Here is a 55,772-nt window from a genome sequence, read left to right as displayed (position 1 = left end):
CTGGTCGATGACGGCCGGTCCCACGATCTTGTCGCGCGGAGCGAGCGTCACGCCGCGGTAGCGCTGGGTGCTGAAGGGTTCGCCACCGAAGACGATGCTGTCCGTGCGGTGGATTTCCGCGGTGCGGCTGAGTTCGCTTTCGGACTTGGTGTGCTCCGGACGCGGGATCTCCACGCGGACACCCCAGGTGATGATCTCCACGCGGCTGTCCGGATCGTGGGTGCCGTTGCGGCGGTCGTGCTCTTCGTGGAAGGCGCGCTCAATGATGCCTGCCGCGTCGCCGGAGGTGTCCGGGGCGGCGTCGAGGTAGACGCGCAGGTCCCAGGCCTGGCCGGGGTACCGGGCATCCACGAAGTAGGTGACCTTGGGCGCCTCGCCTACGCCATCGAAGCGCTTCACGAAGAGCTCAGCCTTGGCTGTCAGGTCCTCCACGGCGCGGGAGGCCGAACCGGCGTCGAAACTGCGGGTGTCGTTGTGCAGCGGGGAGAGGAACTCGGTGGCGATCGGGGCGCGGTGGGCGCCGTAGGCGGCCAAAACTCCGGCAGTCGCCGGGATGAGTACGGTGTCGGCTTCCAGGAGCCTGCCGATGATCGCTGCGACCATGGCGCCTGCGCCACCGCCGGCAACAATGAGCGCGCCCCGGGGATCAACGCCCTGTTCGAGGGCAGACTGGCGGATGGCAGTGGCCATGTGGTTGGCGGAGACATCCAGGATGGCCTGGGCTGCCTGCAGGGTGTCCATCTTCAACGGCCCGGCGATGCGGGTGTCGATGGCCTTGATGGCGGCCTCGCGGTTCAGGGTGAAGCCACCTTCGAAGCCCTCTGTGTCGAGGTAGCCGAGCGCCACGCAGGCGTCGGTGACGGTTGGTTCTTCGCCGCCGCGGCCGTAGGCTGCCGGACCGGGGGTACTGCGCGCACTCTGCGGGCCGACGCGGAGCAGCCCGCCGCCGTCGATCCATGCGATGCTGCCGCCACCGGCGCCGATGCTGGACACGGCGACGGAAGACAGGCCGGTGAGGTGACCGACGAACGGTTCGCCCAGCCAGGCTTCGCGGGTGTGGCGGACCACGCCATTCTCCACCAGGGACACATCGAAGGTGGTGCCGCCCATGTCGCAGACAACCACGGTGTCGTGGTCTGGAGCAGCCGCCGCGCCCACCAGCGGTGCCATGGACGGGCCGGAGTTCAGCAGCAGGACGGGGCGGTCCAGGACGTCGGCGACGTCGAGGACGGCACCTTCGGACGTCACTACCAGGAGGTCGCCCGCGAAGCCATATTCCTGGAGGTCCGAGCGGAGCTTGCCCAGGTGGTCGGCCATGAGCGGCTTCAGGGAAGCGTCGATCGAGGCTGCCGAGGAGCGGCGGTATTCGCGGATGGTGGGGTTGGCCGCGTTGGAGAGCGTGTAGGGAACGCCCGGGAGGATTTCCTTGATCAGCTCGGCAACCCGCTTTTCGTGGGCGTCGTTGATGATGGACCACAGGAAGGAAACGGCAACGGCTTCGATGCCCTGTTCCTTGAAGGAACCGAGGACTTCGCGGACCTGCTCTTCGTCCAGCTCCACCAGGACGTCGCCCTCGGCGGAGATGCGCTCGGTAATTTCGAAGGTCAGCTGGCGGGGAACGTAGGGCGGCGGGTAGGCAGCCTTGGAATCGAAGGCGTCGCGGCGGCCACCTTCGCGGAGCAGCAGGGTGTCGGCGAAACCGTCCGTGGTCAGCAGCGCTGTTTTGGCGACCTTGCCGGTGAGCACTGCGTTGGTGGCGTGGGTGGTGCCGTAGACAATGACGTCAGCGTTGCGCAGGACGTCGTCGCCGCTCCAGCCAACGGACTCGGCCGCGCGGCGAACCGAGGCTTCGAAGCCGGTGAACACGCGGTCGTAGGTGGTCAGCGCCTTGCCGACTGCCATGTCACCGCTGTTGGAACCGACCACGACGTCGGTAAAGGTACCGCCGGTGTCGACGGCGATGCGGTACCGGGCCTCGCCTGGTTGTGTTTGTACATCACTCATGGCTTCATTACTTTCGTAGAGCTTGCAGGGGGTTAGAGCTGGGGCTTGCCCACGGTGTTGCGGAGCAGGCCTACCTTGTCGATGTCGATTTCCACCGTGTCTCCCGGTTCCAGCCAGACAGGCGGGTTCCGCTTGGCACCGATGCCCTGCGGGGTTCCTGTGGCAATGACGTCGCCGGGTTCCAGGGTGAGGAAGCTTGAGAGGTAGGAGACGATCCGTGCGATCGGGAAGATCTGGTAGCTGGTGTTGGAACGCTGCACTTCGATGCCGTTCACGCGGGTGGTGAGGTCCAGGTTCTGGGGATCGCCCACTTCGTCCAGGGTGACCAAGGCCGGGCCCCACGGGGTTGACCTGTCAACGGCTTTACCTGCCAGCCACTGGGTGCCGCGGTATTGCAGGTCGCGGGCAGTGACATCGTTGAGCGGGGCAAGCGCGGCAACGTAGTTCAGCGCTTCTTCTTCGGTGACTTCGCTGGCCTTGCGCCCGATGACTACTGCCAGTTCGCCCTCGAAGTCGAGGTTTTCGCTGACCTTCGCACCGCCGATCTCTTCGTCGGGTCCCACCATGGTGGAGGCGAACTTGGCGAAGACGTCCGGGTACTCCGGGAACGCGCGGCCGGTCTCGGCGACGTGGTCCTTGTAGTTCAGGCCGATGCAGAGCACCTTGGAGGGGTTGGGCACCGGCGTGGTCAGGCGGACATCGGCCCGGGCACCCACGTGGGCTTCCGGATCCTGGCCGGCCAAGGCGCTGACCTCGGCGGAGATGGCCTCCAGCCGGTCACCGTAGAGTTCCAGGAATTCCCGGACGGACGTGGTGGCTCCGTGCACTGCCTCTTTGGAGCTTTGAAGGAGCAGTTCCAAGTCGTAGACGGTGTCATCAATCAGGACGCCGCCGCGGATCCCGGATTCGTGTTCGTAGGAAACGATCTTCATGGTTACTTGGCACCTTCCGTAGTGGGAGCGTCCGAGGCGACTGCCAGGACGGCGTCGGCCAGGCGGTCGGTAATATCGGCCACCACCTTTTCGTCCATGGGCGTGGACAGGGACAGCAGGTTGGCCGGGGAGCCGAGCAGGCCGCGCTCGTAGGAGGCCCACCACAACTTGTGCTGGGTGTGCTCGTCCACTTTCTCCGCACCCGCAGGAACCGCGCGGAGGAGCGAGCCACGGCCACGGATCTCCCAGCCGGCGTCGGCAATCCTGGCGTTGACCGTTTCGCGGGCGGTGTCACCCAACTGGTTCAGGCGCGTGACCTCATCCTCGGTGTAGAGGCGCAGGGCCACGGAACCGGCGGCCATGCTCACCGGGTTGCCGGAGAACGTTCCGCCGTGCGGCAGGCTGCCCGGACGGGTGGGGTCCACCTCGGCCATGAGCTCGGCCTTGCCGCAAACAGCACCAACGGGGAAACCGCCGCCGATGAGCTTTCCCGTGGTCAGCAGGTCCGGGGAAACTCCATACTCACCGCTGAAGCCGCTGTAGCCAAGACGGAGGCTGATGACCTCGTCGATGATCAGCACAATGCCGTAGCGGGTAGCCAGTTCCCGGGCGGTCCGGACGAACTCCTTATTGATCGTGAGGAGGCCGGCACGGTTGGGCAGCAGGTCCAGGATGATGGCGGCGTACGCGTCCGGAGCGGCTTCAACCGCCTGGCGCAGGAAGTCGACGTCGTTCAGCGGCACCGCGGTGACGTCGTCGATCACGCCGCGGGTCACGCCGCGCTGGTAGGACGGTCCGCCGGGAACCAGGGCAACCTCGGACGTTCCGTGGTAGCCGCCCTTGGTGACAATGACGCGTTCACGGCCGGTGCTGGCCCGGGCGATGCGGATCGCGGACATGACGGCCTCGGTGCCGGAATTCGCGAAGCGGACCTGGTCCAGTTCGGGAAGGCGGCCGAGCAGGAGTTCGGCGAGTTCCCATTCGTAAAGGTTCGGGATGCCCCAGCTCGCCCCGGTGGTGAGGGCCTTGGTGGCGGCCTCGGTAATTTCCGGGTGTGCGTTGCCGTGGATCAAGGAAGTGAAGTTGTTGTTCGCGTCGATCAGTTCACGGCCGCGGTCATCCCACACCCGGTAGCCCTCGCCCTTGATGGCGTAGGGGCTGGGAGCGCCGGTGTAGTACGTGGACCGGCCGTAACCGCCGGGCAGCAGCGGGAAACCGCGGGGCCCACGGCGCAGGTGCGGATCTTCCACAGGGTTCTGCAAGGCAGCGAGGTCTTCCAAATGGTTGGTGGTAGCCAAGTCAGGTTTCTCCAGTCTCTTCAGTTCACAAGTCGTTTCAGTTCACGCGTCTTTTCGGTTGACGAGGTCGATAAGTGGCTGGCCGGTGAGCGCAAGGCGGACCCGTTCCACTGCGCCGTCCTGCAGTGCGCCCGTCGACCGGTTGGAACGCCAGGCAATGTGCGGTGTGAGGATGGCGTTCGGCGCCGTGCGCAGGGGGTGATCGGCAGCGAGCGGCTCCTGCGCGAAGGTGTCGATCCCGGCGCCTGCGATGTGTCCGGAGACCAAGGCCTCGGCGAGCGCGGCCTCATCGATGAGCCCGCCGCGGGACACGTTGACGATCACGGTGCCCTTGCGCATCGAGGCGAGGACTCCGGTGGAGATGAGGTTCGCCGTGTCGTCGTTGAGCGGCAGGTGGAGGGAAACGACGTCGGAATTCTCCAGGATGTCCTCCAGGCCGGCCATCTCCACGAAGCTGTCCGTGACGAAGGGATCGTAGGCGCGGACCCGGGCGCCGACGGCCGAGTACATGCGGGCCACGTGCTGGCCGATGCGTCCCATGCCCAGGACGCCGACTTCCAGTTCGGAAAGGACTGGGGTGTCGTAGCCGATGGTTCCGGCCCAGCCGAGGTTGTCGATCGCTGCGTTGCCGGCGGGCAGGCGGCGGGCCAGCGCCAGGCCCATCGCGAAGGCGTGGGAGGCAACTTCCTCCGACGCCGTGCCGGGAACGATCGAGACCGGGATGCCCGCTTCGGTGGCCGCGGCAACGTCGATGTTGTCGTAGCCGATTCCGTACCTGATCACTGCGCGGCACTTGGCCATCAGCGGGAAGTCCGCCGCAGTGAGCTTGGCGTAGGGCGTGATCATCACAATGTCGGCTTCGGGAAGCCCTTCACGGAAGGCGTCAGTGTCTGCCGCGGGGTTGAGTGTGTAACCGAACTCCTCCGCGAGCGCGTGCTCACGGTCCAGGTCCGGGAAATGGTGAGGGGCCACAAGAATGGTTCCCTGGGCATCGCGGGTCATAGTCAGTCGTCCTGTTCGTGTTGGTACCCTCGGTCGCTGCCGGACACTCCTTGGACGGGTGCCGGTGTCGGGTGATTTCCAGTACAACGCGATATCGGTGAGGCCATCCGTGCCAGATCGAGACACCTCGGTGGGACACTGTCCCAGCGATCATGCGGGGCAGGGCGTTCCGCCGTCGTCCGCGCAAAGCGGCCACCCGCCGTCGGGCCTTCCTCCGCCCGAGGTTCGCCGGGCAACACAGGCGGCCACCCGCCGTCGGGCTTTCGTTTTTGGGCAGCGCGCACCAGCCGGCCCCTCAGGAGCTCGGCTGCTGCGTGACGCGTGGAATCAGAGGTCGAAGCCGCGGCTGCGGAAGTAATCCATGCGCCGGTACAGGGTGGAGCGGCCAATCTGCAGGGTTTCCGCGGCCAGGCTGCGGTTGCCTTTCGCCTCCTGCAGGGCAGTGCGCAGTTCGCTGAGTTCGGCGTCTTCGAGGCGCGATAGCCGGCCCTTCGTCAGGACACGATGGAATCCCTGGGGAAGGTCGTCGACTGTCACCTCGGCACCTTCTGCACGTTCGACGGCGTTGGAGACCACCGCGCGCAACTGGTCGATGTTCCGGGGCCAGTCGGCATGGGTCAGGGTAGTGATGAGCCTGCGGGACAACCGCCGCTCCCCCAGTTCTCCAGCGATGGCGTTGGCCAGTTGGGGGATGTCCTCGCGCCTGTTGCGCAAGGGCGCCACGGAGACCTCAAGGACATCGAAAGCCTCCGAAAGCAGGAGCGTGGCATCCGTGGGGCGGGTGACGGTGAAGATCAGTTTGGTGGTGGCGTTGCCGCGGAGGTTGCGGGCAATCTCGCTGGCTTCGTTCTGGGAGAGCTCATCGGCGTGTTCAACGATCAGCGTCGCGGGAAGCTCGGTGGCCACCCGGTGCAGGACATCCCTGAAGCTGGCGTTCCTGAGGTCTCCGTTGCGGGCATCCACCACCATCTGCCCGCCGCGCAGGGACGCGATGGCACCGGCGAGCCGCAGCTTCCCGCTGCCGAGCTCACCGATCATCACCACGGACCTGTCCTGGTCCACGGCTTTCCGGGCCAGGTTGAGGGTGCGTTTGAACTCCGTGCTGGTGCCGTCAACGTGCTTCAGCAGCCGTTCCGCGGTCCCCTGCGGAACAGAGGCCAACTGGAGTGGCGCGCTTGAGGGGGTGACGGCGCGGTCCTTGGCCGGGGCATGCGGCCGGACCACGACGATGGCCCCGACGTTCGCCGCGGACAGCGTCACAGGGGAAATCTCCAACGTGGACAAGCCTGGCCCTTGGAGCATGACTTCGCAGTTCATCTCGCGACCGGAGGACATCACAGCCTTGGCGTAACCGGAGACGATCGAGAAATCACTGTCTACCAGCGTCGCCGTCGCCGACGCGTTCTGGAGCGAGTTCTTGCCGTCGACGGCGATCACGGCCCGGTTGCCCCGCCTGCGCGAAATCCTGAGGTACTCGCTGAGGAGTGCCCGCTCCTTGGATGACGTACGGACCTCGATGTCCCGCTCGATCCGCGATGCAACGCCTTCCAGCATGAGCAGGGTGGACGACGGTTCCAGCGTGCTGACACGGTTTGCAGGGAGCGTCAGCCCGATCACGGCCCGCACACGGTTATGGAACGGGTCCCGGACCAAGGAAGCAAAGCACCAGTTGCCGCGCATGTCCTCACGGAAGTGTTCTTCCGGGGCAAGCCAGACGCCGCGCCCTTCTTCCAGGGCCAGGCCTTCGCCGTTGCTTCCGCAGCTCTCCTCCAGCAGGGAGTACCCGGCGGGGAACCCGTCATCCCGCAGGAAGTTGGCCTTGACCAGCACGCCGTTGGGGGCGGTGATGTTGACGTAGCCGCCTAGGTCGGCGGCCACTTCATCCAGCTTCTGCAGGTGCGGGCCGGCCGCAGCGATCGTGTACTCGTCTACCCGCCCTTCGTCGTAGAACCCGCGGTCGGCGAAGGCATCGACGCCCGCGGCACGGCTGCGGTACCAGGAGCGGGCGATCATGGGCCGGATTCCGCTGAGGTCGGCGTGCGGTTGCATGAGGAAAAGTTCGCGGACGCGGTTGGTTTCACGTGGGGTTTCGTTCGGCCACGGCGACAGTACTTCTGCAGACATTGGAGCAGGTTCTCCCTGTGTATGTGCGGTCAGGATGCCAGTGCCGGGCCGGTGCCGCCTGGCGTGGTCTTTCGCGGGCGCAGCCACCGGGGCAGCTTGGGACGGAATGCTTGCTCAGCCGACCACCCTTCTTGGGATAAGGCGTTGTCCTCCAGCGCCCGTGCGCCGATGTACGCGGCAACCATTCCGGAAAGACCGCTTCCGAGGATGACGTTGCTGTTCCGAGTGGCCCCCAGGCTCGTGTTTTCGGTGACCATTGCTTTTCTCTTCCCGCTCAAACGCTTTGAGATGCACCGGCAGCGGTACTGCCTGATGCCATTTCCAGCGTACCTAACTAACAGACGTTAGGGAAGAGTTTTCCTGCCTTCAAGCGAACAAAAGCTAACGACTGTTAGGATGGCCAATTATGAGCGACAGGTCCTACGAATCCGCCTCCCGCGCCTTCGAATCGCAACTGAAGGAATGGAACTGGACAGGCCAAAGGGCGGGCCGGCAGAACATCCTTGAAGCGTTCCTGGAGCTCGCCATAGCCAACGGATTCAATTCCGTTTCCATGCGGACCATCGCCAACGCCGTCAACATCAAGCCGCCGAGCCTCTACTCGCACTTCCCGGACGGCCGGGACGAGATCGTTGCCGAATCACTGCGCTGGCACTTCCACCGGTTCGGCGTCGCCCTGCTCGAAGCCGTTGCTCCGGCGGACAATGCGGAGGAGTTCTGGGATGCCATGGTCAAACTCCACTTCACCAGGCAGGTAAGGCTCCCGGAGAGCAATCTGTGGGATCTCCTGGTTGCCACAGACAGGATGGCGGGAGTCCTGCCCAAGGACCTGCGGGCCCAGGTTGATGACTGGGTCACCCTGCACGAGGAGATGTACATCGCGGCGGCGCGGGACATGGGCTGCCCCGACGCCGAGGAACACGTCCGGGTGGTGGCCACACTCCTTGAAGGTGCCACCCGCTGGGCCCCCCGCGATTGCACCGATGCCGAACTGGAGGTGTTGGCGGACCGCGCCGTCACGCTTTCACGGGCGATCCTGGCAGTGGATTTCCAGCGCGCAAGTAAGTAGGCATCGGGGCCACCGCCGCGGGCCGCCGCCGCGGGGCCCTAGCTTTCTTCTTCCCGGGCCTTCCGGGTGGCCCGTTCGTTGGCCTTCTGCAGTGCTTGAACCAGCTGCTCTTTGTCCATGGTGGAGCGGCCTTTGATGTCCAACTCCTTGGCCCGCTGGTACAGATGCGCCTTGCTTGCATTCGCATCCACTCCACCGGCCGTCGGCGCCGGGGTGTCAGGTCCGCCCGCCGCCCGGGCATCCGAGGGGCCGCGCTCCTCCTTCGGTTCCCAGTGGTCCCCCACCTTCTCATAGCTGTGCTTCAACGACGAGAAGGCCGTCTGCGCCGCCCGGCGCTGGTCGCCGTCGTAAGTTTCCATCGCAGCGTCGTACGTCTTCGCGAAGGTGTCTTGGGCCTTCTGGTCCGAACGACGGATCGTCGACGGCAACTCGCCCTTGAGCGCATGCCCGGCCTTACCGGTCTTTGGCATCGGACTCCCCTCCTTGTATCAGGTATGTGCGCCAGTCTAGGCGCGCCCTCCGATGCGCACGAGGCTCCGGCCGTGCGGTCGGAAAGACCACGACGGCGGCAGGCGCGTCCGCGGGTTTCGCCAGGTCGGGCGCTTGGCGCCGTAGTGATCGAGGGCGCGTTTGCGCGAGGCCGTCAGGTGAGCGCGGCCTTGATTTTCAGCAAGTGGGCCCGGCTCTCGTGAACTGCATCAGGGGCGTTGCGCTCGGTTATTGCTTGCAACAGGTCTGCGTGCACCTTGTGGTCTGCGTCGTCAGCGTGATTCTTTCTGATGTGGAGCAGTTCAATCATCGCGTGCCGGAGCCGCGGAGTGAACCCGTCGAACAATTCGGTGAGGATCGGGTTGTGGGCAGCTGCGACGATCGCGCGGTGAAAGGCGGTGTCCGCATCAACAAGCTGCACCGGGTCATCGCGTTGCTGATCACGGAGAGCAAGGGCGCGACGGATCGCGGATAGATCGGCCGGGGTACGGCGTTCTGCTGCCAGTGCTGCAGCTTCCGTCTCGATGGCAATGCGGGCTTCCACCACTGCGACGATATCGGCACGGCGAAGCACCTCATCCCACTCGTCCGAGACATCCAGCGCGGTGACGAAAACGCCCGCGCCCTGCCGTGAGTCGAGCACGCCACGCCCCGCCAGTTGACGGATGGCCTCGCGGACCGTGGAACGCCCGACGCCGAGCTGCGGGGCCAAGGTCGTTTCTCCGGGCAGCCTCTCGCCGAGCTTCCACTCCCCCGACTTCACCCGCTCAAGGAGGATTTCTGCGGCCTGATCTGCCAGCGAGACGCGCTTGACCTGCGCCATAAAAGTTTCCTTACTACTCAGCTTGTCTGAGGTGTTGTGTTACAGTCTACCCATGTTCTCCATCGAGTTCCTTCTTCTTCGCTGCCACGGCGGGGCCTGACCTAGACCGGCTCCCCTCCGTGGAGCTGAAGCATGCGCCGGTCCCTTGACTTGAACACGAAGGAAACCGACCGATGACAGCTTCAGCTTTCCCCCGCATCTCTACTCCCGCAGGCACAGTGCCCGGTTCTTCCCCAACGTGGAACCGGCAGCGTCACTCCCAGATGCCTTCCCACCGCTACTCCGACGTGTATTCGCGGGTCGACGTGCCGCTCACCGAACGTGACTGGCCGACTAAACGATTGACGGCCGCACCGCTGTGGGTTCCGGTTGATCTGCGGGATGGCAACCAGGCCCTTGCGGAGCCGATGAACCCTGCACGCAAGCGCCGCTTCTTCGAGCTGATGGTCGCGATGGGTTACAAGGAAATCGAGGTCGGCTACCCCTCGGCTTCCCAGACCGATTATGACTTCGTGCGCCTGATTGCTGACACGGACATCGCCCCGGAGGATGTCACCATCGTGGTCTTCACGCCTGCCCGGCGCGACCTCATCAAACGAACCGTTGAATCGATCAGGGGCATCCGCAACGACGTCGTTATCCATATGTACACCGCGACCGCACCGGCCTGGCGGAACATGGTGCTCGGATACAACCCCTCCGACCTGAAGGAACTCATCCTCAGCGGTGGACGGGACGTCCTCGAAGCCGCCGGCGATATGCCAAACGTCAGGTTCGAGTTCTCACCCGAGGTCTTCAACCTCACCGAGCCCCACTACGTGCTGGATGTCTGCAACGCGATGACCGAGCTTTGGGACGCCCGACCTGAGCGTCCCGTGATCCTCAACCTGCCTGCGACGGTCGAAATCGCGACGCCCAACGTGTATGCGGACCAGATCGAGTACATGCACAAGAACCTCGCCCGGCGCGACAGCGTCATCCTTTCCGTACACCCCCACAACGACCGTGGCACGGGGATCGCGTGCGCAGAGCTGGCAGTGCTTGCCGGCGCCCAGCGCGTCGAAGGCTGCATCTTCGGAAACGGAGAACGCACCGGCAATGTTGACATCGCTACATTGGCTTTGAACATGCACGCACAAGGCATCGACCCCATGATCGACTTCTCCGACATCGACGAGATCCGTCGCACGGTGGAATACTGCAACCGAATCGACGTGCACCCCAGGCATCCATACGTCGGCGACCTGGTGCACACGGCGTTCAGCGGTACCCACCAGGACGCCATCAAAAAGGGCTTCGCCGAACACCGTGCACGAGCCAAGGCCGAAGGGCGGGCTGAATCGGACATCGCATGGCAGGTTCCCTACCTGCCAATCGACCCGGCCGATCTTGGCCGCAGTTACGACGCCGTGATCCGCGTGAACTCCCAGTCCGGCAAGGGCGGCATTGCCTACCTGCTCGAAACCGAATACGGGATTGAACTGCCCAGGCGCCTGCAAATCGACTTCGCCCGACTCGTCCAGCAGCACACCGACGATTCCGGCGCCGAGATGACCGCCCCCGAAATCTGGGAGATCTTCCAGCGCAGCTACCTCAGCACCTCCGCCGTCGAACTCTGTGGCTACGACACCTCCGAGACCGCCGGCGAGGGCACCACCCGCCTCAGCCTCCGTATCCGAGGTGATGAGCACACAAGCACCCACACTGGAGTTGGCCCCGTCGAAGCCCTGACTGCGGCGCTGGCTGCGGAGGACATCCACATCGAAATCCTCAACCTGCACCAGACGAGCCTCGGCCATGGCAACGGCAGCGAAGCGCTCACGATCATCGAATACCGCCTCGACGGAGACGTCTCATGGGCCGCCGGACGCGCAGGATCAGTCTTGGCGGCGAGCATGGCAGCAGTGATAAGCGCTGCCGGCAGCTACTCGACGGTGACCATGACGGACGGCCAGCCGGAGGCTCCATCGGGTACGGGATCGGCGCGTTTGTCGGTCTGCACCTCGCCGGTGCCGTCCGTCGCGCGGGCCTTGACGTAATGGATGCCGGGCGTGGCGTCCCACTCGTAGGACCATTGCCGCCAGGTGATGGTGGACGCTTCGGCGGACAGCGTCGCTTCCACCCAGTCGCCGTCGTCGATCTGTACTTCGACCTTGGTGATGCCCCGGGTCTGGGCCCAGGCGGAACCGCCAACAGCGACCTTTCCTGCCGGTAGCTTCGCGAAGGATGCCGGGACGTCCACCCTTGCCATGGTCTTGATGGGTCCACGCTCGGACCAGCCCCGCTCGGTCCAGTACGCCTTGCTGTCCGCGAAGCGCGTCACCTCCAGGTCAACCACCCACTTGGTAGCCGAGACAAAACCGTACAGTCCGGGGACCACCATGCGGACCGGATAGCCGTGCTCCACCGGCAAGGGTTCGCCATTCATGCCGATGGCCAGCATGGCGTCCCGGTCATCCTCCTGGAGGACGTCCAAGGGAGTGGAGGCGCTGAAACCGTCGATGGAGCGGGAGAGGACCATGTCTGCTCCGTCCTTTGGCCGGGCTTTGGCCAAGACGTCGCGCAGGGGCATGCCCAGCCACTTCGCGTTGCCTACCAGCTTTCCGCCCACAGGGTTGGAGACACAGGTGAGGGTCACATGCGATTCGATCAGATCGGCGTCGAGCAGATCCTGGAAAGTCAGCGTGATTTCTTCTTCGACCATTCCATGGACCCGTAGTGCCCAGTCTTCGATGTTGACCTCGGGAACACTCAACGCCGTGTCGATCCGGTAAAAATCCTTGTTTGGCGTCAACCACGGATAGACGCCCTTCACCGGGGACTGCACATCCGCGGGTACCGCAGCCGCAGCCCTGCGAGGGGCCGGAAGCTTGAGTGCGTCCCGGGCTTGGGCGATGTTGTTCCGCGCCGCACTCAGCAACCGGCCACCGGTGGCGGCGATACCAGCCGCGACAGCGGCCACCCCGGCAGCGGCGAAGAAACGACGGCGGCTGGTGACGGCCGACTCAGCCGTCCCGTCGGCGTCGGCTGCCATGTCCGCAGGGATCTCCGGCCAGGCCTTCAACCGCCACAACGGCCGGAGAAGCAGGCGCAGCACCACCAGCCCGGCCACTGTTCCCGCCACCGACGGGATGGCGTCCAAGGGTTGCACGCCGGCCCGGGTCAGGACACAAGCAACAATCACCGCGCCCATGAACAGCACGCCCAGGACGCCGAGAGCCCACTTCCGGTAAGCGACGACGCCGAGCACGCAGGCAAGGACCGCGATGGTCAAGCCCATCCCGACGAAGAGGGCAGCCTTGTCGTTCGTACCGAACGTCGCGATCGCGAAGTCCTTCAACCACGGCGGCGTGAAATCAATGAACGTAGACCCCAGGGCAAAAAAGGGCGTTGCCCTGGCGGTGAAGAACGCACCCACCAACTCCGCGACGGCCAGTACGACGGCGGCCGAGACCACCCCTGCCAACGCTGCCATACCCCTGGCGCCCCTGATACTGCGGCTGTGCTTCATCATGTAGATGATTCGGAGCCACCCGGTGGAGGGATCGGTCAGACTTGGCTCAAGCCCTCTTTAGTGCGCTGCTTTCTTCTTTCCGAACGGCAGCACGCGCGACACCGCTTGGACTACAACCATGACGACCGAACCCCAGATGATGCCGAGTACGGCCGAGCACAGCGTATTGACCAACCACGCCAGCGCGCCGCCCACGGCCGGGATTCCCGCAATGGGTGATTCCAGCGCATGGACCAGGTCATAAGGCAGGTGCCAGCCAAGGTCGTGGGCGGCCTGCAGCAGGATATGGCCACCTACCCAGAGCATCGCGATCGTCCCGACGACGGTGATCACGGAGAGCACTTTCGGCATGGCGGCGACCAGCAGTCGCCCGGTCCTCTGCGTTGCCGGAGAGTCTTTGGTGGTCAGGTGAAGCCCTATATCGTCCATCTTGACGATGAGTGCCACGGCCCCGTACACGGCCGCGGTGATAATGATGGCCACGACAACCAGGATGAACGCCCGGACCCACAAGGACTCGCTGGCTACTTCATTCAACGCGATGACCATGATCTCGCAGGAGAGGATGAAGTCGGTGGTGATTGCGCCTCGCGTGACCTTGGCTTCCGCTTCGGGTCCTCGGTCCACGGCCGGGCCGTGACCCTCCTCGGAGTGTCCCCGAAGCTTGTGCCAGACCTTCTCGGCACCCTCATAACAAAGGTAGGTGCCACCCAGCAGAAGGATCACCGGAATGATCCCGGGGACAAAAGTGCTCACCAACAGCAGCGCCGGCAGGATGACCAGCAGCTTGTTCCTCAGCGACCCCCAAAAGATCTTCCGGATCATGGGCAGTTCCCGGGACGGGTCCGCTCCGGACACATACTGCGGGGTCACCGCGGCGTCATCGATGACGACGCCGGCAGCCTTGGCACCCGCTTTCGCGGCACCGGCCGCCACATCATCGACAGACGCGGCCGCCAGTCGAGCCAGGGCAGCGACATCATCCAACAGCGCTACGAGGCCTCCGCTCACAGTTCACCTCCATCCCGCACGGGTAGGTGCAGGCAGGCGTGATTGTCCGGGGCGGGGAGCACGATTGGCATGCTGAAAGTCTACGGTCTCCTGGTCGGGAGCAGGCAGATGCCGTTCGCTGGTGGGTTGTTCAGGTGCCCGGCTGGCACGGACACGTGCCTCAATAGATAAATGGCGGGTGTGGAGAAGGTCCACACCCGCCACCCCCCAATGGCTTTCCGGTCAACGGGAGTTGATGAGTTCCCGGGTGGCCCTCTGTGTATCGAGGCCCACCACGGTGAACTCGCCAATCACCGTGGTCCCGTCTGCTTCGTAGACGGGGATTGACCGGTCAGCGCGTCCCTCGGTTTCCATCCATGTGATGGCGTCCTCGGGAGTCCTGAAATGTCGTGAAGCTGATGTGCCGTTGGCGACGTCGAGTTCGGCTTTGGACACGTAGCCTTTCGTGCCGTCCGCTGTGACAGCGGCGATGAGGTCCGGCTCCGTTTCCGGCGAGACGGAATCAACGACGGAACCGTAGGTGTTGCCCGCGGCGTTCTTCGGATACTCCGGTGCGGGCTTCGTCGGGGATGCCGCACTGGAGGGGACCAAACCGCCTGCCGCGGCGGCCGCCATGGAAGCACCCGCCCCCAGCCCGAGCACTGCGCATAAACCCACGGCCACGACGAAGCCCCGCGTGGACATTGTTTGGAATTTCATGATCCCCCCTTTAGTAATTTCCTTGAAGAATGGTCGCGGATGTGTAGAAATCGTTGTAGCCGGAGCCGTTCCAGCCCCGGGCTACGCCCCAGCTGTACCAGTTATAGGGCTGGTACCTGTAGCACGAATAGGATTCAGCCAGGCTCCCCTGCGAGGGGTTGTAGGAATTCACGCCTTCGCAGCTCAGATAGTTATCCGAGGTAAAAAGACGCCCCCTGGCTCCAGCCCACCCAGCGTACGTACCCCCACCGGTGAAGGAACTCCGGGTACTGGCCAACGCATACGAGGCGGGCTGCGTGTAGACCGTGGGATACGTGTCGTACCAGTGACCTGCCACGTAGTACTGGGCCATGGAGCCGTTCACGGCCCCGTAGGCGAAGGCCGCCTGGGCTCCGAACATCACAGAAAATGCGGCAACAAAAGTCGCGATCATTATCGCTATGCGCTTGCGTAATTGCGCAGAAAAGCGACGATTGCCAACCCTCTTGGAGTTATTCATTTCCCCCGCCTGATAGATACTAAAAATGACGACGCCAGCCTATAGTTAAGGCTGTTGATTGGCTATCACTAAATATCCAGGACGGGTAATTTTCTGAATGTTACACATTGCTCGTCCGTATCATCCGGGGGCCATGAATACACCTACCTGGGTGGTGCCATCGCTGAGGTACACGGGGATTTCCCGTTGGGGTTTGGGCAGGTTCTTGGCTGCTTCCTCCGGGCTTGCCGGATCGGTCCCTTTCATCTGGTTCGTGTAGGCGTACCCGGCGGCTCCGTTGGTGGCGATGACGGCGATCAGGTCAGGTGCTCCACGCCCTGGCACCTCAACGCCGTAGGTCTCGCCCTTCGCGTTGACCTTCCACTCCGTGGGCACCTGGGAGATGTAGGTCCCGGTGATCTGCCACATGTTTCCCGGATCGGTGGTGATGGTCACCCCGCGCGTGGACGGGTCGACGGGTACCACGTACTTGGACCAGGCGCCGTGCGTTCCCAGGTCGGCTGCCGTGCAGGAAACGTTGGCGCCATCAGGGAAAATGAATGTACCGGCGGTGAGGCAGGTCAGTTCCACCTCAATACCCGTCGTTCCTTCGGGCGCCGGCCCCAGATCAGCCGTTGCCGTACCGCTGTAAACAGCGGTCGAAGGGGAAGCCAGGACCGTGGTGGCGGGCACGCCAGGCAGGCTGAAGAATCCAGCGGCGGCCGCGCCCACACCACCGAGCATTCCTGCTCCGGCCAAGGCGCCGGCGAGCAACAGAGCCCAGCGTTTGCGGGGTTTCTGTTGGGAGCTGTTGCGAACCTGTTCAAGGAGTACTTCCCGGAGCGCCCGGTCGAACTGCGGATCAATGCGCACATCGTTCATGACGGATCTCCTTTCAGGGCTGATGCATAAGCAGTGTGAAGTGAGCCCGGCAGGGCAGCCTTCAGCTTCTGGCGGGCACGGTGCATCCGGACCCTGGCCGCCCCATGGGAAAGACCAAGCGCCTCAGCTGCCGCCGGCAGCGGCAATTCTTCGAAGACGACAAGACTGACCAGCTTCAGGTCCAGTGGCTTCAAGACCGCCAACGCCTGGGCGACTTCCTCGTTCATGGAAGAGGCGAGGCTCGAATGCGCCGGGTCCAGATGGGCGTCGGCTTCACTGCGGCGGGGAATCGCGGCCAGCAGCCTTCGATGGCGGGCCTTGGCCCGCTGAAGGTTCCTCGCCGTGTTCGTCGTGGTCACCAACAACCACGGCAGGATCGAGCCGTCAACGAGTTTCACGCTCTCCCGGCGCCGCCATAACTCGAGGAAAGCGGACGCCGTCGTGTCCTCGGCGTCCTGAGACCCGCCCGCCAGGCGATAGGCATGACGAAAGACGCGGTCACGGTGCCGGTCATACAACAGACCGAACGCCTCCGCGTCACCCTTCAGGCTCTTCGCCCAAAGGATGCCATCCCCCGGCTGAACGTCCTCCATGCCCTGTATTGTCCGGGACACCCCGGATAGTTACAGATCGGAAGAAATTTTTCTCGAAACTCTTCTGCACCACGAACGTAGAACCAGTCGCGGGTCTTGCGACGCCTGGATATCTGTGCGTTGTGTGGCGACTGTGACTGATGGGGCTTGAGGCAGTCTTGAGGTTTTCCTGACGCGGTGCTGTGGGTTTGCAGCGTTCTGTCTTGAGGTGGGGCCGTCAGAGTATTTCTTGTCAGCCAGTAAGGCTGGAAACAAGGAATCGGCCGTCCGGGGAAACGGTGGCCACTTTGAAAAGGACACTGATTCACATGGCCATCAGCCTCAAGACCACTTCCGGCAAGATCCTCGCCTCCGTCGCCCTGGTCGGCACCGCGGCCGCCGTCGCCGGGATGGGCACCTATGGTGCGTTCACTTCCTCCACCTCCGCTTCCCAGGCCGTGACCGCCGGGACCGTGACCATCGCCCTGGGCACCGGGGCATCGAACACCCTGAACGTCCCGGTCGCGGGCCTGCTGCCCGGTGACAAGGTCGAAAAGCTCGTCACCCTGGCCAACACCGGCAACTCGGACCTGAACAACGTCACCCTCACCACCTCCGCCGGCGCCACCGGATCCCTCCTGACCACCGACACGACCAATGGTTTGCAGCTGACCATCGAGAACTGCTCCGTGCCCTGGACCGGTACCGCTGCCCCGTACACCTGCGCAGGGACCAAGACCACCGTGCTGGCCTCGGCCCCGGTGATCGGCGCGAACAAAGTCCTGAACAACCTGACCTCCCTGACCTCGGCCAAGACCGACAACCTCAAAGTCACCACCGCGTTCCCCACCACCGCGGACAACACCTTCCAAGGCGCCACCTCCACCATCGCCTTCTCCTTCACCGGCACCCAACGCACCGAAACCGTCAAGTAACCACCCCGCATCCAGCTCGGTTACCTGCAGGGAGTAGTCATGAACAGCGCTTCAGAACTCAGCCACCGCATCCGGGTGGCCCATGGCCAGGTCGTGGACGACGTTATGCGGGAACTCAGGTTCTGCACACCCGGGCCGACTGGGATCCACGCAGCCCGACGGCTGGGCCGGATCGGCCCGGTGCCCTCGGTGACAGGTGCGGGAACCAACCTCACCGTTGTGGCAGATCTTGAGGACGTGCGGCGGTTCAGTCCGTCCCCGGAAGTGAGTGGCTGTTGCGTGACCATCGGCATGGCCGGGCACCGCCGCCAAACCGGCACCCTGGCAACACTGGTCCCCACGGAATGCGAGGCGTGGGTGGAGGCAATCCTCGGTCATCAATGGATGCCCCACGTCTACCGGGTGGAACCCCACCGGAAGGGCATGTACTACCGCGTGTTCCTTGATCACACCCAAACCCCGGTGAGCAAACCCGTCCAGGTCCCTGACGACTCCGTCGAGCTGCTGCACAGCCAACAACTCCGAAGTCTCTGAACCGCGACCACAGCCAAGGTACTCCTGCCGCGTTGTCTTCATCCTGTTTCTTGTTATCTCTGACCATTCCCTGAACGCCTCGACTGTTCTTGAGCGGACCTTGAGTGTTCACCCCGGTCTTTCCTGAGCCTGACCGGACACACTGGAAACGAAGCAAAAGAGCAGCACCCCGGGGGACGGAAAACGCATGCACGGCAAGAGCATCATCTGGCAGATACCAGCCATCATCCTCGCCGCAGTGTTTCTGATCATGGGTGTGCAGCTGTCACCGGCCCACGCGAAGTTCAACGACACCGAAACCGGAGCCACGGCTGTCACCGCGGCCCGCATCCCGGCCCCCGCAGCGAACACGGTCACCGTCACGAAGTCCTGCGACTCCTTCCTCTGGTTCGGCCAGGTGAAAATCAGCGTCGGCGCCTTCACCAACGTTGCCTACGCGAACTACCACGAGCTGAAAATCATCGACCCGGACGGCGTTGTCCAATTCACCGGCGATCTGAGCAAAACAGCCGGGAAGTCCTACAACTCCGGAGTCCAGAACGCCAGCAACCTCACCGGCACCTGGACCTACCAAATCCGCGGCTATTACAAAGTCCCCAACTCCACGAACACCTGGATCGGCCAACCCCTCACCGGAACCCTGAACTGCCCCTGACTCCAATCACCACCCCACCCTGGGACGGCCGAATGGACTGTCCTGATTGGCTCGCCGGACGATTCCCGCCAGCTTGACGGAATATCCGTTATCGGCGTTCCAAGGCGAGGCGTCATTAGACGAGAGAATCGCGCATTAAACGATAGTTAGCCGTGCCGGCTATTTTGCTGCGGGAAGCGCCCCCGGCGGGTCCTGGCGGCCGCATAGGCGTTCCCGGCGGCCACCGAAGTCGGAGTATCAAAGATGCTCCCGCGCCGAGCAAGTATGCCCACTGCGTTTACGGGCTAGCGGAGCTCTAGCCTGGTGCGTCTTGAGCATTCTGGAAGGCGCCCGGCGTGATCTATATGCCCCGACGGTTATGATCGGGCGATTAAAGGCTGACTCGCAGGGCACTTGCTGCAACGAGCTGGTGCGTATAAGTGTGCTGTGGGTTCCTGAGTACTTCGGCTGTCTGCCCATGTTCCACGATGTTTCCTTTGTAGAGCACAACAAGTTCGGTTGTGAGATGCTGCACGACGGCTAGGTCGTGAGAGATGATCACTAGGCCTTGGGTGCCCTCAAGTTCAAGGAGCAGGTTGAGAATCTGGGCTTGAACCGACAGATCGAGTGCGGAAGTGGGTTCGTCAGCCAACCCGTGTCTGCCATCCATGTATCGGAAGCAGCTTCTGCGTTTGAAGGCATCGCCGAATACACCACCACCTAATACATCGTCATCGCAGACCACTACGCGGGCAGATAGCGGCCGGAACTGCAACCTACTAGTCGAGTAAGTGAAACTTCCTCTAAAGCGCAAGGACAACAACCTGGGAGGTTTCGGAGAACGTCACGTTGATCCACTCCGGCCCAAGTCAGAGCACAACTCAAAGAACTGCAACGTCCTACGGGTTAGCCGGCACTGCTGAAGTTGAGTGGTTAACCTTGACCGGCTCGACGTCGCCGAAGCCGTCACTGCCTCCACTATTGGCATCTATAAAGAAGTCGATGCCACCCTCACTCTCGCCCCAACCGGGAGCTGTGCACGGTCGTTCGATCTGGGCTACGACGATGTGGTGGATCAGGTAAGGAGTTGTGGATGACGGAGGCCCCCGCGAGTCGGTTCAAAATCCCTGTCCGCTCAAGTTTGCGATGCTAAGCAGAATTACCAGCGTGCCCGGTGTCCCTAACTGACTCATTGCGTTCGGGTAAGCGTGATGCGTGGCGTGGCGATGAAGCTCTTGCTGAAGAAACCTTAACGTTTGCTTGGGACACTGTGTTCGTCTACACGAGGACTTCGCCTATGTCCGCAGCGTGGTGACGCAGTTCCGTGGCAAGGTTTTCGATTCTTTCGTCATTGATCCTGTCCCTGGGGACGGACAGAGCCAAGGAGGCGACCAGTCGCCTGGCGCGGTCGAAGATGGGAACGGCTACCCCGCAGACGCCGTCTTGGGCTTCTCCGCGGTTTACGGCGAAGCCCTGCCTGCGGATCATTTCGATTTCCGGTTCGAAGGCTTCCCAGCGTGTCTGGGTGAAGTCGGTAAATCGGGGCAAACCCCGGGAATACATGGCGCGAAGCTGGTCACCGGGCAAAGCGGCGAGCAACGCTTTGCCGCCTGCCGTAGCGTGCGCCGGGTAGAGGGCGCCGATGGCTGTGGCCACACGCACTGCCTGTGGACTCCCCACGCCGTCGATGATGCGGGCGCTGCCTCCTTCGAGCACGAAAAGATGAACGGTCTCCCCAGTCGAGGCCCCCAGTTCCTCCATGAAAACGTGCGCCTTCTTGCGGACGTCAATGTCCCCGACTGCGGCAATACCGATGGACACCAGCACCCTGCCGGTCCGGTAACCCCGGTTGAAGGAGTCTTTGCGGACGAATCCTTCCTGTTCGAGGGTGTTCAGCAGCCTGTGGACGGTGGATCGTCCCAAGCCCAGGAGCTCCGTCGCCGTCATGGGCTGCTCTCTCCCCGGCCGTTTCCACACCTCGCCCGCTTTTGATCCTGCGAAGAACCCAGACCGATCCTGCCAACGCTGCAGCGGTGGCGGGCATCGCCCAGTCCGGTATGTCCCGGCTGACAGACAACGTCCAGGCTTCCAGGTCCGCCTGCCGGGCCGCCGAGAGGATTCCGCCCAGCGTGTTGGTCCCATCGGTCATCACCAGGAACACTCCCAAAGCGATGCCCAGCAGGCCGCCGAGGACACCGGACCAGGTGTTGGTCCACGGACCGATGCGGATCCCCCGTGGCCGTGCGATGGATTTGGCCCAGGGCGTTCGCTGCCAGGAAAGGGAAAGGACCACCAGCGGAAGCGCCAAGCCCAGGGCAAAGACGGCCAACAGGATCCCGCCGGAGACAGCATCTCCGCCGAGCGCGGCAAGAGCCAGAACGGATCCGAGCACCGGGCCGGCGCAGCTGCTCGCCAACCCGTACACGGTACCCAACAAGTACACCGACAGCGTGGACGTGGTGCCTGCAGCGGTCATGCCCAACACCGGCAACGACAGCCCGCTCAGTTGCAGGACCCCAAGGCAGATCACGGCGATGGACACGCCACGGACGAGTCCCCCGCGGTGCTCGCTGAGGAAGGCTCCACTCGTTCCGGCCAGAATGCCCAGCGGAACCAAGGTGGTCACAAGGCCCAGATAGAAGACCCCCGTGCGTTGCAGGAGTCTTGCTGGGTTTGTGAAGGCGTAAGAGAAAAAGGACGGCAGGATCATCGCCGAACACGGACTGAGCAATGCCAGAACTCCCCCTAGGAAAGCCCCGGCCACGGTAACCGTCATTTCGTTTCGGCGGCCTGCAAGGCTTCGTCAAGAACCTGTTTGAAGACCTCCACCGGCTGGGCCCCCGAAAGGACCCTGTCGTCGGCGAGGAACAGGGGCACACCCGTAACGCCGAGCCTGCGCGCATCGGTCGTGGAGGCAAGTACTGCCTGGCGCAAGGCCTCACTTCCCAGATCGGCTTCGAAGCGGTCCAAGTCCGGGACACCGGCCGTGCGGGCAAACTCGATGAGCTTCTCCCGTGGCAGGTCAGGGTGCTCATGGCCCTCAGCCGCGCCGTACAAGGTCGTCAGGTAGGCATGGAACCGTCCCTGCGCGGCCGCCGCACGGATCCCCGTGCCCGCGCTGACGGACTGTTCACCGAACATCGCGACATCGCGGAACTCGAAACGGACCTTGCCGCTGTCCACATAGTCCTTCAGCAACGTCGGCAGCGTCTCCTGCGTGAACAAGGCACAGTACGGGCAACGCGGGTCCGCCCATTCGATGAGAACAACCGGGGCATCCTTGGAACCGATCACCAGCGGATTTCCCGGGTCGGCTGCCACCACGGCGCCTGCCTCCGATGATGGCGATCCCATGGACGCCTCATTCCGGGTCTGCCCTCGAAAGGCCATGAAGAGAATGAGCGCCGCAGTCAGAGCCGCGGCAGCGGCGTAGAGGATCCAGCGCGCCCTGAAGCGTCTCTTCGGCGGCATCGCGGCGCCCTGACCAGCCTTCTTATTCAACATGCCAACTAGGATACATGTTGGATGCAACAAGACACTCCGGCTCTGGCCCGCGTTGGTCACGGGCGGCGGCGCTCTGAACCGATGCCCATCACGGGCTATCGGCCAGCGGGCGCCAGTCCACGCGCCGGCGCGGGGCGTTTCCTTCAGGATCCGCTGCTCGTATGCCCCCGGAGGGTCAGGATGAAGATCGGGATCAAGGCGGCGACTGCGAGGACGGCCAGCGTGGAGAAGTTGCTGAGGGCCAGGAGCGGTCCAGCGCCGAATGCGGCGGCGGCGCCGCAGAGGTTGGAGATGGCGTCGACGCCGCCCTGGGATGAGGCCCGCGTCTGGGCCGAGACGACCATGCTGAACAGCGCCGAAGCTGCGACATTCATCAGTGACCAGCCCAGCCCGAGGAGGATCAGCGAGGTGATGATCCAGGTGGTGTCGTGGGGCTGGAGGGCTGCGATGGACAATGATGCCGCGAAGACCCAGATGCCCGCCCCGATGGTCAGCCTGTGCCCGAGACGGTCCGCCATAAGCCCGACGGCCGGGGCGAACGCGTACATTCCCAGGATGTGAAGGCTGATGGTGATGCCGACCAGCGTGATGGAGCCGCCCTGGTGGGTCATGTGCACCGGCGTCATGGTCATGATGGCAACCATGACGATTTGTGCGCTGAGGATCGCGATGACCGCGTAGCGTGCTGAGCGATTGATCCTGAGCTCGGCGAGGATCAGCCGGATTTTGCTGTTCTTCCGGCCCTGGGAAGGTGCAGCAGCAGAGTCGGCCTGGAGGACGGCGAGCGGGTCGGGCCGAAGCCAGACGAACACCAGGACCCCGGCGATGGCCAGGCAAACGGCCGCGATGAGGAACGCGCTGGCGTAGACGGTCAGGCCGGTCCGTTCGCTGATGAATTCTCCGGGGATCCCCAGGTTGGGCCCGAGCACGGAGCCAATGGTTCCCACCCACACGATCAGGGCCAGCGCCCTGCCTTTGTGGTGGGGTTTGGCCAGATCGGTAGCGGCGAAGCGTGCCTGAAGGCTTACGGCAGAACCGGCGCCAATGAGCAGCAGTCCGACGAAGAGCAGCACCACGTGGCTGACCTGCGCAGCGACCACAAGGATGGCACTGCCAGCAGCGGCAGTCCACCAGCCGCTGGAGAGAGCGAAGCGGCGCCCGAAGCGGGCGGCCAGATTGCCCAGCGGCAGGCCCAGCAGCGCCGCGCCGAGGGTGCTTGCCGTCCGGGCGAGCCCTGCCCACGCCTCGTTGTCGGTCACCTGGCTGGCCAGGAGGATGCCGATGGACGGCGCGATGCCCACTCCCACCGTGCCCACTATCTGCATGAGGACCAGCACGCGCATGGTTCTGCGTTGCAGTTCATCATGGGTCGGCGCAGTGGTGGACGGGCTCTGCAGGCCAGTGCCGGGTTGGAGGTGAGTCAAAACGAGTCCTATGGTTCCAGGGCCAGCCGGGTGGCCGGGCGGTGAGCGGGAACTGCGGCTCCGCTTGCACGGCGCGTACAGCGGATATCGACGCCAAACGCAGACTTCCACATCTAGGATACAAGATGCATCCCAGTGGTATTGGTGTGCTGTTCTTCGGTAGGCTGGACACCACGTGAATGCATGGTGTTTTGGCTGCGGCCGGGAGGAGCGTGGCAAATGTCCGGTGAGGGTGGTGGCACCAGCGCGGCTGAGCGTGCCTATCAAGTGATCAGGGATTGCATCGTTGATGGAACCCACCAACCCGGCACAATGCTGGGTGAAGCTCCGCTGGCGGCGTCGCTGGGGATGAGCCGCACCCCGGTACGTGTCGCCCTGGCCCGCCTGCAGGACGAGGGGTGGATCACGGTGTATCCGAAGCGGGGGGCCTTGGTCCAGGGAGTCAGCGAACGCACGGTAGTCGAGCTCGCCGATGCCCGTTTCGTCCTGGAGACAACAGCTGTCGACAGGGCCCCGGAGGCGCTGCGGCGAAGCTTGGCGGAAGCATTGCAGGACTCTGTCGACAGGCAGCGGGAAGCGTTCGCTGCCGGCGATGTCCGCCGGTTCATCGGCCTGACACTGGCCTTCCATCGGGGCATTGTCGAGGCCGGTGGCAGCGGAGTGCTGCTGGAGCTGTACGACCGGTTGTCAGACCGTCACCGTTTTGTCCTGTTCGCCGCCGGGACCAGGCTGCTGGAGCGGTGCATGGACATCATCGACGAACATGAGGCCTTGGTGGAGAACCTCCGTAACGGCAACGCGGCCGCCTTCGCAGAGGTCCTGCGCGGGCATATCGGCGAGATCTCCACGGCCCCCGTGGGCACACCGGCCCATCTCTCCTACGGGCCACGGCACATCCAGGACGACTTGCAACGATAAGGGGAAGTTATGAGCCCATTTCCGTATCGGGGCTACTGACTGTGCCGGATTCCTTCTACATTTCTGTCAGAGCAGCTGGCGACCGCCGCTACCTGCACCAATGAAAGGAACCTTCATGGCCTATCTGGAAATCACCCTCGACATTGCCGAAGAAAACCGCCCGGCTGCAGCTGCCGTCTACGAGAAGTACAAGCAGCCGTTCCTGGAGAGCATCGGCGGCGCGCAGAGCAAGGAGCTGCTCATCAGGGAAGATGACGTCCAGGTCCTCCACGGATTCGGGAGCGTCGCGTGCGCCCAGTCCTACCTCGGCAGCGAACTGTTCAACCAGGATGTCGTCACCGCCCTGGAGCCCTACCTGAAAAGCGCTCCCGAAGTGCGCATCTACGACAGCATCTAGCCGACACCCACATTCCCGGCCACGGTACTGCCCGAAGCATGGGACAGCACAGTGCCGAGTATTGCGGCCGGGAGTCTGCAGGGCGGGGAACCCGAGCTACGGTCCGGGCTGAGCCGCCGGTTCCACCCATGCCGTGCCCGCCGCGGCATGGGGCAGGTGCGTGATGTGTGAGGCGAGGTCTTCGAGTTCGGCTGCCAGGGGGGATCTGGGGTCCCAGACGGCTTCATAGAAGATTTCGACTTCCTGGTCCTGGTCGAGCAGGGGCCGGCGGGCCGTGTCGGGGTTGGTCAGTTTTGACTGCGGCAGCAGCGCGGTCCCCAACCCGAGGTCGGCCCACTGTTCAAGCATCCGGTAGCTCGAGGCTTCCCCTGGATAGGTGTTCAGGGGAAGTTCCCGGGAACTGAAAAGATCCCGGGTGAACGTTGTCAGGCCACAGGCGTTGGGAACGAGGATCAAGGATCTTATGCCGATGTCGCTGACCTGGATCGGCCCGGTGGCGCCGTCATTTCGGCCTTCGACGATCACCATCGGTTCGGAATCGACAATGCGGTGGGTGTACCGGGGCAGGGGCAGGACCGAGGGGATCAGGATGATGTCCAGTTCCTCGGCCAGCAGCGCATCGTGGAGTTCGTCCATGTTGGCCTCTCGAAGTACCAGCGTCCGCGTAGCCGGTGCGTCCGCGTGCCGGCACACGGCATTGTAGGCCGCAGCAATCAGCCGGGGGTTGATCAGCGGCGAGACGCCCATCCGGATACTGTCGCTGCCGCGGTTGCTCCACCGACCGGCTTCAGCAGCGATCTTGTCCACCGCGGCCACAGCCTGGTCGATCAGCGGCAGAAGATGGGAACCGAAGGCTGTCGGGCTAACCCCACGCGGTAAGCGTTCGAACAACCTCTCCCCCAGTTGTTCCTCCAACTTCGCCACACCATTGGACAACGCCGGCTGTGTGACCCCGTAAGCGCGCGCGGCGGCGCTGAAGGAACGGGTTTCCGTCACTGCCTGCACATACCGAAGGTTCTCTATCGCCCACCGCTCAGCCATAACAAAAGGCTATCGCATTATTCAGGACAGTCGCCTTCCGGGGAAGGCGCCCCACTGCATACCCTCATTCCTTGGGCGTCCGCCCGGCGCCCATGGACCGACTTGATTGGAGCACTGATGGCAGACACTGCCCTGATGATGCGGGCACGCGGCCCGGAAGCGACCTTCGACGCGGAGCAGGTCCGGGTCGGGCCCGCGGCCCGCGGACAGGTCAGGGTCGCTGTTGCGGCGAGCGGTGTCTGCTACGCCGATCTGGCCACGTCCCGGTCGGGCAGCCGGGATCGGCCAGTGACGCCGGGGCATGAAGTGGCCGGCGTGATCGCCGAGGTCGGCCCCGACGCCGGTGAGTGGCAGGTGGGTGACCGGGTGGCCGTTGGGTGGTTTGGCGGCAGTTGCGGGCAGTGCAGTTACTGCCGTCGCGGAGATGTGGTGCATTGCCCTGACCGGAAGGTCCCCGGCCTCTCGTACCCGGGGGGATGGGCCGAGTCGGTCACCGTGCCTGCTGAAGCGCTGGCCCGTATCCCTGAAGGGTTGGGCTTCATCGACGCTGCCCCCATGGGCTGCGCGGGCGTAACCACCTACAACGCGCTCAGGCATGCCAGCCTCGCCCCGGGAAGCCGTGTCGCTGTTTTCGGCGTCGGCGGCCTGGGCCACCTTGCGGTGCAGTTCGCAGCGAAGATGGGTCACGAGGTGGTCGCTATTGCCCGCGGGGCCGGCCGCGAAACCCTGGCCCGTCAGTTGGGCGCCGGTCACTACATCGACAGTGAGGCGGAGCCGGCCGGAGCGGCCCTGCATCGCCTCGGTGGCGCCGATTTGATCCTCAGCACCTCATCAACGACCACCGCCGTCCCGGAACTGCTCACGGGCTTGCGGGTGCGCGGGACCCTGACGGTGGTGGGCGTGGACAGCGGCCATCTCGACATTTCGGTGGCACGGCTGGTCATGAACAGCCAGGTCATCAAAGGACACTTGACCGGCAGCGCTCACGATACCGAGGAGGCCATGCGTTTTGCCCTTCATCACGACGTCAAGCCCATCGTAGAGACGATGCCCTTGGCCCGGGCCAGCGAAGCCGTCGCCCGCTTGCGCGGCGGCCAGGCGCGCTTCCGCATCGTTCTGGAAGGCTCCTGGCGTGGCTGAAGAACGAAGACGATATGACGTCATCGTCGTCGGGGCCGGCGCGGCGGGGCTGGTCGCAGCCGAGGCCCTGGGCAGGAACGGCTACTCCGTGCTGGTGTGCGAGGCACGTTCCCGGGTCGGAGGACGACTGGTGAGCCACCAGATAGCCCCGGGCGCAGCAGGTCCGGGTGCGGTCGATTTGGGCGGGACGTGGTTCTGGGATCATGAGGGGTTCGTCGAGGCGATCACCGACCAACTCGGTGTGGAAACCTTTCCCCAGCATCTGGCAGGGGACGCCCTGTATGAATCCGCCCCTGCAGGCGTCCAGCGCCTGCAGGGCAACCCCGTGGATGTCCCGGCGCGGCGGTTCGCCCACGGCGCCGGCGGCATGGTTTCCGCGCTGGCTGGCCGGTTGCCGGAGGGGGTCCTGCGGCTGGATGAGCCCGTCCGTTCGGTGGAGATTCTCCCTGACGGTGTGGTCCGGGTCCAGTCGCGCACGCTCACAGCAGATGCTGATCAGGTCATCCTTGCTCTGCCACCGGCGCTGGCCGTGGAACAGATCCGGTTCACCCCAGCACTGCCCGCTGATCTTGTTCTGGCTGCGGCATCAACGGCGGTGTGGATGGGCAGCATGGTCAAAGCTGTTGCCCTCTTTGACCAGGCACGCTGGCGGCGGGCCGGACTGTCGGGTTCGGCCATCAGCCACGCCGGCCCGTTCCGCGAGTTCCACGACCACAGCGGTCCCGGCGGCTCACCCGCAGCATTGTTCGGGTTCGCGCCCTCGGCCGGGCTGGCCGGAGTGCCCTTGGATGAGATTGGGGAGGTCTTCGTCCACCAGTTGTCCCGGATTTTTGGCCCCCATGCCGCAGAGCCTTCCGAGGTCCGTGTTGTGGACTGGAGCCGGGAGCAGTACACAGCCCCACAGACAGTGCACCCGTACGCACGCACCGACCTGTACGGGGCCGATGTCTTCCAGCTGCCCGTATTCGGACGGCTGCACTGGGCCTCGACCGAGGTGTCCCCGGCTTTTCCTGGCCACATCGAAGGCGCCGTGCGGGCCGGATTCGCAGCTGCCCGCCGGGTCAGTGAAACTCCGGCGCCGGCCGCCGCGCCTTCCCGTTGACCTGCCCGGTTCATAGGGCACGGACCAGGCCCGGGGAAGACTCTCCTGGCCTTTAAGTAGGAGAAAAGAGATACAACCATGACGTACCACGAGCACAACGACAACCAGTTCGCCCGTTACCTCCGTTCCGGTGCGCCTGAGGCATTCAAGGCCCTGCAGGCGTTCGACCACGCCGCTATCGACAGCGAGGCCAAGGTCATCCCGCGCAAATACACAGAACTCATCGCAGTGGCCGTTGGGCTGACCACCCAGCGCGCATACTGCATCGAGGCGCACTCCAAAGCAGCCCAGGAAGCCGGTGCCACGGAGGCTGAACTTGCGGAGACCGTGATGATCACCAGCGTGCTGCGCGCCGGCGGCGGTTACGCCCACGGTTTCATGGCCATGAAATTCTTCAAGCAGGCCGAGGCCGAGACCAACGAGAAACTCGACGTCGAGGCCGTGGCCTAAGACGCGGGCCAACGGCGGCAGGTTCCCGGCCACAAAGAGCCGGGAACCCGCCGTCGTTGGCTGTTCACGGGCCTGTCAGGCGTCCAGGCGGAGCATCCAGCCGTGTCGGTCTGCGGCGTGGCCGTACTGGATGTCGGCGATGTGCTGACGCAGTTCCATGGTCACCTCACCGGGAGGGGCGGTGATGTCTCCCGCGGTGAAGGACGCGGACTTCAATTCTCCGATGGGGGTGATCGCTGCCGCTGTGCCGCAGGCGAACATTTCCACAATGTCCCCGGAGGCGACCCCATCGCGCCATTCCTGGAGGGTCACGGGGCGCTGCTCCACCTCACGCCCGGCGTCCTTGGCCAGCTGCAGCACTGATTTCAGGGTGATGCCCTCCAGGATGGTGTCCGAGGCGGGAGTGAGCAGCGAACCGTCCTTGCGGACCAGTACGACGTTCATGCCGCCGAGCTCCTCAACGTATCTTCCTTCCACGGAATCCAGGAAGAGCACCTGCGCGCAGCCGTTGTCGTAGGCTTCGGCCTGGGGCAGCAGGCCCGCAGCGTAGTTCCCGCCGGTCTTCGCCGCCCCGGTGCCGCCCTTGCCGGCGCGGGTCCATTGTTCCGACAGCCAGATCGATACGGGTTTGACCCCACCTGTGAAGTAGGCGCCGGCCGGGCTGGCGATCAGATGATAGGCGTACTCCATCGATGACCGGACGCCCAGGAAGGCTTCCGCGGCGAACATGAAGGGCCGCAGATACAGGCTCGTCCCGGGCGCTGATGGAACCCACGCCCCGTCAACGCTGATGAGTTCCTTGAGGGAGTCCAGGAACAGGCCCACCGGAAGGTCGGGCATGACCATGCGCCGGGCCGAGCGCTGGAAGCGGGCGGCATTTTCCTCGGGCCGGAATGACCAGATGGAGCCGTCTTGGTGCCGGTAGGCCTTCAGGCCCTCAAAGATTTCCTGTCCGTAGTGGAAGACCCCGGCAGACGGGTCAAGCTGCAGCGGTCCGTAGGGGTTGACGTGGCCGTCGTGCCAGCCGGTCCCTGGCGAGTAGTGGATGCTGACCATGTGGTCTGTGAAGTGGTCACCAAAGCCGGGATCCTCGAGGATCTTTTGACGCTCGGCCGTCGGTGTTGGGTCGGTGGCAGGTGTGCGGGTGAACTGCAGGGCATTGGAGGTTGGTTCAGGCATTGGGGGTCCTTGTGGGTTGGCTTGAGGCGTGGCTTAGGCGATGGGCAGTGGCCGCGGAGCGACGATCTGCTTCATGACGATCGTTGAGTTCAGCCCTGCCAGGCCGGGCAACTTCGTCAGGACGGTGTCATAGAGGCGCTGATAGGCAGGCAGGTCGGCGCAGGCCACCCGGATCAGGTAGTCGGGTTCACCGAACAGGCGCTGCGCCTCAATGATCTGCGGGATACCGGCCAGCGCGGAGTCGAATTCATCGACTGCTCCGGCTTTGGTCAAGGTAGCGAACACCAGCACTTCAAAGCCAAAGCCCATGGCTGGGGCGTTGACCACGGCCCGGTAGCCGGTGATCACTCCCTGCTCTTCCAGATCCCGAACCCGTCGTTGGCAACGGGACAGGCTCAGGCTGACCTTGTCGGCCAGATCCGTGAGTGTGATCCTGCCCTCCTCCTGAAGGAGGGCAATAATCTTGCGATCTAGGGTGTCCATATTCAAAAAGTTAGCACATAGAAGGGGTTGCAGCTGAAAAGTAGCAAACGAATTGCGGCCCAATCGAACTAATCTATTCCTATGTAAGGCAGATCACTTCGGTGGGGGTTCCCAGCCCAAACCTGGAGGTCCTGCCAGTACGTCAGCTACACACCACCCCGCCGCTGACACCTCACCAGAGAGGTCACGGTGCGAGGCAGGCCGATCAACCAAAGGAACCACCCGTGAACACCCAGCCACTCCTGGCAGAACGTGAAGCCCCGTCCGTGACCGGACCCTCCCTTCTGGATGAGGTTGTGGACCGCCGCCAGTCCAACTCCATGAAGTGGGCGTCGGCGAAGGCGCTTCTGCGCCCGGACGAAGCAGCCGCCGATCCGTTGCCGATGTGGGTGGCGGACACCGACTTCAAGGCCCCGGCCCCCGTTCTGGAGGCACTGCATGAGGCCGTCTCCTACGGTATTTTCGGCTACCCGGGAGGAGCTACGTCCAGCTATGTCCAGGCCGTGACCGGCTGGCAGGCACGCCGCTTCGGCTGGGACGTAGACCCGGCCTGGGTTTGCCAGACCTCCGGCATCATCACCAGCCTCAAAGTTGCTGTCCAGGCGTTCTCCGCCCCTGGAGACTCCGTCCTGATCCAGCCTCCGGTTTACGCACACTTCCATAACGACGTCCTGCTCAACGGCCGACACCTCGCACTCGCTCCCCTGGAACGCACGCAGGACGGGTACCGGTTCAACGCCGAGATCTTCGAAATGGCCATCCGGCCCGACACCAAGATCTTCATCCTCAGCCACCCGCACAACCCGACCGGCAACGTATGGTCCGAAGAAGAACTGCGGACCATGGGAGAGATCTGCGCCCGCCAGGGAGTCCTGGTCATCTCCGATGAGATCCATCAGGACCTCATCATCAACCCCGCCAAGAAGCACATCCCGTTCGCTTCCCTCGGCCTGGACTTCGCCCGGAACAGCATCACCTGCACGGCCCCGAGCAAAACCTTCAACCTGCCCGGCCTGCAAAGCGCCAACGTGTTCATTCCCGATGCCCGGCTCCGGGCAGAATTCCTGCGCCAGTACGACCGCAACATGTTCCCGCTGGTCAACACCTTGGGCATGGTCGCCGCCGAAGCCGCCTACACCCACGGGGAGCCCTGGGTTGACGAACTCCTCACCTACTTGCGCGGAAACCACGCCCACTTCGCAAAGACCATCAACGCCGGCACCGACAAAATCAAGGCCCTGCCGGCCGACTCGCTCTACCTGGCCTGGATGGACTGCCGGGACCTGGGCTTGGACGCCGAAGCCCTGGACCGGTTCATGCTCCTGGACGCCCGGCTGTGGCTCGACAAAGGCCAAAAATTCGGGGCCGAAGGCCACGGCTACATGCGCGTGAACCTCGGCTGTCCCCGCACCACGGTCGACGAAGCCATCAACCGACTCCTCACCGCCGTGAACTAAAACACCGATCAATCGCTACCCGAGAACGACGCACCGAAAGGCACACCATGACTACGACAACCCTTGACCGGCTCGAAAAAATGGGCATCGACCTGCCCGAACCCGGTACGGCCGCCGCGAAATATGTTCCCTGGGTCCAAACAGGGAACCTAATTTTTACCTCCGGCCAGCTCCCCCTCAAGAACGGCACCCTGACGGCCACCGGCCTGCTCGGCCGTGACCTGGACACCACCGAGGGCCGGGAAGTGGCCCGCTGGTGTGCCATCAACGTCCTGGCCCAGCTCCGCGACGCCCTCGGTGACCTTGACCGGGTCAAGCGGCTGGTCAAAATCACCGTGTTCGTCGCAGGCGCCGACGGCTTCACCGACCACCACCTGGTCGCCAACGGCGCTTCCGAGCTGCTCGCCGAAGCCTTCGCCGAACGGGGCCAGCACGCCAGATCCGCCGTCGGGATGGCCGCCCTGCCGCTGAACGCCCCGGTCGAAGTCGAAGCCATCGTCGAAATCGACTAGCCCAAACCACACGACAACCAACCGGCGGCGGAACACACCGCCGCCGGCCAGATACCGCGGATCTTTCGTCCGCGCGGACAGCACCACACCAAGGGGATCCACCGGCTGGCACCGGGCAATCCCCCACCCCAGGCGAGCCTTCAACGAAGAAGGACCTCATGCAAAGAAGGGCCGACATGGCTGAAACACGTGCCGCAAGCACCACTGTAGGGAACACCACCCCGAAGTTCGAAAAAGAAAACCTCAAAAGGGCCCTGAAAAGCCGCCACCTGCAAATGATCGCCATCGGCGGAGCGATCGGCACAGGCCTGTTCTACGGTTCCGCCAGCGCCATCCGCACCGCCGGGCCAGCCATCATCATCACCTACCTGCTCGCCGCCGGAGCCATCTACTTCGTGATGCGCGCCCTGGGCGAAATGTCAGTCGCCGAACCCGTCTCCGGCGGCTACATCTCCTACGCCAACCGCTACATGCACCGTTTCGCCGGCTTCCTCAACGGCTGGAACGCCTTCATCTTTCTCCTCGCCACCAGCGCCGCCGAACTGAACGCCCTCGGAAAATTCGCCCAATTCTGGTTCCCGGACCTACCCATCTGGGTCACAGCCCTCGCCGCGGTGGCAATCATGTTCACCGTAAACATCATCGGTGTCCGCATCTACGGAGAAGCCGAGTTCGCGTTCTCCCTCGTAAAGGTCATCGCCATCATCGGGCTGATCGTCTTCGGTCTGGCCATGATCTTCTTCGGCCTCGGCAATAACGGAAACCCGGTCGGCTTCAGCAACCTCGTCGACAACGGAGGATTCCTCCCCAACGGCATAAGCGGCATCCTGATGGCCGTGGTCATGGTCGCCTTCGCCTTCGGCGGCATCGAAAACCTCGGCTTCGCCGCAGGCGAAACCGAAAACATCGAAAAGACCATGCCCAAAGCCGTCAACGCCACCTTCTGGCGTCTCCTGATCTTCTACGTCGGCGCCATCACCGTACTGATCTCAATCTTCCCGTGGACCTCCCTCACCGGAAAAGGCAGCCCCTTCGTCGAAGTCTTCACCCACATCGGCATCCCAGCCGCAGCCACCATCATGAACCTCGTCATCATGACCGCTGTCCTCTCAGCCGTGAACGCCAGCGTCTTCAGCAACAGCCGCACCTTCTACAACCTCTCCCTCCAAGGCAACGCCCCCAAATTCCTCGGCACCGTCAACAGCCGCAACGTCCCCTCCAAAGCCATCATGATGGTCTTCGGCACCATGTTCGCCGGCGTCGCACTGAACTTCCTCATGCCCGAGCAGGTCTTCGAAATCTTCGCCTCCGTCACCGTCTTCGGACTCATCTGCGCGTGGGGATCCATCCTCATCAGCCACCTGCGCTTCCGCAAAACCCGCGCCCGCGAAGGCCGCCTCGACGAACTCAAATACAAGATGCCCTTCGCGCCCTACAGCAACTACATCGCCCTCGCCTTCATCGCCTGGGTGCTGATCGCCCTTGCCATCGACCCTGACGACCGGATCTCTCTCTACGTCTCCGCAACCTGGGTCGCCGTCGTGTACGCCGTCTACCGCATCTACACCAAGCGCCCACGCACGGAGACGACTCCGGACAACTCGCCTGTTTCCGTTCATTCGTAGGCCACGGCACATGCGCATGTAGCAAAGAGCCAAGGGGGCGGCCGCCACAAGCGGACGCCCCCTTGAGCCTCGTATAGCCAATGTCGGACGGTCGAGGACATGATGGGATCGATTAATGCATGTAAAGATCAGAGGCCATATTTCTTTACTTTTAGTGGGATATAATGTGAGCTTACTTGCCACATGCAAAAATTGATGATGTCATGGGGCGGTGCCCGGCTCCGATTCCCTCCCTGAGACTGACCGCTTACGAACCACTCCGGAAGCAGGGCCTTCCGGGGCAGGTGAAAAGGGTGGCGCCGCGGGGATTCTTTTCGGGATAAGCGCGTATGGAATTTGGGGCCTGTTTCCGCTTTACTTCTACATTTTGCAGCCCGCGGATGCCCTGGAGATCGTTGCCAGCAGGGTGGTCTGGTCGCTGTTGTTCTGCGTGCTGTTGGTTGCTCTGACACGATCCGGGGCGGCTTTTGCCGGCGTTTTCAGGAACCGAGCGATCTTCGGGCAGCTGATTGTGGCAGCCTTGCTCATCGGCGCGAACTGGCTGATCTACATCTACGCGGTGACATCCAACCAAACTGTTGAGGCCTCCTTGGGGTACTTTGTCAATCCCCTCGCCTCTGTCCTCCTCGGCGTTGCTGTTTTCAGGGAATCACTGCGTCCCTTGCAGTGGGTTGCAGTCGGCATCGGAGTCGTTGCCGTCGGTGTCCTGGCAATCTCCTACGGAAAGTTGCCCTGGATTGCATTGTCGCTGGCCGCATCCTTCAGCCTCTACGGTTTTGTCAAGAAGAGGGTTGGCTCGAAGGTTGATGCGGTCAGCAGCCTGAGCGTGGAAACAGTGGTACTGACTCCCTTTGCTGTGGTCGTTTTGGCAATTCTGGCCGCTAACGGTGCGGCGACTCTTACCACTGAGGGTCCCGGCCATTTCTGGTTGTTGGCACTCTCAGGTGTCGTTACGGCCATTCCCCTGATCTTTTTTGGTGCTTCCGCCCGGCGACTGTCGATGGTGACGATCGGGCTGTTGCAGTACATCACCCCTGTTCTCCAATTCTTGGTCGCGGTGGTCCTTTTCCGGGAAGCCATGACCTTCGAACGCTGGATAGGCTTCGGGATCATCTGGCTTGCTCTGGTCGCTCTCGTGGTGGATATGGTCAGGGCCGGGGGAAGAGGCAGAAGATTGTCATGAGGGCTTCCGGCACGCGGAAGGCTGCTTGGCATGCCTTTGACTTAGCCTGCTCATGCCCGTTGAAATCGGCTAACCTGCCATTGCCTTTGAGTCAGACCAGTTCGCGCCCGTAATCAAGGAAGACCATGTATATCAAGACCTCCGCCGAAAACATTGCGGTGTACCCGCAATGGCAGCGCCCAGATATCGAACTTGTAAACTCCGTCGCCGCCTACCCGTCAGCGCTGATCAGTGACGCCCGCAAACGAATGGACGTGATGTCCTCCGACATCCGGTGTCTTACGCCGGGTGTACGTCTGGCCGGGGCAGTGCTGCCCATCCAGATCTGGGAAGGCGACAACCTTGCCATCCACCGGGGCCTGGATGAGGCAAGAGCGGGCGACGTGCTCGTCGTCTCGGGTAAAGGCCTGGTTCATCGCGCCGTCTTTGGGGGAATACTCGCGGAAATCTGTCTCAGTAAGGGCGTCCGCGGCGTCATTGTTGACGGTGCAGTCAGGGATATTGAAGAGCTCAACGAAATGGGACTCGCGGTCTTTGCCAGAGCAGTAGTTCCTGCGGGACCATCCCAAAACGGACCGGGCTACGTCGGAAAGCCTGTCGCGTGTGGCGGCATTGTGTGCAGTCCTGGGGATGCCGTCATTGGGGACGTGGACGGAATAGTCGTCATCCCCCAGTCCGAGCTCCTCGAAACACTGATCGCCCTCCCCGGGCAAGAGGATCTTGAGCAGCAAATCCGGGGCAGGATCAGCGAGGTGGTGCTCCCTTCATAGACGCTCTGTCGCCTCTGACACGGTGGCGCTGCGAGCGTCAGACAAGCAGGCACCTGGGGAAGGACGCCAAGCAGGGCTGCCTCGGCATTCGAGAGGAACTGGCGAGTCCAAAGTCGATTGGCGGGATCATGCCTGCACATTCAGCGCCGGGACTGAACTCGCGGTGTGGCTGGCTTACTTTGTCCTGGATCGGCTGGGGAAACACGAATAACCGGACAAGTTATCCGGGACCTGGTCCGGAAGCCGACCGTTCGGGCAAGGCTGCTCCCCGCAGGCGCTTTGCTGCGCCGGGCCTGAGCGCCGACGTTAAGGGTTTCGGTGCGGGCTGCCCCGGCGGCGGGTCTACTGCACCACATGCGCCTAGGCCGGAGACGCTGCAGTATGTACGCGGTAGCCGCTGTCTTTATCAGTGTATTCCCGAAGCTGGCCCTCCTTGGCCTCCAGCCACAGGCCACTCGAGTCCGGCATGGTATGACCTACGTAGCCACTGCGGTAGAGCTTGTCGTACAGCCAGGCTTCGATATAGGAGCCCTGCAGGGAGTGTCATTCAGTTGTGAGTTGGGTTGTGGTCATGACCCGTTTCCTGGGGAAGGTTGAAGATGGCCTGACGCCGGGCCCCCCTTCAACAGCTAACCCGGGGTAATTACTCGCTGACCTACTCGGCCGATGTGGTCCAAAGGTTCGTCAATCAGCCTTGGATAAATGAGGGCTTTGCACTCCCGGGCAGGGGCACGACCTTGTGGCCCGACTGGATCAAATCCGATGACCAGTAGCAGGATGCCGATCACCACAGCGCTGACTGGAGGTCAGTCGCCAAGACCGACATCCGAACGACCAGCGTTCCCCCTTGGAGAGGTCGGTTAGCGGACGTAGCTGGCTCCATTGACGTCGATGGTGGTGCCGGTTGCATGCCTCGCCAGGCCGGTGGCCAGGAAGGCGATGATGTTGGCGATGTCCTGCGGCTGGGCGACTTCACCCAGGCCTGTCTGGTCGGCTGCGGCCTGGACACCGACGCTTTCTGCAAAGACCTTGTTCAGGGACGTATCTACGTAGCCCGGTGCGATGGCGAAGGCTGTCACGCCTTGGCGGCCGTTCTGCCGGGCGATAGTGCGCGTCATCGCCACAACACCGGCCTTGGCCGCAGCGTAATGCCAGTAATCCGGGTCCTCCCCGCGGAATGCTGCACGGGATGCGAGATTGATGATGATGCCGCCTCTGTCCTGAAGGGCGTAGGTTTTTACTGCTTCCTTGCAGAGAATGGCCGGCGCCTTCAGGTTTACCGCCAGGGAAAGGTCCCACACGGAGATCCAGTCCTCAAGGTGGGCATCGATCGGAGCGGGCGGATAGATGCCAGCATTATTGACCAGCACATCGATCCGGCCGTGCAGCGCCAAGGCATCGGCCCAAAGTTGTTCGGTTTCCTTGGCCTCTGCAAGGTTGGCCGTGAGCGTCGTCGCGGCATTACCCAATTCATGAGCCAAGGCAGCGACGGCGTCTTCGTTGACGTCGTGGAGGATGACCTCGCCGCCGTCAGCCACGACCGTTCGGGCAACGGCGGAGCCGATACCGCCTGCAGCGCCGGTGATAAGGACAATCCGACCATCAAGACGGGACATGGAAACAACCTTTCGTGTTCTCATTCATAAAGGTACAAACAACATGAAAGTAGCATTTGCAAAATTCAGTATAGTTTCAATCTATCAAATATCACGTAGATTGGCCATATATCTTTCGGGTGCGTGTTTCGATCGGCTCGAGGTTCGTGGTCCTTGGCTGCTGATGACTGGGTAGGGAGCGGCCGCAACCGGTCCCGCCTCGTTGCGGGGTCGGTAGATCCACATTTCGTTTGTAAAGAACGGGGCGCCAAGATCTGGCATTTGTTGTTACAGGTTGTAGGATCGTTGCAGTCCGTAAGAGCGAGTGAGAGCGAACGCACCGATGAGTCCAGCTGCACCCAACAGTAATGGGGCCTCGTTGTCCCGGGTCCGCCAGGTTGCGGCATCGCCGGTTGCGGCAGCCCCGCTTGATGAGCTCGATCTGGCACTGCTGAAGGAACTTATCTCTGACGGCAGAGCCTCGCAGCGGACGCTGGCGGCAACGCTGCGCGTGTCGGCGCCGACAATCGGTGAGCGGATGGCGCGGTTGGAACGGTCCGGTGTCATCACCGGTTATTCAGCGCAGATTAACTGGACGGCGGTGGGGTTCACTGAGACGGTGTTCCTCTCCGTGACCGCGTCCGAGGGCAGTGATGTTGCGGCGATGATGTCCCAGCTCTGGGAGATCCCTGAAGTGGAGGACGTCAACATGGTCACGGGCAACCTAGATCTGCTTGTCCGTATACGAGTGCGGGACAATAACCACTTGCGCACGCTACTGCTGGATAGGATCTGGCAGATCCCCGGAACCCAGGGAACATCCACCATGACCACGGTCGCCGAAATGCCTTCCAAGCCTTTCGCCCACGACCTGATTACTCAGATACAGGCTGATCACTCCCACCAGGCGGCTGAGAGTCGCCGCGCAGCAGGGGCCAACGACCGCTAGGGCCCTGCGCAGCAGCGCCAAGGCTCTCTTACTGGCACTGTGCAGCCGGACCCGGAACCCCAGCTGCGCAGCAGTTTGCGCGCTTCGAAGGACGCAAACCAGTTCGGTCAGGGATGCCTGACATCAGGGTTCTGACGTCAAACGAACGACCCGTTTGATGCCGGCCTGCCCGGCCGCGTGTTCTCAAGCATAAAGGGTCTTCTTGTAACGTTTCGTGGATCCTGTCTATGCGAAACGCAGCTACTGCACCAGAAGGGGCGGTTCCGCAAAGGCGTTTGCCAAACGCGTCAAACCCAGCTCTGCCTGCCCGACCGGGTTGGACGAATACGAGAACCGCATGGTTCGTTGGTCCGCTTCTTCGACGTAGAACGGCGCCCCGGGGATGAACATGGTTCCAGCAAGTAGGGCTGATTCGAGCATGACGGACGCATTGAAGCCTGCCGGCAGGCGTGCCCAGATGAACAGCCCGCCCTTGGGTCGGGTTATGTCAGTACCGGCTGGCAGGGCGGCCATCAGCCCCTTCATGAGGTGATCCCTGCGGTTCATGTATTCGGCCTTCACCGGAGCAAGCCTGCTGGGCAGATCGTTGTTCTGGAGGTAGTGGGCAGCCGCGAGCTGATCAATGGTTGAGGATTGGAGAGTAGATGCCTGCTTTACCCGGCTCAGGTATGGCAGGACGTCCTTTGGAGAACGGATCCAGCCAATGCGGATACCTGGTGCAAGAACCTTTGACAGGGAGTTCAACAGGAAAGAACGTGTGTTCAACCGGGGGTCGGCCGAGATCGGGATATGTTTTTCGTTGGTGAAACGGATGTCGGAGTAAGGGTCATCCTCTATCAGCCAGACGTTGGCTTCAGCGAGGATGTCCGCAATCCGGGTCCGCCGTTCCTGAGTGAGGGTAGAGCCGGTTGGGTTCTGGAAAGTTGGGATGAGGTAGACGGCCTTTGGTTTCCATCTGCGGATAGCTTCTTCCAAGGATTCCGGAACGGCTCCGTTCTCGTCGCTGTGGATCGTTTTGAAGCGCGCACCTTGTAGTGAGAAGGCCAGGAGTGCCGAGACGAAGGTTGGGTTCTCGACGAGGACGACGTCACCGTGGTTAATAAGAGTCTGTCCCAGCAGCCCTATGCCTTGCTGTGAACCTGTAGTGATGAGGACCTGGTCGGGGTCTGTCGGTACGCCCATTTCTGCGGTTCGGGACGCTGCGGCCGCACGCATCTCCGGCTCGCCGTCAGTGGAGGAGTACTGCATTGCCCGGCGGCCGTAGCGGTCCATGACCGCCTGAAAAGAGCGGCTCATTCCTTCGACGTCGAAGAATTCCGCGGCGGGATTGCCGCCGGCGAAGCTTATTATGCCGGGGTCGAATGATTTTTCGAGCAGGTCCCGGATAGGTGAGCTGCCCAGCATGCGGGTGTTGTTATTCAGCAAATCCGTCGAACGCACGTTGGGCTGCTCCTTAGGTGTGGTTGGGACATGAGCCGGGTGGTTCATGCCGCTGTCAGAGGGCCGATGGCCCTGCCGGGGTTCAGGATGTTGCTTGGATCAACCGAGCGTTTGATATTTTTCATGAGCCCCAGCGTGTCGGGGCCGAACTGCTCCGTGATGTGGTGAACTTTCAGGCTCCCGATCCCGTGTTCCCCGGAGATCAGCCCGCCCAATTGAATGGCCTGCTCGGTGATGGCATCCAGAACTGCTTCGGCCGCGACCATGGCTTCCTTGTCGCCTGGTGGGACCGCGACAGCAGGATGAAGGTTGCCATCCCCGGCATGAGCGAAGGTGTTGATGCGAACACCGCTCTGCTCGGAGATTGCCTGGATCTTTCCCAACATGTCGGAGAGCCGGGCACCACGACATCGCAGGAGGTAGCAAGGCCAGCTCTGTTGAGGGCAGGATTTACGCGCATCCGGGTGCGAAGAACCTGGTCGGCGTCCTTGCCCACGATCATTTCTGCGCCCAGGTCGGTGCAGATCCTTCTCACCTTGGCCAGCCTCGACGCCGAGCTGGGCCCTGCGTATTCTCCTGCAACCATCGAATGACCTGGTCTGAAGGGCGCATCATCGTAGAAGTGTGAGACCAGTTCCAGGGTGTTGGAGTCCATGAGCTCGAGGGAAACGGGTTTATCGTCGTCGTGGGCGAGAGCTTGGATGATGTGCCCCAGCGCTGAAACGTCGTGGTGGGAGACGGCAAAGGGGGCGCGCTCAGTGGGAAGAGCCTTAGACAGCTTCATCACAGCGGAGGTCACAACTCCCAGGGTTCCTTCGGAGCCAACAAACAGACCTGTTAGGTCGTAGCCGGTGCTGTTCTTGACCGTGCCAGAGCCCGTCTGCACGATGCTTCCATCGGCAAGGACGATTTCGAGCTGTTGGACCGCGTCTGCTGTGACACCAACAGACAGGCACCGCGGGCCCCCGGCGTTGGTTGCGATATTGCCGCCGATGGTTGAAAGGTTCCTGGAAACCGGATCAGGTCCATACATGAGTCCGATTTTCTGCGCGGCCCGGTCGAGGTTGGCGGTTATCACGCCCGCCCCGACCACGGCGGTTCGCGTGCTCGAACTGATGCGCATTTTCTTGAGCCGGCTGGTTGAGAGAATGACGCAGCCCGGAAGGGCAACGGCGCCACCGCTCATGCCGGTTCCGGCTCCCCTGGTCACCACGGGGATCTGCTGCCGGTTGGCTTCGCGAAGGACACAACTGACTTCTTCTGAGTTCCGGGGGTAGATGACGATCGCTGGTAGTCCCTCAGGCTGCGCACGTGACGCGTCGCGGGAGTTGGACCGCAGCACGTCCGGTTCTGTGCAAGCGCGGGTAATTTCCTTGAACGGCGCAGGATCAAATGACCCGTGTAGTTCCGACGATGACAGCAAATCCATCCTTTGGTGGTCCTTTCTGACCGGCAAAGCACGGTGACGGAGGTCTTATTTGGACAACCAATCCCGCTATGTTCTGATGATCTTTCTCGCCGTGACAGCGCCGGCAAGTGAAAGCAGCGCGATTACCAGAAGCATCAGCGCCACCGGCCACGCGCTTGACCCGGACAGTAGTAGCAGCGATGTTGCGATCAAGGGAATGAACCCCCCAATAAGCCCGGCAATGTTGTAGCTGATGGCAATGCCGGAGTACCGGACGTTGGCGCTGAAAAGCTCGGCCAGTATGAGTCCTGTGACGGCGTACGTCGCAGCGATCGGCTGCACGCTCACCACTACGGCAAGAATCGCCAGCACTGGGTTGCCTGTGGACAGTACAAGAACTGCGGGGAAGGCAAGAAGCGCTGTTGCGGCGCAGCTCCAATCGGCAATTTTGGCGGGGTCAGTCTTGTCGGCCAGGCGGCCGGTGACGAGGACGGTGAGGATCTGCAGTAAGGCCGCGCCAAGTACGGCTGTCAACATGGTCGTCCGGCTCAGGCCGACGGTGCCGGTTCCGTAGCTCATCGCGAAGGTTGTCACGACAAAGAATCCGCCGATGCCGACAAAAGCAAGGGCCGCGCCGGTGAACATCTGCCTGGGGGATCTCCGAATGATTTCCCAGGCAGGAATCTTCTTGGTTTCTTTCGACGCGGCTACTTTTTCAAAGGCAGGCGACTCATCAACCTGAGACCGGACCCATAGAGCCAACCCGAGCATGGGAAAAGCTGCGAGGAACGGAACACGCCAAGCCCAGGAGTCGAACGCATCGGCAGGCATGAGTCCCAACGCGAGAAAGGCGGCGGTGCTTACGATATTGCCGATGGGAGAGCCAAGCATGGGAAGGCTGGCATACGCGCCCTCACGGCCTTTCGGGGCATGTTCGGCTGCCAGTGTGACGGCACCTGCCCATTCGCCGCCGAACGAAATTCCCTGGAGCAGGCGGAGCGTCACCAGTGCAATGGGTGCCCACACGCCGATCTGGCCGTAGTTGGGTATTGCGCCGATCAGGCCGGTGCTGACACCGATGAGGAGAAGCGTCATTATCAAAGTCTTGCGACGTCCGAGGGTGTCACCAAGATGACCGAAGATGAGCGCGCCGAAAGGACGGGCGACGAACCCCGCAGCGAAGGTCGCGAATGCCGCGAGTGTCCCGACGAGGGGATCGTCGTTTACGAAGAACTGGACATTGAACACGAGTGCGGCAGCCGTGCCGTACAGAAAATAGTCGTAGTGCTCCAGCGCAGTGCCGACAATGACTGCAGTGCGGACCATTCGTGGTCGGACAGTTGGTGGATTGTTGGTGCTTCTAATGATGTCGGTGCTCATTTGCCTTCCTTTCAGGCTCGACGGCGTGAGGCAACAAATCCATGAGTGGCCAAGGAGCCCTGCGGGACGCTTGATTTCCAACGGGCCCGGCTGAAACTTCTGTCCAGCCCAGGCGAAGGCCGGATTCCCACGCGTCCGTCCCGGATGAGTTCAGGAGGGAGCAGGTTGATCACCTCGCCCGTCCTGCGTGGATAATCAATGAGATCATGACGTGGATCACTCTTTCAATGGTGATCTGACCCCAACTGGCAACCATAAAGTGTCTATCTGCACATTTTGGTTCGTGACCCAAGGAGAAAGCCCGTGGTTCCAGACACCAGCGTTCTACAGCATGATCCGCAATGGCTTGGCCTAATCCGGGTGCTGGGAGAGCGCAAGACGTTGCTTATAAAGGATTCCCAGGCGAGGTTTGACGCGATGGTGGTCTATGGCGGGAAAGTGCCTCGTGAAGAGGTCGATGCTCTCGCGAAGGCAACCATGGACATGTACGTGCAGTTGCTTTCCGGGTTGCCGTTGGATCCAAAATTGCAGCAGTTGCCGGCGGAGACAGGACGGCGCCGCGCGCGACAGGGCGTTCCCGCGGACAAGCTGCTGGAAGGGGTGCGAACCAACTCGCGGGTTATCTGGAATGCTCTGCAGCAGATCGCGAGCGTGGAGACTTCGCCCTGCCTGGTCCGAAACATGGATGCACTTCTCAGTCTCGTCGAATGGCACGTCCAGGAAGTGCAGGGCTCCTACCTGGCCGAGGAGGATGTTCTGGCCAGACGCAGCGAACGGCGGAAGCTGCGTGCCTTGTCCAGGATATTCGACGACCCACCCCCGGACGGGGACGTCCTTGTCGCGGTGGCGTCTGAGTTGGGACTCGTGCCCGGCGGCGCCATGGAGGTGGTGGTTCAGTGCGGGCCCCACGAACCCAACTGCGCAGTGTGTGGACGCTTTGCTTCCGACGTATTCTCATTCGAAGCCTATGGCGGTACGTGCCACTTCCGACCGGAAGGCCATGGTGATCTGATCGACGCGCTGCAAGGACTCCGGGTTGCAGTCTTTTCGCAGGTGCAAGGCTTGGCCGGGGTCCCGCGCGCGGCGAAGGGAGGCATGGCTCTGCTTCGGGCGGATACCGGGGGGCAGATGGGGCCTCTGACGGTTGACGCCGGTTGGGCCGCCTTGGCCTGGAAGGCTTTAGGGGATGAACTGGCCCCTGAGCTGCTTCCAATCAGCCTGGGCCGCCTCAGGGCACTGACGCCCGCAAGCAGAAGCCGACTGATTGAAACCGTCAGTACCTATTTCGCGACCGGATCCATCAAAGGCACCGCTGACCGGCTCTACTGCCACCGCAACACCGTCGTCAAGCGGCTGGCTGTGTTCCAGGATTTGGTGGGCCTGGACCTCGCAATCCCCCGGCAGGCGGCGATGGCCGTCCTCGCCACGTCGGGGCCTCTGCGGCTGGAAGGGTGACCTGTGTATCAATCAGATATAGATAGTATGTATTATGATAGAAGCGCGTGATCGACGCCACTCTCCGCCCGCCGGGTCCCCGTACCTCCGAGCGCGAGGAGACCGCGGCCGAGTGCAGGGCCCACTCCGGGCATGGGATTGGTCTACAGGGAGAATCAACGATGACTAAGGGACTCTTTACACAGAGTGAATATCAGCAGCGGATTGAGCGGACACAGAAAAAAATTGCCGAACTCGGTGCTGATTATCTTGTAGTGCCGGATCCGGCTAATATCTTCTATTTGACGGGTTTCGACGCCTATTCCTTCTACAACCCGCAGCTGCTGCTGGTGCCCCGTGAGGGAGCCCTTGCGTTCTTCTGCCGCGGCAGCGACGCCTCCAGCGCGTGGCTCGCGGCCGAACTGCGTGAAGAACAGGTCTTCGGCTACTCGGACACGTATGTGCAGAAAGCGGACGTCCACCCCATGGACTGGGTCGCGCAAACCATCCGACCATGGTTGCCAGTGAAGGCGGTCATCGCCGTTGAATCAGAAGCGGCGTTCTACACTCTGAGGGCTCACAAAGCCTTGGTGGAGGGACTGGGTGGAAGTGCCAGGGTGATTGAGGTTCCAAACGTCATCAACCGATTGCGTGCCATCAAGAGTCCAGCCGAAATCGCGTTGATGCGTGACGCCGGAAAGATTACAAGCAGCATGTTCGAAGCGGCTTTTCGCAGTATCCGCCCGGGGGTCCGCGAATGCGACGCGGTTGCGGAAATATACGCCGCGCAGTTACGCGGCGTCGAGGGCGCTGGGGGGACCTACTCTGCGATTCCTCCCCTTCTCATGGCCGGCGACAATACGTCCTTCCCTCATGTCCCCTGGTCCGACCGGCCGTTCGCCGACAATGATCCCATTGCCTTGGAGATTGCCGGCAGCCGTTACCGGTACCACGTTCCGTTGACCCGCACACTCCACACCGGGCAGCCGCCGGCAGAACTGCAAAAGCTCGCCGAAATCGTCGGCGAGGGACTGGAGGCCGCTTTGAGCGTTATCCGCCCGGGCGCAGAATGCCAGGACCCGGCACTGGCATGGAATTCAGTCATCAAGCGCCATGGCTTGTCGAAGAGTACTCGCATCGGATACCCGATTGGTCTGGGCTTCCCACCTGACTGGGGCGAGCAGACGATGAGCTTCCTGGCCGGCGACCGTACTCCCCTTGAGGCCGGTATGACCTGGCATGTGATGATCGGCATGTGGCTGGACACAGGCGGTTACAGTATCTCCGAAACTGTTCTGGTCACGGAGAACGGCGCCGAGTGCTTGGCGAGTGTTCCGCGGGGACTCTTAACGGTGGGCTAGAGACGTTGTGCCGTTAATGGCAGGGTCTGTCGGCACGGTTTCCGAGGCGATTCTGTGAGCTCCCGGTTGTTGACAGAACGGCCGCCCAGGTTCTCACCCGGGCGGCCGTTTGCTTTTTGCTATGTGCCCCTGGCCGGCGCCTGAGGCACATAGCCAAGGTTCTTGTCGATTTCATTCGGAATCCTCCGGCCTGCGTTGAAGGCTCGGACATTCTGTAGGAATTGCTCTGCCAAAGCATCGCGCCAGCCCGCAACATCGCCTGACATGTGGGCAGAAATTGTCACGTTCTCCATAAGCCAGAAGGGATGACCGGGAACCAGGGGCTCCACGTCAAAAACATCCAGCGAAGCGTGTCCGATCCCGCCGCTCTGCAACGCCTCGATCAGGGCGAGCTCGTCTATCAACCCCCCGCGCCCGACGTTGATCAGGTGCGCAGAAGGTTTCATGGCGTCGAGGACGTCTTTCCCGACCAATCCGGCGGTAGCGGATGTCAGCGGAGCGGCAAGAACGATCGTGTCTGCCCAAGAGGCATGAACTCCCAGCTCCGTACTCGCGGACACGGTTCCGAAATCCGGGTCGAGGTCCTGCGTCCTGCGGCCGATACCCCTGACGTTGATCCCAACGGCCATGAGCAGCCGTGCTACCGCCCGTCCGATTCCGCCTGTCCCAACCACCAGGGCAGTGGTCCCTGCAGTGCGGGTTATCTCGCGGTGCTCCCATTTCTTGTGCTGCTGCAGCCATTTGCTGCGGTGAAGTTGCTTATCGTGTGCCAGGATGGACGCAAGGACGAACTCGGCGATTGAACTGTCAAAGATGCCGTGGGCGTTGGTGACAGTGACGCCGGAGTGCCGTAGTTCGTCAAACAGAACGGCATCAACCCCCGCTGCTGCGACATGGACCCACCTGAGATCGCCGCGTTCCGCCCATGCACATTCCAAGGCGTTCGAGAAAAAATCCCAGATGAGCAGGGCGTCAGCCTCTTTCAGAACCCCGCTGAGGTTCGCTGAGTCTGTCAGGGTAATACGGGCAAGCTTGCTGAGGTCATCAAGGATGTTGGGCGGAGACAGGTGTTCTGCGGTCAAGATAACGATGTGGGGACGGTAGGTTTTGCTCATATCGGGTGGCTTTCCGTCCCACCCACCGTTGTGCTCCGGTCGAGGCGTGAGGCGGCAAGCCGGTCGATATCCGCGATGACGTCTTCGATGCGCTTCTGCTTCGCCCGTGGAACCTGCCCGGCACGTGGACGTCTCTCCCTAGGTTCACGGACCGTTGATGATTTGTCCATCGGGGCTGCCTGTGTCCAAGGTCCGTCTGTGGCCAGGGGATCATGAAAGAGCGGCACTGCCGGTGCGACTCTGAGTCGTTGTCCGCTCACTGTACTGTCTCCAGATGTGACTTGCCGGGCAAATGGTCCGGGCCTCCGCCCGGGAAGCCTCGTCGGGCGGGGCTTCCTGATATCGGGAGGCCCGCCCGTCGAGTCTAAGAAAGGTCTTTGTTACGCTCTTACTTCGTTTGTCTTCTCACGTTCCTTGGTTTTGGCGCTCTTGCTGTACGTGGGACCCGCCATCGTAAACAGGAACACGGCCGGCACGGTTTACGCGTCCGATGAGCTGTTCACCGGCAGCGATGCGGGCCTCATCGTCAGTTCCCGGGATGTGGGTTCCTCGAAGCGAACGCCCGGCAGTTTCGTTGAAGGTCAACACGGCGATGAGCCCGATCAGGCCCGCCACGGCGAGATAGATGCCCGGCATGATCGTGATTCCGGTTTGCTGGATGAGCCATTGGACGGCAAGCCCGGCCGTTGCGCCGAAAATTGATGTGGCAACGTTGTAACCGAACCCAAAGCCCGAGTACCGCACATTGGTCGGGAACAATGCCGGGAGGGTGGCTGAAATATTCGACGTCAGGGTGACCAGGAGCAGCCCGAGGATGCCGATGCCGAGGGCTTCCAGAGCAACGTTCCCCAGACCCATGAGCATTGTCGCCGGAATGGACAGGACGGTGAATCCGACCGCTGCGGTGATAAGGACTGGCCGCCTGCCGATCCTGTCGCTGAGGGCGCCCAAGGGGGCAATGATGATCATCATGAGAACTTGAATGCCGACGAGCATCAGGCCCGCGCCAGCTTCGTCCTGGCCCAGCGAGTCGGACAGGTAGGTCGGCATGTAGGTCAGGACGAGGTAGAACGCGACGTTGAGCATGATGACAAAGCCGGTCAGCTTCAGCAACTGGCCTGGATAGAACCGGACGAGATCCATCAGGGCCTTTACCGGTGTTTCAGTCTTGCCGGCCTTTTCAAGCTCAGTGAAGGCTTCAGGTTCGCTCAATGACCGGCGCATCCAGAGTCCCAAAGCGCCAAGTGGCAGGCAGATCATGAACGGTACGCGCCACCAGAAGTCCGTCATTCCTTGCTCGCCGACGGCGAGCGTGAGACTTGTGCACAAAATGGCGGCGGCGGAGAAGCCGGCCAAGGTGCCGAATTCGAGGAAGGAGCCGTAGAAGCCCCGTCGGTTATCGGGCGCGTGTTCGGACATGAATACGGCCGCACCTGCGTACTCGCCCCCGGCGGAAAAGCCCTGGATGATCCTGAGGGTGAACAGGAGGACCGGGGCGAGGAGCCCAACGTCCTGGGCGGTAGGCAAGATGCCGATGCATGCTGTTGATATCGAAATAATGAGGATGGTGATCAGCAGCACCTTCTTCCGGCCGATTCTGTCGCCGAGGGATCCCAGCACCATGCCGCCGAGTGGGCGGAGCAGGAATGAAATGGCGAAGCCGGCCAAGGCGAAGAGCCGCTGGGACGTGGGGTCTTCGGAGAAGGGTTCGAAAAAGTGGAACCCGATATAGAGGGTCAGGTATCCGTAAACGCCGTAGTCGAACCACTCCAGCGCGTTGCCCAGCGCCGAGCCGGCCACAGCTTTGCGTGCACTGCGGCGCTCGTGCGGGGACATATCGGATTCGCGGGTCCGAGGGGGCAGGGCGTTGGGTGGTGGGGCACCGTTCACGTTTGGGTTCGTGTTCATCGGAGCTTCCTTCCGGCCAGGCCGGCCCGAGGGCGGCCCAGCCTTGCACTGTTGGAGGTAGCCGGTATCCGGCCTGGGATTTCCGTCGTCATTGACGTTCGTTCGTGCGGCTATGTGCGGGGAGCACTGTAGTAGTCTTCGTGGGCTGCCGGACACCGCGCGGCGCCCGGCAGCCGGGGCTTCATGAGCGTGCCAGCAGATTTTCCACGGCGGGGCGCTGAATCATTTCACGCGGCGCATGGGTGAGGACTTCTACCCCGCTTTCAGCAACGCGGAGGGATTCACTGAATTCAACACCGAGGCCGTCGAACCACATTCCGGCGATGAAGTGGAAGGTCATGTTCGGCTGAAGCACAGTGGTGTCTTCGCGGCGGATGCTGACAGTGCCTTCACCCCAGTCCGGGGGATAGCCGATGCCGATGGAGTAGCCGAGTCGCGAGTTCTTCGCGAGGTTGTGCTTTGCAAGGAAGGACCAGTAGACGCCGGCTACTTCCCCGGCTGTGAGGCCCGGGCGGACCGCGTCGATGGCGAGGCTGAGGCCCTCGGTGGTGAGTCCTGCGAGCCGCTCCAGCTCCGCGGGCACCTTGCCGACGGCGACCGACCTCGCCAACGGCGCGTGGTAGCGCTGATGGGCGCCGGCGATCTCGATGGTCACGGTTTCACCGGCGACAAAGGGCTGCGGCGTCCAGGTCAGGTGTGGGGTATCGGCGCCTGCGCCGGTGGGAAGCATTGGAACGATGGCCGGGTAGTCGCCATCGATCCCGTCGACACCGGCAATCTGGGCGTGCGAGATGGCCGCGGCGACTTCGTGCTGAGGCACGCCCGCAGAAATGGCCTCCGTTGCAACGGCCATGGCGTTGGTAACGATATGTCCGGCCTTGCGCATCAGGACGATTTCAGCATCCGACTTCACCAGCCGCAGCCAGTTCACGATGCCGTGGCCTTCAACAAGCTCCCACTCGGGAAGACCCTCCTTCAGTGCCAGGTAGGAGCGAACGGAGAAGAAGTGCGCGTCGCCCTCGATGGCAACTCTGCCGCCGGCAAACTTCTTAGCCCACCCGGTGTCCCGCAGGTATTGCGCAGCCCACTGGCACGGGTGGATGTCGCGCTGGTGAACGGTGTGTTCGGGGTACCCGACGATCTCTTCACGGGCCAACGCGGCGGTCCGGTGTGCGCCGTTGGCATCACATTCACGGCTGATGAAGACAGTGGATGCGTCGTCCGCGGCAATCAGCAGGAACTGCGGCATATACATCGACCAGGCGTTGTAGCCGGTGAGGTAGTAGAGGTTCGCGGGGTCGGCCACCAACAGGCCAGCGAATCCCTGCTCCCGGGCTATGGCTGCGGCGCGTTCGCGCCGCAGGCGATACTCGTCGGTATCGAAAGGCATGGTGCTTCCTTACTTATTAGGAACATTAGAAGGGGCTTGGCGCCCCGGGCCATCACCTGCCCCGGACTGGGATCTATAGGTAATAGATGTGATGAATATTACCTTGACCCCCCGTTGGCGCATAGGGGTGACGGTGACTTTTCTTACGCATTTCTGTTTGATGCGACTTGCGGAGCCCCTGCCTGGAAGGGTGGGGGGTCGACATATGAAAGATCTTATGTATTATGAAAGATGTGTGGCGGTGGTCATAAGAAACCCCGCCCGCCTGGCCGGCTCCCACCGGCATAGAGCGGTCAGGACAGCCGCACCCCGTTCTTGATAACCCGCCGCGCAGACCCCGTCGTCAGCGGCACACACGCATGGAGACACCAATGACCCTTGAGATCTTCGACCGGCTTGAATCCGAAGTTCGCGGATACATCCGTTCCTTCCCCATCGAACTGACCTCGGCCTCCGGAACGACGATTGTTGCTGCCGACGGCACCGAGTACCTCGACTTCTTTGCAGGGGCGGGCGTGCTGAACTACGGCCACAACCACCCGGAACTGAAAAAGGTGCTGCTTGACTACATCGCAGCAGACAACATCACCCACGGGCTGGACCTCGCCACCACCGCCAAGCGCGAGTTCATGGAGGCCTTCGAGCGGTACATCCTCAAGCCCCGTGGCCTGAACCACAAGATCCAGTTCACCGGACCCACCGGCACCAACGCCGTCGAAGCCGCACTGAAGCTTGCCCGCCTGGCCAAGGGACGCGCCAACGTGGTTGCCTTCACCAATGCCTTCCACGGTGTGTCTGTCGGCTCGCTGGCCGCAACAGGCAACATCAAGTTCCGCGACTCCGCCGGCGCTCCGCTGCCCAACGTCACCCGACTTCCTTACGACGGCTACATCGATGGCCTTGACCCGCTCGACCTCTTTGAGAAGATGCTCAACGATCCCTCCAGCGGCATGGACAAGCCGGCAGCTGTCATCCTTGAGCCGGTCCAGGGTGAAGGTGGCATCAACGCCGCAAGCGTCCCGTTCCTGCAGCGCCTGCGTGAGATCACCAAGCAGCACGACATCCTGCTGATCCTGGACGAAATCCAGGCCGGCGTTGGCCGCACAGGTACGTTCTTCGCGTTCGAAGCAGCCGACATCGATCCCGACCTGATCACCGTCTCGAAGTCGATCTCCGGGTATGGACTCCCGATGGCGATCCTGCTGCTGAAGCCGGAAATTGACGTGTGGACCCCGGCCGCGCACAGCGGCACCTTCCGCGGCAACAACCTCGCGTTCGCCACCGGCACGCGTGCCTTGGAACTGTTCTGGGCCGACGATGCCTTCCAGAAGGAAATCGCCCGCAAGTCCGAGAACCTTCAGGCCGGCCTGGAGAGCTTCATCGCCGAATTCCCGGAACTTGAGCTAAAGACCCGCGGGCGCGGCTTCATGCGCGGCATCGTCCCCGCCAACGACCTCACGTGGGCCGGCAGGGTCGCGGCAGAGGCGTTCAAGCGCAACCTCATCATTGAGACCTCCGGCGCTCACGGCGAAGTGTTGAAGTTCCTGATCGCCCTGAATATTGAGGACTCCGAGCTCGAACGAGGGCTTGGCATCTTGCGCGAGTCCATCGCCGCGGTCGGCGCTGACTCGAAGTGACCCGGACCATGGCTGGCCGACCCGCCACCACCGGCGGCTTCGAGGCGTCATCGCCCCTCGAAGCCGCGCAGGAACAACTACGCGTCGCCAGTGACTACCTCGGCCTCGATAGCGGAGTGCGGGCACTGCTTGCCCAGCCCCGCCGTGAAGTCACGGTCAGCGTACCGTTGAGGCATGACGACGGCCATGTGTCCGTTTTCGTCGGCCACCGCGTCCAGCACAACCTGGACCGGGGGCCGGCGAAGGGGGGCGTGCGTTTTTCACCGCACGTCAACCTCGACGAAGTGCGTGCACTTGCCATGTGGATGACGTGGAAGTGCGCCCTGTTGAACATCCCCTACGGCGGCGCCAAGGGCGGCGTGGCCGTAGATCCGCGACAGCTCAGTGTTCCCGAACTCGAGAGGGTCACGCGTCGTTACACCAGCGAACTCGTTGGCGTCATCGGTCCCGAACGCGACATCCCCGCCCCGGACATCGGCACCGACGAACAGACAATGGCGTGGATGGTTGACACCATATCGGTGGACCGCGGATACACCGTCCCCGGGGCTGTGACCGGAAAACCGATCTCCATAGGCGGATCGCCCGGTCGTTCAATCGCCACCTCACTCGGGGTGGTCCAAGTGGCCTTGGCCGCGTTGGAGGACAGGGGCATCACCCCGGGCCAGGCCTCAGCGGCCGTGCAGGGCTTCGGCAAGGTCGGCCGCGGTGCGGCTATCCTGCTTGCCGAGGCCGGTGTCCGTGTTGTGGCCGTTTCCGACCAGTACGGTGCCATTCACAACGCGGCAGGCCTCGACATCGATGCCGTCGCCACCCACGTCGATCTGACCGGCAGCGTAGTCGACTTCCCAGAATCGGATGCGATCGAGGGTGCCCAGCTACTGGAACTAAAGGTCGACCTCCTGGCTCCCTGTGCCGTGGAAGGGGTGCTCAGCGGCGCCAACGCCCACCAAGTATCGGCCAAAATCATCGTCGAAGGCGCCAACGGCCCCACAACACCGGAGGCCGATAAGATCCTCCAGGACCGTGGAATCACCATCGTTCCGGACATTCTGGCCAATGCCGGAGGCGTTGTAGTGAGTTACTTCGAATGGGTCCAAGGCAACCAGGCCTACTGGTGGACCGAATCGGAAGTCGAAACCCGGCTCCGCCGCCACATGATAGGCGCGTGGGAACTGGTACGCGCCGAGGCCCGCAGGACGGGCCGGACCTTCCGTGAAACCGCAACCTGCATTGCCGTCGACAGGGTCGCCGAAGCCCACCGCGTTCGGGGCCTTTACCCGTGATTCCCTTCCCATTGCACCGAAAGGAGAAACTATGACACAGACCCAGCAACCTACGGTGCTGCGGGCTACCGGCAAGGAGGAGGTCTGCAGACTGACCTCCGAGCTGATCAAGATCGACACCACCAACTACGGGTCAGGTAAAGCCGTTGGGGAAAAAGCCGCCGCGGAATACGTCGCGTCGTTGCTGGCCGAAGCCGGAATAGAGTCGGAATTCTACGAACTTCAACCGGGGCGCACCAACGTGATCGCGCGCTGGAAGGGAGCGAACCCCGACCTTCCAGCCCTCCTGCTACATGGTCACTTGGACGTCGTCCCGGCTGACCCATCGGAATGGACTGTCGATCCATTCGGGGGCGTTATCAAGGACGGCATGATCTGGGGCCGCGGGGCCGTCGACATGAAGAACATGGTTGCAATGATTCTTGCTTCCGTGCGCGAACTGGTCGCTGAAGGGTTCGTACCCAATCGCGATATTATCCTGGCCTTCCTCGCCGACGAGGAAGACAACTCGCACTTCGGATCCAGGTGGCTCGTCGAGGCGCATCCTGAACTTTTCACCGGAGCCGATGTAGCGATCAGCGAAGTCGGCGGCTATTCGGTCGATATCAACGGCCGGCCGGTCTTCATGGTCCAAACGGGTGAGAAAGGCATCCTCTGGTTGCGCCTGCACAGCCGTGGACGTGCCGGTCACGCCTCCCAGCTCAACGAAGAAAACGCAATACTGGAACTCGCCCAGGCCCTGGTCAGGATTGGAGCGGAACCGTGGCCCGTGACGCTAACGGCAACCACCTCAAAGTTGTTGGACGAATTGCGGGACATTACAGGCCTCGACCCCGAAACGGACCCTGTCGAGGTCTTCAAGGCTACCGGCACCTGTGCGCCGTTCGTGGTGCCGGGACTGATGAACGTGGCAAACCCGACAATGGTTGAAGGTGGATACAAGCAGAACGTTATTCCCAGTGAGGCCACAGCCTTGATCGATGTCCGGGTCCTGCCTGGGCAACGTAACGAGGTGCTGGACCGTATTCGGGAGCTGGCTGGCCCCGCGGTGGAAGTGGTCATCGAGGACGATGTAGCCGCTGTCGAAACATCTTTCGATGGTCAGATCATCGAGGCGATCAAAGCCAGTATCGAACGGTTCCGGCCCGACGCCAGGGTTGTCCCATACCTGATGCCCGCCGGTACCGACAATGCAATGTTTGCCCAGATGGGCATTCGAGGCTTCGGGTTTGTTCCTTTGCTCCTTCCGAAGGGATATGACTTCCCTGCGATGTTCCACGGAGCGGACGAACGTGTTCCCCTGGACGCATTGGTCTTCGGCCAGGCTGTCCTCACGGACCTGATCCGCAGCTACTAATTCGTTTCCGGGTGAGGGCTTCCTGTCGCGCAAGAAGCCCTCACCTTTTCCCTTTAAGAAGCATCCAGTGCACCGCAGAGTACTGCGCCGTGAAAGGCCTCCACCATGAGTGCTTCCCAGCCCGTGAGCGTGAACGTCCATGTCCCTTCAGATCCCGGAGTGCCCCTGAAGAGCAGCCCGGTCGTTGAATCCCTGGAGAGGCAGATCCTTAGTGGCTTCCTTGCGGCCGGAACGGTCCTTCCACCCGAGCCGGAACTGTGCCGAAGCCTGGGGATCAGCAGGACGGTTCTTCGTGACGCGGTGAGGTCTCTCGTGGCCCGGGGTCTGCTCGATGTCCGGCAAGGTCGCGGGACGATCGTAACCGAGCCAAGCGCCGAACCGTTCAGCGAGGCAATGGTAGCCCTGCTGGCGCGGTCGGGTCTTTCCATGCGGGAAGTCCTGCAAACACGCGGTGTCATTGAGACGCTGCTGGCAGAAGCCGCGGCTAAGAACGGCACTGGGGAAGACTGGGCACGGCTCGATGCCGCCTACACGGCACTCCGGCTTGCTGTTGCACAGGGCGATATGGTCCAGGCCGAGCTCGCACACTCAGCTTTTCACGCCGGGATCCTGATGGCTGCACATCAACCCGTGCTGGCGTTGCTCCTCGGTCCCATGAGCCAGATTACGCTCGTGACCGGGGCCGCTGCCGTTGAGGAAGGATCTCCCGAGGCATGGGAGACACAGGCTCATCTGACTATTTTGGGAAGCCTCAAACGAGGAGACGCGCAGGCAGCGGCCAATGCCATGCGAAAGCACTTTGAGCAGGCAATGCATCCGCGCTATGACCGTTTCCTGGACAGGCCGTTTGGGGCCGCATTCTTTGGGTGAACCGACCATGTGGGTTGCCTCTGGGCCTAGGGATGATGAGGCCCTTTTCTTACGCCTGTTTTGGTCGTTCACTCGGAACTAGCCATGAAAGGGTGTCATCGGAGAACGCGGGTACAACTCGGTCCAGATGTAGTATCCGTCGGCCTTTCCGATGTACTCCCGTGCACCCCGCTCATCGGCGGCGAGCCATACAGCGGAGGCATCGTGCATCGCTTCCTCGACGATGCCACAGCGGTATAACTCGCCGTTCCGGTAAACCTCAACATACGAACCCGGCAGTGACTGCCATTCGTTCGTCACATGAAACTGCATCTGTCGATGTCCTCCTGGACTTCCGGGTCCGGGAGGAAGCCCGTACTTAGTTTGGATGTGTAAGCGCCGTGTACGCAGGCGTCCACGGCGCTTACGGTGTGCTGGGCCTAGGCCCCCGTGGCAGCGGCGATGTTGCGGGCGCGGC

At 62.6% G+C, this 55,772-nt stretch carries 51 protein-coding genes and 3 pseudogenes (2 of these 54 running past the window's edge); 23 read left to right on the top strand and 31 right to left on the bottom strand.

The window, feature by feature from the left end; all coding sequences use genetic code 11:
* The 6 genes from ACIQT2_RS12225 to ACIQT2_RS12200 form a co-directional block, all read right to left on the bottom strand.
* A protein-coding gene (locus ACIQT2_RS12225; RefSeq protein ID WP_402946671.1) for a hydantoinase/oxoprolinase family protein crosses the window boundary here: on the bottom strand, nucleotides 1–2,004 show its 5' portion. Its footprint begins 87 nt before the window's first position; only the first 2,004 of its 2,091 coding nucleotides appear in the window; its start codon is at nucleotides 2,002–2,004; its stop codon lies off the left edge, out of view.
* Between the two features lie 32 nt (nucleotides 2,005–2,036).
* Nucleotides 2,037–2,936 carry a fumarylacetoacetate hydrolase family protein gene (locus ACIQT2_RS12220; RefSeq protein WP_402946669.1) on the bottom strand — a complete coding sequence of 300 codons (900 nt, stop codon included), beginning with the start codon at nucleotides 2,934–2,936 and terminating at the stop codon, nucleotides 2,037–2,039.
* Nucleotides 2,937–2,938: 2 nt separating this feature from the next.
* Nucleotides 2,939–4,234 (bottom strand): aspartate aminotransferase family protein, encoded by a 1,296-nt coding sequence (locus ACIQT2_RS12215; RefSeq protein WP_402946667.1) that lies wholly within the window; start codon nucleotides 4,232–4,234, stop codon nucleotides 2,939–2,941.
* Nucleotides 4,235–4,276: 42 nt separating this feature from the next.
* Nucleotides 4,277–5,236 carry a C-terminal binding protein gene (locus ACIQT2_RS12210; RefSeq protein WP_402946665.1) on the bottom strand — a complete coding sequence of 320 codons (960 nt, stop codon included), beginning with the start codon at nucleotides 5,234–5,236 and terminating at the stop codon, nucleotides 4,277–4,279.
* Between the two features lie 327 nt (nucleotides 5,237–5,563).
* Nucleotides 5,564–7,360, bottom strand: a complete 1,797-nt coding sequence (locus tag ACIQT2_RS12205; RefSeq protein ID WP_402946663.1) for a sigma-54-dependent Fis family transcriptional regulator — start codon at nucleotides 7,358–7,360, stop codon at nucleotides 5,564–5,566.
* A 29-nt stretch (nucleotides 7,361–7,389) separates the two neighbouring features.
* Nucleotides 7,390–7,617 carry a hypothetical protein gene (locus ACIQT2_RS12200; protein WP_402946661.1) on the bottom strand — a complete coding sequence of 76 codons (228 nt, stop codon included), beginning with the start codon at nucleotides 7,615–7,617 and terminating at the stop codon, nucleotides 7,390–7,392.
* Nucleotides 7,618–7,766: 149 nt separating this feature from the next.
* Here ACIQT2_RS12200 and ACIQT2_RS12195 point away from each other — a divergent pair, with 149 nt between their 5' ends.
* Entirely contained in the window at nucleotides 7,767–8,429 is a 663-nt protein-coding gene (locus ACIQT2_RS12195) for a TetR/AcrR family transcriptional regulator (protein WP_402946659.1), read from the top strand.
* Nucleotides 8,430–8,467: 38 nt separating this feature from the next.
* On the opposite strand, the gene ACIQT2_RS12190 is transcribed toward ACIQT2_RS12195, so the two are convergent.
* Entirely contained in the window at nucleotides 8,468–8,899 is a 432-nt protein-coding gene (locus ACIQT2_RS12190) for a ChaB family protein (RefSeq protein ID WP_402946657.1), read from the bottom strand.
* A 173-nt stretch (nucleotides 8,900–9,072) separates the two neighbouring features.
* Complete coding sequence (locus ACIQT2_RS12185; RefSeq protein WP_402946655.1) at nucleotides 9,073–9,741, bottom strand: FadR/GntR family transcriptional regulator; 669 nt, start codon at nucleotides 9,739–9,741, stop codon at nucleotides 9,073–9,075.
* 173 nt (nucleotides 9,742–9,914) lie between these two features.
* Between ACIQT2_RS12185 and ACIQT2_RS12180 the strand changes: the two genes are divergently transcribed.
* The gene (locus tag ACIQT2_RS12180; RefSeq protein WP_402946653.1) at nucleotides 9,915–11,780 is read left to right on the top strand and encodes a 2-isopropylmalate synthase; all 1,866 of its coding nucleotides are present in this window, start codon (nucleotides 9,915–9,917) and stop codon (nucleotides 11,778–11,780) included.
* Here ACIQT2_RS12180 and ACIQT2_RS12175 read toward each other — a convergent pair.
* The 6 genes from ACIQT2_RS12175 to ACIQT2_RS12150 all read right to left on the bottom strand — a co-directional run bounded on the left by ACIQT2_RS12175 (nucleotide 11,666) and on the right by ACIQT2_RS12150 (nucleotide 16,918).
* Nucleotides 11,666–13,255, bottom strand: a complete 1,590-nt coding sequence (locus ACIQT2_RS12175) for a molybdopterin-dependent oxidoreductase (RefSeq protein ID WP_402946651.1) — start codon at nucleotides 13,253–13,255, stop codon at nucleotides 11,666–11,668. The two genes, ACIQT2_RS12180 and ACIQT2_RS12175, sit on opposite strands and share 115 nt — an antisense overlap.
* Before the next feature lie 57 nt (nucleotides 13,256–13,312).
* Complete coding sequence (locus ACIQT2_RS12170) at nucleotides 13,313–14,266, bottom strand: DUF808 domain-containing protein (protein WP_402946649.1); 954 nt, start codon at nucleotides 14,264–14,266, stop codon at nucleotides 13,313–13,315.
* Nucleotides 14,267–14,488: 222 nt separating this feature from the next.
* Nucleotides 14,489–14,965, bottom strand: coding sequence for a hypothetical protein (locus ACIQT2_RS12165; protein ID WP_402946647.1), 477 nt, complete (start codon nucleotides 14,963–14,965; stop codon nucleotides 14,489–14,491).
* A gap of 10 nt (nucleotides 14,966–14,975) precedes the next feature.
* On the bottom strand, nucleotides 14,976–15,398 hold the full coding sequence (locus ACIQT2_RS12160) for a hypothetical protein (RefSeq protein WP_402946646.1): 423 nt from the start codon (nucleotides 15,396–15,398) through the stop codon (nucleotides 14,976–14,978).
* 186 nt (nucleotides 15,399–15,584) lie between these two features.
* Nucleotides 15,585–16,325: a hypothetical protein gene (locus tag ACIQT2_RS12155; protein WP_402946644.1), complete on the bottom strand. Its 741-nt coding sequence runs from the start codon at nucleotides 16,323–16,325 to the stop codon at nucleotides 15,585–15,587.
* The gene (locus ACIQT2_RS12150) at nucleotides 16,322–16,918 is read right to left on the bottom strand and encodes an RNA polymerase sigma factor (RefSeq protein ID WP_402946642.1); all 597 of its coding nucleotides are present in this window, start codon (nucleotides 16,916–16,918) and stop codon (nucleotides 16,322–16,324) included. Before ACIQT2_RS12150 ends, ACIQT2_RS12155 begins: the two co-directional genes overlap by 4 nt.
* 308 nt (nucleotides 16,919–17,226) lie before the next feature.
* Between ACIQT2_RS12150 and ACIQT2_RS12145 the strand changes: the two genes are divergently transcribed.
* The 4 genes from ACIQT2_RS12145 to ACIQT2_RS12130 all read left to right on the top strand — a co-directional run bounded on the left by ACIQT2_RS12145 (nucleotide 17,227) and on the right by ACIQT2_RS12130 (nucleotide 19,544).
* Nucleotides 17,227–17,832, top strand: coding sequence for a TasA family protein (locus ACIQT2_RS12145; RefSeq protein WP_402946640.1), 606 nt, complete (start codon nucleotides 17,227–17,229; stop codon nucleotides 17,830–17,832).
* A 39-nt stretch (nucleotides 17,833–17,871) separates the two neighbouring features.
* Nucleotides 17,872–18,366 carry a hypothetical protein gene (locus ACIQT2_RS12140; protein ID WP_402946639.1) on the top strand — a complete coding sequence of 165 codons (495 nt, stop codon included), beginning with the start codon at nucleotides 17,872–17,874 and terminating at the stop codon, nucleotides 18,364–18,366.
* 187 nt (nucleotides 18,367–18,553) lie between these two features.
* The gene (locus ACIQT2_RS12135; protein WP_402946637.1) at nucleotides 18,554–19,021 is read left to right on the top strand and encodes a hypothetical protein; all 468 of its coding nucleotides are present in this window, start codon (nucleotides 18,554–18,556) and stop codon (nucleotides 19,019–19,021) included.
* 310 nt (nucleotides 19,022–19,331) lie between these two features.
* Entirely contained in the window at nucleotides 19,332–19,544 is a 213-nt protein-coding gene (locus ACIQT2_RS12130; protein WP_402946635.1) for a hypothetical protein, read from the top strand.
* Between the two features lie 734 nt (nucleotides 19,545–20,278).
* Here the strand turns inward: ACIQT2_RS12130 and ACIQT2_RS12125 are convergent.
* From ACIQT2_RS12125 to ACIQT2_RS12105, 5 genes and pseudogenes are all read right to left on the bottom strand, one after another.
* Nucleotides 20,279–20,821 carry an IclR family transcriptional regulator gene (locus ACIQT2_RS12125; protein WP_402946927.1) on the bottom strand — a complete coding sequence of 181 codons (543 nt, stop codon included), beginning with the start codon at nucleotides 20,819–20,821 and terminating at the stop codon, nucleotides 20,279–20,281.
* 72 nt (nucleotides 20,822–20,893) lie between these two features.
* Nucleotides 20,894–20,947 (bottom strand): annotated as a pseudogene (locus ACIQT2_RS12120) (hypothetical protein); the annotation flags it as partial.
* 310 nt (nucleotides 20,948–21,257) lie between these two features.
* Nucleotides 21,258–21,776, bottom strand: a pseudogene (locus tag ACIQT2_RS12115) (cytochrome c biogenesis CcdA family protein); the annotation flags it as partial.
* Nucleotides 21,773–22,504 (bottom strand): DsbA family protein, encoded by a 732-nt coding sequence (locus tag ACIQT2_RS12110; RefSeq protein ID WP_402946633.1) that lies wholly within the window; start codon nucleotides 22,502–22,504, stop codon nucleotides 21,773–21,775. The pseudogene ACIQT2_RS12115 and the gene ACIQT2_RS12110, both read right to left, overlap by 4 nt.
* Nucleotides 22,505–22,647: 143 nt before the next feature.
* Nucleotides 22,648–23,928: an MFS transporter gene (locus ACIQT2_RS12105; protein ID WP_402946631.1), complete on the bottom strand. Its 1,281-nt coding sequence runs from the start codon at nucleotides 23,926–23,928 to the stop codon at nucleotides 22,648–22,650.
* Between the two features lie 219 nt (nucleotides 23,929–24,147).
* Here ACIQT2_RS12105 and ACIQT2_RS12100 point away from each other — a divergent pair, with 219 nt between their 5' ends.
* Both ACIQT2_RS12100 and ACIQT2_RS12095 read left to right on the top strand, forming a co-directional pair.
* Complete coding sequence (locus tag ACIQT2_RS12100; protein WP_402946629.1) at nucleotides 24,148–24,846, top strand: GntR family transcriptional regulator; 699 nt, start codon at nucleotides 24,148–24,150, stop codon at nucleotides 24,844–24,846.
* A gap of 115 nt (nucleotides 24,847–24,961) precedes the next feature.
* Nucleotides 24,962–25,243, top strand: coding sequence for a hypothetical protein (locus ACIQT2_RS12095; protein WP_402946627.1), 282 nt, complete (start codon nucleotides 24,962–24,964; stop codon nucleotides 25,241–25,243).
* A 96-nt stretch (nucleotides 25,244–25,339) separates the two neighbouring features.
* Here the strand turns inward: ACIQT2_RS12095 and ACIQT2_RS12090 are convergent, their stop codons facing one another.
* Complete coding sequence (locus ACIQT2_RS12090; protein WP_402946625.1) at nucleotides 25,340–26,284, bottom strand: LysR family transcriptional regulator; 945 nt, start codon at nucleotides 26,282–26,284, stop codon at nucleotides 25,340–25,342.
* Nucleotides 26,285–26,401: 117 nt separating this feature from the next.
* On the opposite strand from ACIQT2_RS12090, the gene ACIQT2_RS12085 reads away from it, so the two are divergent.
* The 3 genes from ACIQT2_RS12085 (at nucleotide 26,402) to ACIQT2_RS12075 (ending at nucleotide 28,976) form a co-directional block, all read left to right on the top strand.
* Nucleotides 26,402–27,424 carry an alcohol dehydrogenase catalytic domain-containing protein gene (locus tag ACIQT2_RS12085; protein WP_402946623.1) on the top strand — a complete coding sequence of 341 codons (1,023 nt, stop codon included), beginning with the start codon at nucleotides 26,402–26,404 and terminating at the stop codon, nucleotides 27,422–27,424.
* Nucleotides 27,417–28,526 (top strand): flavin monoamine oxidase family protein, encoded by a 1,110-nt coding sequence (locus tag ACIQT2_RS12080; RefSeq protein WP_402946621.1) that lies wholly within the window; start codon nucleotides 27,417–27,419, stop codon nucleotides 28,524–28,526. Before ACIQT2_RS12085 ends, ACIQT2_RS12080 begins: the two co-directional genes overlap by 8 nt.
* Nucleotides 28,527–28,604: 78 nt before the next feature.
* Complete coding sequence (locus ACIQT2_RS12075; protein WP_402946619.1) at nucleotides 28,605–28,976, top strand: carboxymuconolactone decarboxylase family protein; 372 nt, start codon at nucleotides 28,605–28,607, stop codon at nucleotides 28,974–28,976.
* A gap of 75 nt (nucleotides 28,977–29,051) precedes the next feature.
* On the opposite strand, the gene ACIQT2_RS12070 is transcribed toward ACIQT2_RS12075, so the two are convergent.
* Together ACIQT2_RS12070 and ACIQT2_RS12065 are read right to left on the bottom strand one after the other, a co-directional pair.
* The gene (locus tag ACIQT2_RS12070; RefSeq protein WP_402946617.1) at nucleotides 29,052–30,155 is read right to left on the bottom strand and encodes a branched-chain amino acid aminotransferase; all 1,104 of its coding nucleotides are present in this window, start codon (nucleotides 30,153–30,155) and stop codon (nucleotides 29,052–29,054) included.
* A 33-nt stretch (nucleotides 30,156–30,188) separates the two neighbouring features.
* The gene (locus tag ACIQT2_RS12065; RefSeq protein WP_402946615.1) at nucleotides 30,189–30,638 is read right to left on the bottom strand and encodes an Lrp/AsnC family transcriptional regulator; all 450 of its coding nucleotides are present in this window, start codon (nucleotides 30,636–30,638) and stop codon (nucleotides 30,189–30,191) included.
* Nucleotides 30,639–30,862: 224 nt separating this feature from the next.
* Between ACIQT2_RS12065 and ACIQT2_RS12060 the strand changes: the two genes are divergently transcribed.
* The 5 genes from ACIQT2_RS12060 to ACIQT2_RS12040 all read left to right on the top strand — a co-directional run bounded on the left by ACIQT2_RS12060 (nucleotide 30,863) and on the right by ACIQT2_RS12040 (nucleotide 36,185).
* Nucleotides 30,863–32,095 (top strand): MalY/PatB family protein, encoded by a 1,233-nt coding sequence (locus ACIQT2_RS12060; protein ID WP_402946613.1) that lies wholly within the window; start codon nucleotides 30,863–30,865, stop codon nucleotides 32,093–32,095.
* Between the two features lie 47 nt (nucleotides 32,096–32,142).
* Nucleotides 32,143–32,607, top strand: coding sequence for a RidA family protein (locus ACIQT2_RS12055; protein WP_402946611.1), 465 nt, complete (start codon nucleotides 32,143–32,145; stop codon nucleotides 32,605–32,607).
* Between the two features lie 176 nt (nucleotides 32,608–32,783).
* A complete protein-coding gene (locus tag ACIQT2_RS12050; RefSeq protein WP_402946609.1) occupies nucleotides 32,784–34,232 on the top strand; it encodes an amino acid permease in 1,449 nt (482 codons plus the stop codon).
* Between the two features lie 211 nt (nucleotides 34,233–34,443).
* The gene (rarD, locus tag ACIQT2_RS12045) at nucleotides 34,444–35,415 is read left to right on the top strand and encodes an EamA family transporter RarD (RefSeq protein ID WP_402946607.1); all 972 of its coding nucleotides are present in this window, start codon (nucleotides 34,444–34,446) and stop codon (nucleotides 35,413–35,415) included.
* Between the two features lie 125 nt (nucleotides 35,416–35,540).
* On the top strand, nucleotides 35,541–36,185 hold the full coding sequence (locus tag ACIQT2_RS12040) for an RraA family protein (protein ID WP_402946605.1): 645 nt from the start codon (nucleotides 35,541–35,543) through the stop codon (nucleotides 36,183–36,185).
* A gap of 860 nt (nucleotides 36,186–37,045) precedes the next feature.
* Here the strand turns inward: ACIQT2_RS12040 and ACIQT2_RS12035 are convergent.
* A complete protein-coding gene (locus ACIQT2_RS12035) occupies nucleotides 37,046–37,801 on the bottom strand; it encodes an SDR family NAD(P)-dependent oxidoreductase (protein ID WP_402946603.1) in 756 nt (251 codons plus the stop codon).
* 322 nt (nucleotides 37,802–38,123) lie between these two features.
* Here ACIQT2_RS12035 and ACIQT2_RS12030 point away from each other — a divergent pair, with 322 nt between their 5' ends.
* Entirely contained in the window at nucleotides 38,124–38,729 is a 606-nt protein-coding gene (locus tag ACIQT2_RS12030) for an Lrp/AsnC family transcriptional regulator (protein ID WP_402946601.1), read from the top strand.
* Between the two features lie 240 nt (nucleotides 38,730–38,969).
* Here the strand turns inward: ACIQT2_RS12030 and ACIQT2_RS12025 are convergent, their stop codons facing one another.
* From ACIQT2_RS12025 to ACIQT2_RS12015, 3 genes and pseudogenes are all read right to left on the bottom strand, one after another.
* Nucleotides 38,970–40,217: a PLP-dependent aminotransferase family protein gene (locus ACIQT2_RS12025; RefSeq protein WP_402946599.1), complete on the bottom strand. Its 1,248-nt coding sequence runs from the start codon at nucleotides 40,215–40,217 to the stop codon at nucleotides 38,970–38,972.
* Nucleotides 40,214–41,598: pseudogene (locus tag ACIQT2_RS12020) on the bottom strand (FAD-binding oxidoreductase). The gene ACIQT2_RS12025 and the pseudogene ACIQT2_RS12020 overlap by 4 nt, the downstream one beginning before the upstream one ends.
* A 66-nt stretch (nucleotides 41,599–41,664) precedes the next feature.
* Nucleotides 41,665–42,957 carry an MFS transporter gene (locus ACIQT2_RS12015; RefSeq protein ID WP_402946597.1) on the bottom strand — a complete coding sequence of 431 codons (1,293 nt, stop codon included), beginning with the start codon at nucleotides 42,955–42,957 and terminating at the stop codon, nucleotides 41,665–41,667.
* Between the two features lie 303 nt (nucleotides 42,958–43,260).
* Here ACIQT2_RS12015 and ACIQT2_RS12010 point away from each other — a divergent pair, with 303 nt between their 5' ends.
* Entirely contained in the window at nucleotides 43,261–44,412 is a 1,152-nt protein-coding gene (locus ACIQT2_RS12010) for a helix-turn-helix domain-containing protein (RefSeq protein ID WP_402946595.1), read from the top strand.
* Nucleotides 44,413–44,573: 161 nt separating this feature from the next.
* The gene (locus tag ACIQT2_RS12005; RefSeq protein ID WP_402946593.1) at nucleotides 44,574–45,752 is read left to right on the top strand and encodes a M24 family metallopeptidase; all 1,179 of its coding nucleotides are present in this window, start codon (nucleotides 44,574–44,576) and stop codon (nucleotides 45,750–45,752) included.
* A 119-nt stretch (nucleotides 45,753–45,871) separates the two neighbouring features.
* On the opposite strand, the gene ACIQT2_RS12000 is transcribed toward ACIQT2_RS12005, so the two are convergent.
* From ACIQT2_RS12000 to ACIQT2_RS11990, 3 genes are all read right to left on the bottom strand, one after another.
* Complete coding sequence (locus ACIQT2_RS12000) at nucleotides 45,872–46,867, bottom strand: D-2-hydroxyacid dehydrogenase (RefSeq protein WP_402946591.1); 996 nt, start codon at nucleotides 46,865–46,867, stop codon at nucleotides 45,872–45,874.
* 405 nt (nucleotides 46,868–47,272) lie between these two features.
* Entirely contained in the window at nucleotides 47,273–48,775 is a 1,503-nt protein-coding gene (locus ACIQT2_RS11995; RefSeq protein WP_402946589.1) for an MFS transporter, read from the bottom strand.
* 181 nt (nucleotides 48,776–48,956) lie between these two features.
* Complete coding sequence (locus ACIQT2_RS11990; protein WP_402946587.1) at nucleotides 48,957–50,165, bottom strand: M24 family metallopeptidase; 1,209 nt, start codon at nucleotides 50,163–50,165, stop codon at nucleotides 48,957–48,959.
* A 371-nt stretch (nucleotides 50,166–50,536) separates the two neighbouring features.
* On the opposite strand from ACIQT2_RS11990, the gene ectB reads away from it, so the two are divergent.
* The 4 genes from ectB (at nucleotide 50,537) to ACIQT2_RS11970 (ending at nucleotide 55,315) form a co-directional block, all read left to right on the top strand.
* Nucleotides 50,537–51,802: a diaminobutyrate--2-oxoglutarate transaminase gene (gene ectB / locus ACIQT2_RS11985; RefSeq protein WP_402946585.1), complete on the top strand. Its 1,266-nt coding sequence runs from the start codon at nucleotides 50,537–50,539 to the stop codon at nucleotides 51,800–51,802.
* Nucleotides 51,803–51,810: 8 nt separating this feature from the next.
* Nucleotides 51,811–53,088 (top strand): Glu/Leu/Phe/Val dehydrogenase, encoded by a 1,278-nt coding sequence (locus ACIQT2_RS11980; RefSeq protein ID WP_402946583.1) that lies wholly within the window; start codon nucleotides 51,811–51,813, stop codon nucleotides 53,086–53,088.
* Between the two features lie 31 nt (nucleotides 53,089–53,119).
* Entirely contained in the window at nucleotides 53,120–54,445 is a 1,326-nt protein-coding gene (locus tag ACIQT2_RS11975) for a M20/M25/M40 family metallo-hydrolase (protein ID WP_402946581.1), read from the top strand.
* 105 nt (nucleotides 54,446–54,550) lie between these two features.
* Nucleotides 54,551–55,315, top strand: a complete 765-nt coding sequence (locus tag ACIQT2_RS11970; protein WP_402946579.1) for a FadR/GntR family transcriptional regulator — start codon at nucleotides 54,551–54,553, stop codon at nucleotides 55,313–55,315.
* A 78-nt stretch (nucleotides 55,316–55,393) separates the two neighbouring features.
* Here ACIQT2_RS11970 and ACIQT2_RS11965 read toward each other — a convergent pair whose 3' ends face one another.
* A complete protein-coding gene (locus ACIQT2_RS11965; protein WP_402946577.1) occupies nucleotides 55,394–55,627 on the bottom strand; it encodes a hypothetical protein in 234 nt (77 codons plus the stop codon).
* Nucleotides 55,628–55,734: 107 nt separating this feature from the next.
* Nucleotides 55,735–55,772: the 3' portion of an HpcH/HpaI aldolase/citrate lyase family protein gene (locus tag ACIQT2_RS11960; RefSeq protein ID WP_402946575.1), read on the bottom strand. The gene runs 790 nt beyond the window's last position; 38 of the gene's 828 nt are visible here — the last part of the coding sequence; its start codon lies off the right edge, out of view — the gene reads right to left on this strand; the stop codon is at nucleotides 55,735–55,737.

The organism is Paenarthrobacter sp. NPDC090522, assembly GCF_044769225.1.
In the GTDB taxonomy this organism is placed as follows: Bacteria; Actinomycetota; Actinomycetes; order Actinomycetales; family Micrococcaceae; genus Arthrobacter.
This window is presented reverse-complemented; position numbering and strand designations above follow the sequence as displayed.

What these genes read in the sequence shown, in the direction of transcription:
- ACIQT2_RS12220 (WP_402946669.1), bottom strand. Translation starts at nt 2,936, where the DNA reads ATGAAGATCGTTTCCTACGAACACGAATCCGGGATCCGCGGCGGCGTC.
- ACIQT2_RS12210 (WP_402946665.1), bottom strand. Translation starts at nt 5,236, where the DNA reads ATGACCCGCGATGCCCAGGGAACCATTCTTGTGGCCCCTCACCATTTC.
- ACIQT2_RS12205 (WP_402946663.1), bottom strand. Translation starts at nt 7,360, where the DNA reads ATGTCTGCAGAAGTACTGTCGCCGTGGCCGAACGAAACCCCACGTGAA.
- ACIQT2_RS12200 (WP_402946661.1), bottom strand. Translation starts at nt 7,617, where the DNA reads ATGGTCACCGAAAACACGAGCCTGGGGGCCACTCGGAACAGCAACGTC.
- ACIQT2_RS12195 (WP_402946659.1), top strand. Translation starts at nt 7,767, where the DNA reads ATGAGCGACAGGTCCTACGAATCCGCCTCCCGCGCCTTCGAATCGCAA.
- ACIQT2_RS12190 (WP_402946657.1), bottom strand. Translation starts at nt 8,899, where the DNA reads ATGCCAAAGACCGGTAAGGCCGGGCATGCGCTCAAGGGCGAGTTGCCG.
- ACIQT2_RS12185 (WP_402946655.1), bottom strand. Translation starts at nt 9,741, where the DNA reads ATGGCGCAGGTCAAGCGCGTCTCGCTGGCAGATCAGGCCGCAGAAATC.
- ACIQT2_RS12180 (WP_402946653.1), top strand. Translation starts at nt 9,915, where the DNA reads ATGACAGCTTCAGCTTTCCCCCGCATCTCTACTCCCGCAGGCACAGTG.
- ACIQT2_RS12175 (WP_402946651.1), bottom strand. Translation starts at nt 13,255, where the DNA reads ATGATGAAGCACAGCCGCAGTATCAGGGGCGCCAGGGGTATGGCAGCG.
- ACIQT2_RS12165 (WP_402946647.1), bottom strand. Translation starts at nt 14,965, where the DNA reads ATGAAATTCCAAACAATGTCCACGCGGGGCTTCGTCGTGGCCGTGGGT.
- ACIQT2_RS12160 (WP_402946646.1), bottom strand. Translation starts at nt 15,398, where the DNA reads ATGATCGCGACTTTTGTTGCCGCATTTTCTGTGATGTTCGGAGCCCAG.
- ACIQT2_RS12155 (WP_402946644.1), bottom strand. Translation starts at nt 16,325, where the DNA reads ATGAACGATGTGCGCATTGATCCGCAGTTCGACCGGGCGCTCCGGGAA.
- ACIQT2_RS12150 (WP_402946642.1), bottom strand. Translation starts at nt 16,918, where the DNA reads ATGGAGGACGTTCAGCCGGGGGATGGCATCCTTTGGGCGAAGAGCCTG.
- ACIQT2_RS12145 (WP_402946640.1), top strand. Translation starts at nt 17,227, where the DNA reads ATGGCCATCAGCCTCAAGACCACTTCCGGCAAGATCCTCGCCTCCGTC.
- ACIQT2_RS12140 (WP_402946639.1), top strand. Translation starts at nt 17,872, where the DNA reads ATGAACAGCGCTTCAGAACTCAGCCACCGCATCCGGGTGGCCCATGGC.
- ACIQT2_RS12135 (WP_402946637.1), top strand. Translation starts at nt 18,554, where the DNA reads ATGCACGGCAAGAGCATCATCTGGCAGATACCAGCCATCATCCTCGCC.
- ACIQT2_RS12110 (WP_402946633.1), bottom strand. Translation starts at nt 22,504, where the DNA reads ATGTTGAATAAGAAGGCTGGTCAGGGCGCCGCGATGCCGCCGAAGAGA.
- ACIQT2_RS12100 (WP_402946629.1), top strand. Translation starts at nt 24,148, where the DNA reads ATGTCCGGTGAGGGTGGTGGCACCAGCGCGGCTGAGCGTGCCTATCAA.
- ACIQT2_RS12095 (WP_402946627.1), top strand. Translation starts at nt 24,962, where the DNA reads ATGGCCTATCTGGAAATCACCCTCGACATTGCCGAAGAAAACCGCCCG.
- ACIQT2_RS12090 (WP_402946625.1), bottom strand. Translation starts at nt 26,284, where the DNA reads ATGGCTGAGCGGTGGGCGATAGAGAACCTTCGGTATGTGCAGGCAGTG.
- ACIQT2_RS12085 (WP_402946623.1), top strand. Translation starts at nt 26,402, where the DNA reads ATGGCAGACACTGCCCTGATGATGCGGGCACGCGGCCCGGAAGCGACC.
- ACIQT2_RS12075 (WP_402946619.1), top strand. Translation starts at nt 28,605, where the DNA reads ATGACGTACCACGAGCACAACGACAACCAGTTCGCCCGTTACCTCCGT.
- ACIQT2_RS12070 (WP_402946617.1), bottom strand. Translation starts at nt 30,155, where the DNA reads ATGCCTGAACCAACCTCCAATGCCCTGCAGTTCACCCGCACACCTGCC.
- ACIQT2_RS12065 (WP_402946615.1), bottom strand. Translation starts at nt 30,638, where the DNA reads ATGGACACCCTAGATCGCAAGATTATTGCCCTCCTTCAGGAGGAGGGC.
- ACIQT2_RS12055 (WP_402946611.1), top strand. Translation starts at nt 32,143, where the DNA reads ATGACTACGACAACCCTTGACCGGCTCGAAAAAATGGGCATCGACCTG.
- ACIQT2_RS12050 (WP_402946609.1), top strand. Translation starts at nt 32,784, where the DNA reads ATGGCTGAAACACGTGCCGCAAGCACCACTGTAGGGAACACCACCCCG.
- ACIQT2_RS12040 (WP_402946605.1), top strand. Translation starts at nt 35,541, where the DNA reads ATGTATATCAAGACCTCCGCCGAAAACATTGCGGTGTACCCGCAATGG.
- ACIQT2_RS12035 (WP_402946603.1), bottom strand. Translation starts at nt 37,801, where the DNA reads ATGTCCCGTCTTGATGGTCGGATTGTCCTTATCACCGGCGCTGCAGGC.
- ACIQT2_RS12030 (WP_402946601.1), top strand. Translation starts at nt 38,124, where the DNA reads ATGAGTCCAGCTGCACCCAACAGTAATGGGGCCTCGTTGTCCCGGGTC.
- ACIQT2_RS12025 (WP_402946599.1), bottom strand. Translation starts at nt 40,217, where the DNA reads ATGAACCACCCGGCTCATGTCCCAACCACACCTAAGGAGCAGCCCAAC.
- ACIQT2_RS12015 (WP_402946597.1), bottom strand. Translation starts at nt 42,957, where the DNA reads ATGAGCACCGACATCATTAGAAGCACCAACAATCCACCAACTGTCCGA.
- ACIQT2_RS12005 (WP_402946593.1), top strand. Translation starts at nt 44,574, where the DNA reads ATGACTAAGGGACTCTTTACACAGAGTGAATATCAGCAGCGGATTGAG.
- ACIQT2_RS12000 (WP_402946591.1), bottom strand. Translation starts at nt 46,867, where the DNA reads ATGAGCAAAACCTACCGTCCCCACATCGTTATCTTGACCGCAGAACAC.
- ACIQT2_RS11995 (WP_402946589.1), bottom strand. Translation starts at nt 48,775, where the DNA reads ATGAACACGAACCCAAACGTGAACGGTGCCCCACCACCCAACGCCCTG.
- ACIQT2_RS11990 (WP_402946587.1), bottom strand. Translation starts at nt 50,165, where the DNA reads ATGCCTTTCGATACCGACGAGTATCGCCTGCGGCGCGAACGCGCCGCA.
- ectB (WP_402946585.1), top strand. Translation starts at nt 50,537, where the DNA reads ATGACCCTTGAGATCTTCGACCGGCTTGAATCCGAAGTTCGCGGATAC.
- ACIQT2_RS11980 (WP_402946583.1), top strand. Translation starts at nt 51,811, where the DNA reads ATGGCTGGCCGACCCGCCACCACCGGCGGCTTCGAGGCGTCATCGCCC.
- ACIQT2_RS11975 (WP_402946581.1), top strand. Translation starts at nt 53,120, where the DNA reads ATGACACAGACCCAGCAACCTACGGTGCTGCGGGCTACCGGCAAGGAG.
- ACIQT2_RS11970 (WP_402946579.1), top strand. Translation starts at nt 54,551, where the DNA reads ATGAGTGCTTCCCAGCCCGTGAGCGTGAACGTCCATGTCCCTTCAGAT.
- ACIQT2_RS11965 (WP_402946577.1), bottom strand. Translation starts at nt 55,627, where the DNA reads ATGCAGTTTCATGTGACGAACGAATGGCAGTCACTGCCGGGTTCGTAT.